The sequence below is a fragment of the Streptomyces sp. NPDC111520 genome, assembly GCF_055635295.1.
The window spans coordinates 154,697-211,792 of the sequence record NZ_JBVKBW010000002.1 but is presented as its reverse complement, the minus strand read 5'-3'; the positions used below and the strand labels follow the sequence as shown (position 1 = coordinate 211,792).

At 72.9% G+C, this 57,096-nt stretch carries 49 protein-coding genes and 8 tRNA genes (1 of these 57 running past the window's edge); 20 read left to right on the top strand and 37 right to left on the bottom strand.

Annotated elements, in window-relative coordinates:
- Together ACZ7MY_RS05000 and ACZ7MY_RS04995 are read left to right on the top strand one after the other, a co-directional pair.
- Positions 1–561, top strand: the 3' portion of a protein-coding gene (locus ACZ7MY_RS05000) for a SpoIIE family protein phosphatase (protein ID WP_499599652.1). Its footprint begins 1,359 nt before the window's first position; only the last 561 of its 1,920 coding nucleotides appear in the window; its start codon lies beyond the left edge, outside the window; it ends in the stop codon at positions 559–561.
- 170 nt (positions 562–731) lie between these two features.
- Positions 732–1,184, top strand: coding sequence for a hypothetical protein (locus ACZ7MY_RS04995; RefSeq protein WP_499599651.1), 453 nt, complete (start codon positions 732–734; stop codon positions 1,182–1,184).
- 400 nt (positions 1,185–1,584) lie between these two features.
- Here the strand turns inward: ACZ7MY_RS04995 and ACZ7MY_RS04990 are convergent, their stop codons facing one another.
- From ACZ7MY_RS04990 to ACZ7MY_RS04970, 5 genes are all read right to left on the bottom strand, one after another.
- On the bottom strand, positions 1,585–1,746 hold the full coding sequence (locus tag ACZ7MY_RS04990; RefSeq protein WP_499599650.1) for a hypothetical protein: 162 nt from the start codon (positions 1,744–1,746) through the stop codon (positions 1,585–1,587).
- Positions 1,747–2,937: 1,191 nt separating this feature from the next.
- A tRNA-Lys gene (locus tag ACZ7MY_RS04985) sits at positions 2,938–3,010 on the bottom strand.
- 90 nt (positions 3,011–3,100) lie between these two features.
- Complete coding sequence (locus ACZ7MY_RS04980) at positions 3,101–4,648, bottom strand: amino acid permease (protein WP_499599649.1); 1,548 nt, start codon at positions 4,646–4,648, stop codon at positions 3,101–3,103.
- Positions 4,649–4,849: 201 nt separating this feature from the next.
- Positions 4,850–6,925, bottom strand: coding sequence for a DEAD/DEAH box helicase (locus ACZ7MY_RS04975; RefSeq protein ID WP_499599648.1), 2,076 nt, complete (start codon positions 6,923–6,925; stop codon positions 4,850–4,852).
- Between the two features lie 205 nt (positions 6,926–7,130).
- Positions 7,131–7,637: a hypothetical protein gene (locus ACZ7MY_RS04970; RefSeq protein WP_499599647.1), complete on the bottom strand. Its 507-nt coding sequence runs from the start codon at positions 7,635–7,637 to the stop codon at positions 7,131–7,133.
- Between the two features lie 299 nt (positions 7,638–7,936).
- Here ACZ7MY_RS04970 and ACZ7MY_RS04965 point away from each other — a divergent pair, with 299 nt between their 5' ends.
- The 8 genes from ACZ7MY_RS04965 (at position 7,937) to ACZ7MY_RS04930 (ending at position 15,302) form a co-directional block, all read left to right on the top strand.
- Positions 7,937–8,287: a metallopeptidase family protein gene (locus ACZ7MY_RS04965; RefSeq protein WP_499599646.1), complete on the top strand. Its 351-nt coding sequence runs from the start codon at positions 7,937–7,939 to the stop codon at positions 8,285–8,287.
- Positions 8,288–8,368: 81 nt separating this feature from the next.
- Positions 8,369–9,955 carry a metallophosphoesterase gene (locus ACZ7MY_RS04960; RefSeq protein ID WP_499599645.1) on the top strand — a complete coding sequence of 529 codons (1,587 nt, stop codon included), beginning with the start codon at positions 8,369–8,371 and terminating at the stop codon, positions 9,953–9,955.
- Positions 9,956–10,038: 83 nt separating this feature from the next.
- Positions 10,039–10,111: transfer RNA gene (locus ACZ7MY_RS04955), tRNA-Glu, on the top strand.
- 332 nt (positions 10,112–10,443) lie between these two features.
- A tRNA-Asp gene (locus ACZ7MY_RS04950) sits at positions 10,444–10,518 on the top strand.
- 4 nt (positions 10,519–10,522) lie between these two features.
- Positions 10,523–10,599, top strand: a tRNA-Phe gene (locus tag ACZ7MY_RS04945).
- A 282-nt stretch (positions 10,600–10,881) separates the two neighbouring features.
- Positions 10,882–14,799, top strand: a complete 3,918-nt coding sequence (gene hrpA / locus ACZ7MY_RS04940; RefSeq protein ID WP_499599644.1) for an ATP-dependent RNA helicase HrpA — start codon at positions 10,882–10,884, stop codon at positions 14,797–14,799.
- Between the two features lie 72 nt (positions 14,800–14,871).
- Positions 14,872–14,946, top strand: a tRNA-Asp gene (locus ACZ7MY_RS04935).
- A gap of 146 nt (positions 14,947–15,092) precedes the next feature.
- The gene (locus ACZ7MY_RS04930; RefSeq protein ID WP_499599642.1) at positions 15,093–15,302 is read left to right on the top strand and encodes a DUF6274 family protein; all 210 of its coding nucleotides are present in this window, start codon (positions 15,093–15,095) and stop codon (positions 15,300–15,302) included.
- Between the two features lie 263 nt (positions 15,303–15,565).
- On the opposite strand, the gene bldC is transcribed toward ACZ7MY_RS04930, so the two are convergent.
- Both bldC and ACZ7MY_RS04920 read right to left on the bottom strand, forming a co-directional pair.
- The gene (bldC, locus tag ACZ7MY_RS04925) at positions 15,566–15,772 is read right to left on the bottom strand and encodes a developmental transcriptional regulator BldC (protein WP_003949541.1); all 207 of its coding nucleotides are present in this window, start codon (positions 15,770–15,772) and stop codon (positions 15,566–15,568) included.
- Positions 15,773–16,258: 486 nt separating this feature from the next.
- Entirely contained in the window at positions 16,259–17,113 is an 855-nt protein-coding gene (locus ACZ7MY_RS04920) for a DUF8083 family protein (protein ID WP_499599640.1), read from the bottom strand.
- 173 nt (positions 17,114–17,286) lie between these two features.
- Here ACZ7MY_RS04920 and ACZ7MY_RS04915 point away from each other — a divergent pair, with 173 nt between their 5' ends.
- The gene (locus ACZ7MY_RS04915; protein ID WP_499599639.1) at positions 17,287–18,393 is read left to right on the top strand and encodes a Leu/Phe/Val dehydrogenase; all 1,107 of its coding nucleotides are present in this window, start codon (positions 17,287–17,289) and stop codon (positions 18,391–18,393) included.
- 330 nt (positions 18,394–18,723) lie between these two features.
- Positions 18,724–19,092, top strand: a complete 369-nt coding sequence (locus ACZ7MY_RS04910) for a DUF3073 domain-containing protein (protein ID WP_499599638.1) — start codon at positions 18,724–18,726, stop codon at positions 19,090–19,092.
- An 80-nt stretch (positions 19,093–19,172) separates the two neighbouring features.
- Here the strand turns inward: ACZ7MY_RS04910 and purM are convergent, their stop codons facing one another.
- The 9 genes from purM to purS form a co-directional block, all read right to left on the bottom strand.
- Positions 19,173–20,240: a phosphoribosylformylglycinamidine cyclo-ligase gene (gene purM / locus ACZ7MY_RS04905; RefSeq protein ID WP_499599637.1), complete on the bottom strand. Its 1,068-nt coding sequence runs from the start codon at positions 20,238–20,240 to the stop codon at positions 19,173–19,175.
- A 28-nt stretch (positions 20,241–20,268) separates the two neighbouring features.
- Positions 20,269–21,786 (bottom strand): amidophosphoribosyltransferase, encoded by a 1,518-nt coding sequence (gene purF / locus ACZ7MY_RS04900; RefSeq protein WP_499599636.1) that lies wholly within the window; start codon positions 21,784–21,786, stop codon positions 20,269–20,271.
- Positions 21,787–21,914: 128 nt separating this feature from the next.
- Positions 21,915–23,576 carry a hypothetical protein gene (locus tag ACZ7MY_RS04895; RefSeq protein WP_499599635.1) on the bottom strand — a complete coding sequence of 554 codons (1,662 nt, stop codon included), beginning with the start codon at positions 23,574–23,576 and terminating at the stop codon, positions 21,915–21,917.
- A gap of 29 nt (positions 23,577–23,605) precedes the next feature.
- Entirely contained in the window at positions 23,606–24,403 is a 798-nt protein-coding gene (locus tag ACZ7MY_RS04890; protein ID WP_499599634.1) for a maleylpyruvate isomerase family mycothiol-dependent enzyme, read from the bottom strand.
- A gap of 47 nt (positions 24,404–24,450) precedes the next feature.
- The gene (locus ACZ7MY_RS04885; protein WP_018558397.1) at positions 24,451–24,654 is read right to left on the bottom strand and encodes a DUF4177 domain-containing protein; all 204 of its coding nucleotides are present in this window, start codon (positions 24,652–24,654) and stop codon (positions 24,451–24,453) included.
- Positions 24,655–24,709: 55 nt separating this feature from the next.
- A complete protein-coding gene (locus tag ACZ7MY_RS04880) occupies positions 24,710–25,552 on the bottom strand; it encodes a hypothetical protein (protein ID WP_499599632.1) in 843 nt (280 codons plus the stop codon).
- 147 nt (positions 25,553–25,699) lie between these two features.
- Complete coding sequence (gene purL / locus ACZ7MY_RS04875) at positions 25,700–27,949, bottom strand: phosphoribosylformylglycinamidine synthase subunit PurL (RefSeq protein ID WP_499599631.1); 2,250 nt, start codon at positions 27,947–27,949, stop codon at positions 25,700–25,702.
- On the bottom strand, positions 27,946–28,629 hold the full coding sequence (gene purQ / locus ACZ7MY_RS04870) for a phosphoribosylformylglycinamidine synthase subunit PurQ (RefSeq protein ID WP_499599630.1): 684 nt from the start codon (positions 28,627–28,629) through the stop codon (positions 27,946–27,948). Before purQ ends, purL begins: the two co-directional genes overlap by 4 nt.
- Positions 28,626–28,871: a phosphoribosylformylglycinamidine synthase subunit PurS gene (gene purS / locus ACZ7MY_RS04865; RefSeq protein WP_499599628.1), complete on the bottom strand. Its 246-nt coding sequence runs from the start codon at positions 28,869–28,871 to the stop codon at positions 28,626–28,628. Before purS ends, purQ begins: the two co-directional genes overlap by 4 nt.
- Positions 28,872–29,132: 261 nt before the next feature.
- Between purS and ACZ7MY_RS04860 the strand changes: the two genes are divergently transcribed.
- The 4 genes from ACZ7MY_RS04860 to ACZ7MY_RS04845 all read left to right on the top strand — a co-directional run bounded on the left by ACZ7MY_RS04860 (position 29,133) and on the right by ACZ7MY_RS04845 (position 30,283).
- On the top strand, positions 29,133–29,450 hold the full coding sequence (locus ACZ7MY_RS04860) for an Lsr2 dimerization domain-containing protein (protein ID WP_319138710.1): 318 nt from the start codon (positions 29,133–29,135) through the stop codon (positions 29,448–29,450).
- 163 nt (positions 29,451–29,613) lie between these two features.
- Positions 29,614–29,685, top strand: a tRNA-Gly gene (locus tag ACZ7MY_RS04855).
- A 45-nt stretch (positions 29,686–29,730) separates the two neighbouring features.
- Positions 29,731–29,803 (top strand) — tRNA-Gly (locus ACZ7MY_RS04850).
- Between the two features lie 407 nt (positions 29,804–30,210).
- Positions 30,211–30,283: transfer RNA gene (locus ACZ7MY_RS04845), tRNA-Gly, on the top strand.
- A gap of 194 nt (positions 30,284–30,477) precedes the next feature.
- Here ACZ7MY_RS04845 and ACZ7MY_RS04840 read toward each other — a convergent pair.
- The 4 genes from ACZ7MY_RS04840 to purD all read right to left on the bottom strand — a co-directional run bounded on the left by ACZ7MY_RS04840 (position 30,478) and on the right by purD (position 36,213).
- Positions 30,478–31,374 (bottom strand): phosphoribosylaminoimidazolesuccinocarboxamide synthase, encoded by an 897-nt coding sequence (locus ACZ7MY_RS04840; RefSeq protein ID WP_499599625.1) that lies wholly within the window; start codon positions 31,372–31,374, stop codon positions 30,478–30,480.
- A 67-nt stretch (positions 31,375–31,441) separates the two neighbouring features.
- Entirely contained in the window at positions 31,442–32,950 is a 1,509-nt protein-coding gene (locus ACZ7MY_RS04835) for a N,N-dimethylformamidase beta subunit family domain-containing protein (RefSeq protein ID WP_499599623.1), read from the bottom strand.
- A gap of 143 nt (positions 32,951–33,093) precedes the next feature.
- Positions 33,094–34,773 carry a hypothetical protein gene (locus ACZ7MY_RS04830; RefSeq protein WP_499599621.1) on the bottom strand — a complete coding sequence of 560 codons (1,680 nt, stop codon included), beginning with the start codon at positions 34,771–34,773 and terminating at the stop codon, positions 33,094–33,096.
- A gap of 189 nt (positions 34,774–34,962) precedes the next feature.
- The gene (gene purD, locus ACZ7MY_RS04825; RefSeq protein WP_499599620.1) at positions 34,963–36,213 is read right to left on the bottom strand and encodes a phosphoribosylamine--glycine ligase; all 1,251 of its coding nucleotides are present in this window, start codon (positions 36,211–36,213) and stop codon (positions 34,963–34,965) included.
- A gap of 203 nt (positions 36,214–36,416) precedes the next feature.
- On the opposite strand from purD, the gene ACZ7MY_RS04820 reads away from it, so the two are divergent.
- Entirely contained in the window at positions 36,417–37,166 is a 750-nt protein-coding gene (locus ACZ7MY_RS04820; RefSeq protein WP_499599618.1) for an SLATT domain-containing protein, read from the top strand.
- A gap of 37 nt (positions 37,167–37,203) precedes the next feature.
- Here ACZ7MY_RS04820 and ACZ7MY_RS04815 read toward each other — a convergent pair whose 3' ends face one another.
- The 5 genes from ACZ7MY_RS04815 to ACZ7MY_RS04795 all read right to left on the bottom strand — a co-directional run bounded on the left by ACZ7MY_RS04815 (position 37,204) and on the right by ACZ7MY_RS04795 (position 41,984).
- On the bottom strand, positions 37,204–37,857 hold the full coding sequence (locus ACZ7MY_RS04815) for a putative DNA-mimic protein (protein ID WP_499599617.1): 654 nt from the start codon (positions 37,855–37,857) through the stop codon (positions 37,204–37,206).
- Positions 37,858–37,914: 57 nt separating this feature from the next.
- Positions 37,915–38,601: a GntR family transcriptional regulator gene (locus ACZ7MY_RS04810; protein ID WP_499599616.1), complete on the bottom strand. Its 687-nt coding sequence runs from the start codon at positions 38,599–38,601 to the stop codon at positions 37,915–37,917.
- Positions 38,602–38,728: 127 nt separating this feature from the next.
- Entirely contained in the window at positions 38,729–39,151 is a 423-nt protein-coding gene (locus ACZ7MY_RS04805) for a hypothetical protein (protein ID WP_499599615.1), read from the bottom strand.
- Positions 39,152–39,220: 69 nt separating this feature from the next.
- On the bottom strand, positions 39,221–40,600 hold the full coding sequence (locus ACZ7MY_RS04800; protein ID WP_499599613.1) for an aspartate aminotransferase family protein: 1,380 nt from the start codon (positions 40,598–40,600) through the stop codon (positions 39,221–39,223).
- A gap of 100 nt (positions 40,601–40,700) precedes the next feature.
- Positions 40,701–41,984: an adenylosuccinate synthase gene (locus tag ACZ7MY_RS04795; protein WP_499599611.1), complete on the bottom strand. Its 1,284-nt coding sequence runs from the start codon at positions 41,982–41,984 to the stop codon at positions 40,701–40,703.
- 152 nt (positions 41,985–42,136) lie between these two features.
- Between ACZ7MY_RS04795 and ACZ7MY_RS04790 the strand changes: the two genes are divergently transcribed.
- Positions 42,137–42,964 carry a diacylglycerol kinase family protein gene (locus tag ACZ7MY_RS04790; protein WP_499599610.1) on the top strand — a complete coding sequence of 276 codons (828 nt, stop codon included), beginning with the start codon at positions 42,137–42,139 and terminating at the stop codon, positions 42,962–42,964.
- A gap of 16 nt (positions 42,965–42,980) precedes the next feature.
- Here the strand turns inward: ACZ7MY_RS04790 and ACZ7MY_RS04785 are convergent, their stop codons facing one another.
- Positions 42,981–43,442 carry a GbsR/MarR family transcriptional regulator gene (locus ACZ7MY_RS04785; RefSeq protein ID WP_499599609.1) on the bottom strand — a complete coding sequence of 154 codons (462 nt, stop codon included), beginning with the start codon at positions 43,440–43,442 and terminating at the stop codon, positions 42,981–42,983.
- Positions 43,443–43,543: 101 nt separating this feature from the next.
- On the opposite strand from ACZ7MY_RS04785, the gene ACZ7MY_RS04780 reads away from it, so the two are divergent.
- A complete protein-coding gene (locus ACZ7MY_RS04780) occupies positions 43,544–44,482 on the top strand; it encodes an ABC transporter ATP-binding protein (protein WP_499599607.1) in 939 nt (312 codons plus the stop codon).
- Positions 44,479–46,062 (top strand): ABC transporter permease, encoded by a 1,584-nt coding sequence (locus ACZ7MY_RS04775; protein ID WP_499599606.1) that lies wholly within the window; start codon positions 44,479–44,481, stop codon positions 46,060–46,062. Before ACZ7MY_RS04780 ends, ACZ7MY_RS04775 begins: the two co-directional genes overlap by 4 nt.
- A 70-nt stretch (positions 46,063–46,132) precedes the next feature.
- Here ACZ7MY_RS04775 and ACZ7MY_RS04770 read toward each other — a convergent pair whose 3' ends face one another.
- The 11 genes from ACZ7MY_RS04770 to ACZ7MY_RS04720 all read right to left on the bottom strand — a co-directional run bounded on the left by ACZ7MY_RS04770 (position 46,133) and on the right by ACZ7MY_RS04720 (position 56,686).
- Entirely contained in the window at positions 46,133–47,350 is a 1,218-nt protein-coding gene (locus tag ACZ7MY_RS04770; protein ID WP_499599604.1) for a cytochrome P450, read from the bottom strand.
- 24 nt (positions 47,351–47,374) lie between these two features.
- On the bottom strand, positions 47,375–48,028 hold the full coding sequence (locus ACZ7MY_RS04765; protein WP_499600262.1) for a response regulator: 654 nt from the start codon (positions 48,026–48,028) through the stop codon (positions 47,375–47,377).
- Positions 48,029–48,102: 74 nt separating this feature from the next.
- Complete coding sequence (locus ACZ7MY_RS04760; protein WP_499599603.1) at positions 48,103–49,395, bottom strand: sensor histidine kinase; 1,293 nt, start codon at positions 49,393–49,395, stop codon at positions 48,103–48,105.
- 110 nt (positions 49,396–49,505) lie between these two features.
- A complete protein-coding gene (locus tag ACZ7MY_RS04755) occupies positions 49,506–50,450 on the bottom strand; it encodes an alpha/beta hydrolase family protein (RefSeq protein ID WP_499599601.1) in 945 nt (314 codons plus the stop codon).
- A gap of 3 nt (positions 50,451–50,453) precedes the next feature.
- Complete coding sequence (kynU, locus tag ACZ7MY_RS04750) at positions 50,454–51,680, bottom strand: kynureninase (RefSeq protein WP_499599599.1); 1,227 nt, start codon at positions 51,678–51,680, stop codon at positions 50,454–50,456.
- Positions 51,673–52,506 (bottom strand): tryptophan 2,3-dioxygenase family protein, encoded by an 834-nt coding sequence (locus ACZ7MY_RS04745; protein WP_499599598.1) that lies wholly within the window; start codon positions 52,504–52,506, stop codon positions 51,673–51,675. Before ACZ7MY_RS04745 ends, kynU begins: the two co-directional genes overlap by 8 nt.
- 209 nt (positions 52,507–52,715) lie before the next feature.
- Complete coding sequence (locus ACZ7MY_RS04740) at positions 52,716–53,129, bottom strand: DUF3151 domain-containing protein (RefSeq protein ID WP_499599597.1); 414 nt, start codon at positions 53,127–53,129, stop codon at positions 52,716–52,718.
- A 74-nt stretch (positions 53,130–53,203) separates the two neighbouring features.
- A complete protein-coding gene (gene fbaA, locus ACZ7MY_RS04735; RefSeq protein ID WP_499599596.1) occupies positions 53,204–54,226 on the bottom strand; it encodes a class II fructose-bisphosphate aldolase in 1,023 nt (340 codons plus the stop codon).
- Positions 54,227–54,416: 190 nt separating this feature from the next.
- Positions 54,417–54,956 (bottom strand): orotate phosphoribosyltransferase, encoded by a 540-nt coding sequence (pyrE, locus tag ACZ7MY_RS04730; RefSeq protein WP_499599595.1) that lies wholly within the window; start codon positions 54,954–54,956, stop codon positions 54,417–54,419.
- Positions 54,957–54,966: 10 nt separating this feature from the next.
- Positions 54,967–55,797 carry an aldose epimerase family protein gene (locus ACZ7MY_RS04725; RefSeq protein ID WP_499599594.1) on the bottom strand — a complete coding sequence of 277 codons (831 nt, stop codon included), beginning with the start codon at positions 55,795–55,797 and terminating at the stop codon, positions 54,967–54,969.
- A 10-nt stretch (positions 55,798–55,807) separates the two neighbouring features.
- Entirely contained in the window at positions 55,808–56,686 is an 879-nt protein-coding gene (locus tag ACZ7MY_RS04720; RefSeq protein WP_499599592.1) for an SRPBCC domain-containing protein, read from the bottom strand.
- Positions 56,687–57,096: the final 410 nt, after the last annotated feature.

The window sequence follows — 57,096 nt, the reverse complement described above, 5'->3', positions numbered from 1 at the left end:
GTCGAGAACCTGCTCGCCCGCGTCCAGACCCCCGGCCGCGACCTCGTCCCGCCGCCCCTGGAGGCGCTGTGCGACCAGGCGCTCGGCGACCTCGGGCCCGGGGGTTCCCGCGACGACGACATCGCCCTGCTCGCCGCCCGCTTCGACGGCTTCCCCACGCACAGCGTCGCCTACTGGTACCTCGCCCCGCAGCCCGAGACCGCCTGCCGGGCGCGCCGGCTGACCCGCCGCGCCCTGCACCGCTGGGGCCTGGACCCGATGCTGGAGACGACCGAACTGCTCGTCAGCGAGGTGGTCACCAACGCCGTCCGCTTCGCCTCCCGCCCCATCACCCTGCGCCTGCTCCGCACCGACGTGCTGCGCTGCGAGGTCGGCGACGACTCGCCCCTGGTCCCCCGGGTGCGCCGGGCCGGAGCGGAGGAGGAGAACGGCCGCGGCCTGTACGTCGTCGACCTCCTCGCCGCCCACTGGGGTGCCCGCCGCCTGGGCACCGGCAAGGTCGTCTGGTTCGAACTCCCCATCCCCGACGAGGCCCGCCGACGGGGCACGAACCCGGCGTAGCGGCGGCCGGCGGTGGCGGCCCGTCATCCCCGCTCCGGGGCGGACGACTTGGGTCCGGTGGCCGTACGTCGCGCGGCGGCACACCCATCCGGGCGGGCCGCGCGGCTGTCACACCCGTGCCGCGTACCGCCTCCGCCACATAAGGCGGGGCGAACCGTAATAATCCCGGCATGCGCACTCACATCGCCGCAACCGCCCTGCTGATCGCCGTCACCGGCCTGACCCTCAGCGGATGCGGCTCCTCCGCCGACACCACCGCCACCGCACCCGAGACCGCCGCGTCCTCGCAGTCCCCGGTGGCCAAGACCGACCAGACGGACGAGGACCACACCCTGACCGACCAGGGCGACGCCCTGACCGCCAGCGGCATCCCGTCCGCTCCCACGGGAGCCGAGCGGACCGCCCTCATCGCGGCCCTGCAGGCCATCAACCCCGACTTCGCCAAGGACCCCGACAAGGCCGTCGAGGCCGCCCGCCAGCAGTGCGCGGCCATCAACAGCAACGACCCGCAGGCGGACGCCGAGGCGAGCCGGCGCTTCACGTACCACGGCAACGAGCTCACCGAGGCCCAGGGCAAGGCCATCAACGACGCCCTGAAGAGCCTGAAGTTCTGCGGCGCCTGACCACGCCGCCGGGCCTCCAAGAACACCACGGGCCCCCGTCCGGAACCACTCCGGACGGGGGCGCGGCATACGGGTGACGGGCGCCCCGCCGGCGAGCGGCTGCGGTCGCGGAAGCGCGGCCCCTGAGGGGCGAGTCTCCGGCACCTGCGCCCGCTGCCAGAAGACGACCGAGGACGGCCGGTCCTACGCGGTTGAGTCCGGCTCCGGCCCGGGCGGCATCTTCGTCCTGTGCGCAGACACCAGGGCGTGCCGACGCCGGGAGGGCACCGCGCGTCCACGCATGTACTCCCTGTAGAGCTGCCGCCGGCCTCCGACGGCGAAGCGACTCGGGAGGTCGACGGCTTGGGCCCCCACCGCACCCCGGCGGTGGGGGCTTCGTCATGCCTGAGCGGCCCCTCGCTTAGGCCCTTCCCTTGATGTACGGCTCGAAAGCCTTGGCGAGGGTCTTGACGCGATTGGCGTAGATGGTGGGCGATTCCTTGTCGTCCTTGGCTCGGGTGCCAGCCATGGCCGTGGCCGCCGCCTGTAATGCCGCGGCGCGGATCTTCTGCTCGTCGGTCACTAGCCCTCCCCTGTCGATGACTGCTCTGTACACACTTCCCGGGCGGGGGCGACGGGCAACCCGTGAGCATGACAATGGCTGGCGCTCCCCATGTCTGGAGCCCGCCCGACTGAGGCCCGGGCCTCACGGATTACACACACGACCAGCCGGGCGGACGCTTGGGCGGTCCCGCCGAGATGAGGGGGAGGACGTTCGGCAGGACCACGACTGCGAGCCCGTCCGGCCAGCCGCGTGGACCATCTCGCATGGCCGGGCGGGCGCATGTGCGGCCCTGCCCTTGGGGGCAGCTTTCGGGCAAGCGGTGGACAGGGCCACACCTCCAGCATGCGCCTGCGGCCAGGTCCTGGCGAGGCCCCACCACCAGCCAGAGAGCGGAAGCTAGCCGGACGGTCCCGCCACGGGGCGGGCGGGAGTGCCCTGGGCGGGACCGCTGTCTCAGGATGCGTGCCGGTCTTGGATGGCGCACGCGCACTCTGAGGCTGTGAGTCGGATGGTCGTCCAGACCGCCTCCGATGAGCGGTCGAAATGAGAAGGGCCTCCGTCGCTTCGCCGCGACAGGGGCCCTTCTCTTGCTCGCGGTGTCTCGGGGGGTGGACGACCACAAGCGCGCCGTCCAGCGTGCCCCGACCGATGCAGCGACTACCAGTCGAACCGAGCAGCCGGGTGACGGGCGCGCCACTCCGGCGCTTTGTGGCGCGTCGCTCCCCGGTGACGCCTGCGCGCGCATACGCTCGTGCCGCTGTCAGCTCACAGCACGGGCCCCGCTGGCGACGCGGGGCCCTTCCCTGCGCCAAGCGGCCCCGTCGTCTGTGTGCGGCAGGATCGACGGGGCCGCGTCCGTGAGGCCGCCCAGCCGAAGATGGCCCTGGACGGCCGGGCGGGCGCATGAGCGGCCCCGCCCGGGTGAGGGCTGAATCTCGTTCCGCTTTGACGGGGTCGCACTCCCAGGTTGCGACGCTTCCCGGCGGAGTCGCAAACGGTGACGGTCGAGCCCCCACCGTCCCCCGCGGTGGGGGCTCACCCATGTCCTGGGTGAAGCGAGTTGGACAAGACGTGATCGTCGGCACTTCGGGCCGGCAGCGGGCCGGCTCTCGATCTTCGAGGCCGGGGAACGGGCTGCGGCCCCATCGGTCGAGACCGGTGGGGCCGCATTCACGCAGGACAGCGGTGGCGAGACCAACCGCCTGCGGGTAGGCCGTGTGGGACTCGAACCCACAACCAATGGATTAAAAGTCCACTGCTCTGCCAATTGAGCTAACGGCCCGCACCCCGCAGCATAGCCGGACGGCGGCCGTGGCTCCGAGCGCATTCGGCCCGTGCGGCGCGGCCGGCGCCGGCGGGCGGGCGGGACCGGTCAGCCGGGGGTGTCGGCCGGGGCGGGTGCGGGGACCTCGGCGGAGGCGGGACCCCGGTCGCGGAGGAACCAGTGGCGGGCGGAGACGAACCACCACGTCGCCGCGAAGCCGAGGACGACCAGGACGGCGATCGGCGCGTAGTTGAACGTGTCGACCGTGACCGGGCTCACCTGGGGCAGCATGAAGAGCACGGTGATGAAGACGACCCAGGACACGGCGACCACCCCGATCGGGCGGGACCAGCGGCCGAGGTGCCAGGGGCCGCGCTCGAAGTCGTCGCCCTTGCCCAGCCGCAGGAAGGTCGGGATGACGTACGCGATGTAGAGGCCGATGACCGCGATGGAGGTCACGGCGGCGTACGCGGTCAGGTTGATCAGGTACGGCAGGCCGAGGACGAGCGCGCCCAGCGCGGCCAGCCAGACGGCGTTGGTGGGGGTCTTGGTGCGCGGGTTGATGCGGTGCCAGACCGAGGAGAGGGGCAGCGCCCCGTCCCGCGAGAAGGCGTAGATCATGCGGCTGTTGGCGGTGACGGAGGCCATCCCGCAAAAGAGCTGGGCGCCGATGACGACGAGCAGCAGGAGCTTGCCGCCGACGTCGCCGAGGCCGTCGATGAGGATCTGCGCCGGGGGGACGCCGGTCGGCGTGTCGAGGACCTCGTCGTAGGAGCGGATCGCGTACGTGAAGCCGAGCAGCAGCACGAAGCCGGCGATCCAGGAGATCCAGATGGAGCGGACGATGCCGCGCGGCCCGGCGGTGGCGGCGTCGTGGGTCTCCTCGGTCATGTGCGCGGAGGCGTCGTAGCCGGTGAAGGTGTACTGCGCCATCAGCAGGCCGAGCAGGACCACGTAGAAGCTGCTGCCCCAGCCGGTGTTGTTGACGAAGTGGGTGAAGACGAACGACGTCGACTGGTGCCGGTCCGGAACGAACGCGAACGCGCCGACGATCAGGCCGACGCCGAGCACGTGCCACCAGACGCTGATGTCGTTGAGGAGCGCGACGATGCGGACGCCGAAGGTGTTGAGCAGTCCGTGCAGCACCAGGATCGCCGCGAAGAGCACGATCGTGTGACCCGGGGTGCTGCTGAAGCCGAACTGCAGGTCCAGGTAGGCGTTGAGGAAGCTGGCGGCGCCGAAGTCGATGCCGGCGGTGACGGCGACCTGGCCGAGCACGTTGAACCAGCCCGCGAACCAGGCCCAGGCGGCGGCACTGCGCGGCGGGGCGAGCCGGTGGGCCCAGTAGTACAGGCCGGCGGAGGTGGGGTACGAGGAGCAGATCTCGGCCATCGCCAGACCGACGACCAGCGTCATGAGACCGACGGCCAGCCAGCCCCAGGTGATCACCGCGGGGCCGCCGGTGTTCATGCCGAACGCGTAGAGGGTCAGGCAGCCGGAGAGGACCGAGATGATGGTGAAGGAGACCGCGAAGTTGGAGAACGCGGACATCCGGCGGGCCAGCACCTGGGTGTAGCCGAGTTGGCGGAGGCGTTCCTCGTCGGAGACCGTGCCCGGGGGCCCCGCGGCCTCACCCGGTTCTTTTGGAATTGTCATGCCCCCAGCGATTCCCCCGCGGAGGGCACGGCATGCGTCACGTCCTGTCCGGAAGTGGACGGAAACTCCCGTGACCGGGGTCACAGGGAACCCGTTGGCCGGAACGGACACCCCGGCCCGGCGTGCGGCGGGCTGAGGGACGACCGGAGCCCGGCAGCGAAGTGCTGCCGGGCTCCGGGTCGTTCAACTGTTCAGCGGGCGTCAGCCGTTGCGCTTCCAGCGCGGCTTGTCCGTGCGGCGGTCGAAGCCGCCGCCGCTGGGGCGGTGGTCGTCACGACGGCCGTACGGGCGGCGGTCGTTGGCGTCGCGGTCACGGTTGAACGCCGGGCGGTCGTCGCGGCGGTCCCGGTTGACGGGGCGGTCGCCACCGAAGTGGCGGTCGCGGGACTCGTGCGGGCGCGCCGGGCGGTCGTCACGGCGGTCGTAGGAACGCGCCGGGCGGTCGTCACGACGGTCGAAGCCGCGGTCACGGTCACGGTCGCGGTTGAACGAGGGGCGCTCGTCGCGACGGTCCCGGTTGAACGACGGGCGGTCGTCACGGCGGTCGCGGTTGTACGACGGGCGGTCGTCACGGCGGTCCCGGTTGAAGGAGGGGCGGTCGTCGCGACGGTCGCGGTTGAACGACGGACGCTCGTCACGGCGCTCGTACCCGCGGTCGCCACGGTCACCGCGCTCACCGCGGTCCCGGAAGGACGGGCGGTCGTCACGACGGCGCTCGTAGTTGCCCCGGTCGTCGCGGCGCTGGAAGGTGCGCTGCTCCGGCGCGGACGCCTCCGCGGCCGGCGCGGGCACGGTCGCCGCGGCGGCGACCGCCTCGGCGGCCTCGGCCTGGGCGGCGGCCACGGCGGCCTCCGGGTCCTCGCCGCGCTCACGGGCGGCACGCGCGGTGAGGCGGTCGGCCTCCTCGCGCAGCTCGGCGGCCCGGCGCTGCGCGCGCTCCAGGGACTTGGTGAGGTCGGCGACCTCGCGCTCGGCCTGCTGCGCGGCGTTGCCGGCCGCGTCCGCCTGCACCTCGGTCAGCGACCGGGCGCCGGTGATCTTGGCGACGTCCTCGTCGAACGCCCCGGCCCCGCCGACGACGTGGCGCGAGGCGTCGACGCCCGCGTCCTCCATCAGCCGGAAGATCTGCTTGCGCTGGTGCGGCAGGGCGAGCGAGACGACCGTGCCGGACTGGCCCGCGCGGGCGGTACGGCCCGAACGGTGCAGGTAGTCCTTGTGGTCGCCGGCCGGGTCCACGTTGAGGACCAGGTCGATGCCGTCCACGTGGATGCCGCGCGCCGCGACGTCGGTGGCGACGAGGACGTTGACGTAACCGTCCTTGAAGTCGGCCAGCGTCCGGGTGCGGGCGCCCTGGGTCATGCCGCCGTGCAGGGCGTCGGCCTTGACGCCCGCGTCGCGCAGCTGCTCGGCGACGCGGTCGGCACCCATCTGGGTGCGGACGAAGATGATGGTGCGGCCCTTGCGGGCGGCGATGGCGGCGGTGACCGGGGCCTTGTCCTTGGGCTTCACGACCAGGACGTGGTGGGTCATCGTGGTGACCGCGCCCGCCGAGGGGTCGACCTCGTGCGTGATCGGGTCCTTCAGGTACCGCTTGACCAGGGTGTCGATCTCGTTCTCCAGCGTGGCGGAGAACAGCAGCCGCTGGCCGCCCTGCGGGATCAGGTCGAGGATCTCGGTGACCTCGGGCAGGAAGCCCATGTCAGCCATCTGGTCGGCCTCGTCGAGGACGGCGATCCGCACCTGGTCCAGCGAGCAGGCGCCGCGCTCGATCAGGTCGCGCAGCCGGCCCGGGGTGGCGACGAGGATGTCGACGCCGCGCTCCAGGGCGTAGATCTGGTTCTGCATGGAGGTGCCGCCGCAGACGACCTTCATCTTCAGGCCGAGCACGTCGCCGTACGGCTGCAGCGCGTCCGCGACCTGCATCGCCAGCTCGCGGGTCGGGGTGAGGATCACGCCGCGCGGGCGCTTCCGCTCGGTGTGGCCGTCGGCCAGGGAGGTGAGCAGCGGCAGACCGAAGGAGAGGGTCTTGCCGGAGCCGGTGCGGCCGCGGCCGAGGATGTCGCTGCCGGCCAGGGCGTCGGGGATCGTCGCCGCCTGGATCGGGAAGGGGGTGGTGACCCCGTTCTGCGCCAGCTTGCGGACGATCGCCTCGGGCAGACCCAGGTCGCCGAAGGTCACGCTGGGGGTCTCGGGAGCGGTGTGCTCCTCGGTGACGGCCTCGTCGGCGCCGTCGGTGTCGATGGGCATGGCGGAACGGTCGGCAGTGTCAATAGACATGCTGAAGCTAAAACCTCTCGGAGATTTCGGCACGCGCCAGCTCCGGAGGTTGCTTACAACCGCCTCGATGCGGTCAGCCACAGGAGAAAAGGAACGCGCCAACGCGGCGCGCTTCGGTTCGGCGCCGGGCAGTGGGATCAAACGATCTACCAGCATACGCATACGAGACCGCTTTGGCCAATTCGGTCCCCCGGGTCCCTCATGCTCACCTCCCTCCCGCTCCCCCCGCGGCGCCGTTCACCGAGGGCGCGCTGGACGGCGACGGCTGGGGCGAGCCGTCCCCGGACGGCGGCGGGGAGCTGTCGCCGGGCGAGGACGTCGCCGACGGCCGGTCCGACGGCGGCGCGGAATGCGAGGGCCGCCCCGAGGACGAAGGGCGCCCCGAGGGTTTCGCGCTGTGGGAGCGGCCCGGGCCCTGGGTCGGCCCCGGCACCGACTCCTGAGCCGACACCGAGGGCGAACCGGCACCCGGCGCGAGCGCCCCGGGCCGGCCCTCCACCCCGCCCGGGCCGCCGCCGGGCAGCACCATCCCGCCGTCCTGCCAGCTGTCCCCGGTCCCGCCGGCCTTCCCGGCGACACCGGAGGAGGCGCCCTTCGGCTGGGCGTCGCCGCCCGCGCCGCCCACGCTGACGCAGCCGGTCACGGAGCCCAGGGCGAGCACGGGCAGGAGCAGCACGGCCGCCGTACGCGCACGGGCGGTGGCAGGGGTCACGGGAGCACCTCTGGTGGATCTGGCGGGACGGATGGGTCCGGCGGTGCGGTGGGTCCGGCGGGTGGTCGTCGCGGGACCGGGTTCCGCGCTGCCCAACGGGCCCGCGGCCCTCGGGGACACGCCCGTACGGGCGCGAGCCCGGCCGCACCGCGCACGGCCCGCCCCGGCACGGGCCGCCGAACGGCTCCCGCCCCGCGCGCCCTTGGCGGGCTCCGGCGGCGCGGTCCGGCAGCACGATCCGGCGAGGCGATCCGCGTCGGACGCTGCCCGAACGGCCGTCCGTCGCGGACAATGGCGGTGTGCTGGAGATGTCACGCGAAGCGTTCGAGGAACTGGTCAGCGACGCGCTGGACCGGATCCCGCCGGAGCTGGCCCGCGTCATGGACAACGTGGCGGTGTTCGTCGAGGACGAACCCGACCCCGCCGATCCGGAACTGCTGGGCCTGTACGAGGGGACGCCGCTGACCGAGCGCGGGGAGTGGTACGCCGGCGTCCTGCCGGACCGGATCACGATCTACCGCGGCCCGACCCTGCGCATGTGCGCCACGAAGGAGGAGATCGTGGAGGAGGTCGCCACGACCGTCGTCCACGAGGTGGCGCACCACTTCGGCATCGAGGACGAGCGCCTGCACGAACTCGGCTGGGGCTGATCAGCGGTCACCCCGCCGGGCGGGCGGGGGACTCCGCCCCGGCGGCGCATGTCTCGCGACGGCCCGGGGCATACGTCGGCAATGGTCCGCGTTCGATCTCGTGTGCCCCGTATCCGTGACCTGTGGCGCCGCCGCCGCACGGCCGTACCGCCCGCCCCCTCGCTCGCCGTCCCTCCCGCCCGGCCGTACCTGGCCGCGCTCGGGCTGCTGGCGGTGACGCTGGTGGGCGGCTGGCTCGGCCTGGTGGTGCTGGGCAGCATCGAGGAACCGGTCGGCCCGATGAACACCCGGATGTCGCTGCACCCGTCCTGGACCGGGGACACCCAGGTCAACGTCTCCCCGCTGGGCGCCCTGCGGCTGGACAGCCACGACGGCCCGCTGCGCCTGGTCGTGGACGTCGACACCCTCGACCCCAACCGGGCCCGGACCCTCGTACGGCACCCGGAGCGGATCAGCGGACTGCAGAGCGAGGTCACCGCCGACGTGCGGCACAGCACGGCCGAACTCGCGCTGCGCTCCTCGGTGGCCGCGCTGACCGGCGCCACCGCCCTCGGCCTCGCCGTCTACCGCAGGCCGCGCCGGGCCCTCGCCGCCGGCGGGCTGTCCCTCGCGGTGCTGGTGGCCTGCGCGGGCACCGCGTACGGCACCTGGAACCCGCGCAGCGTCCTGGAACCCCGCTTCTCCGGCCTGCTGAGCAGCGCCCCCTCGGTCGTCGGCAACGCGCGCAGCATCGTCAGCGACTTCGACATCTACCAGCAGGAACTCGCCCGCCTGGTGACGAACATGACCCGGCTGTACGACGCGACGTCCACGCTGCCCGCCTACAACCCGGACCCGACCACGCTGCGGGTGCTGCACGTCTCGGACATCCACCTCAACCCGGTGGCCTGGCAGGTCATCGAGTCCGTCGTCGCCGAGTACAAGATCGACGTGATCGTCGACACCGGCGACCTGATGGACCACGGCACCACCGCCGAGAACGGCTTCACCTCCGCCATCCCCGACCTCGGCGCGCCCTACGTCTTCGTCCGCGGGAACCACGACTCCATGGACAGCCAGCGCGCGGTCGCGGAGCGCGCCAACGCCCACGTCGTCGACGACGGCCGCTCGGTGGTGGTCAAGGGGCTGCGCATCGCGGGCATCGGCGACCCGCAGTTCACCCCGGACCGCTCGGTCGAGGCGGCCGGCGACCCCTCGGAGCGGCTGGCCGGGCAGAAGCTGGCCGACGCCGTCCGCGCGCAGAACGCCACGGGTTCCAAGGTCGACATCGCGATCGCCCACAACCCGATCGCCGCCGCCCAGACCGACGGCCTGGTCCCGCTGATCCTCGCCGGGCACACGCACACCCGGGCCGTCGACGTGCTCGAGGAGGGCAGCCGGCTGATGGTGCAGGGCACGACCGGCGGCGGCGGGCTGCGCGCCGTCGAGGGCGACACCCCCCAGAAGGTGGAGGCCTCCGTCCTCTACCTGGACCAGGACACCCACGCACTGCAGGCCTGGGACGAGATCACCCTCGGCGGGCTCGGCCTGTCCACCGCCGAGGTCTCCCGCCACCTCCCGGAGGAGGTGGAGCCGGGCCGCGCCCCGGCCCCCTCCCTCTCCCCCGTCGGAACGCCCTCCGGAACGCCGTCCGGCAGTCCCTCCGGCACGGCGACGAGCAGCCCGTAAACCGTTTTGGCGATCCTCCGCCGCATCCCATATGCTGCTGACGCGTCCCGACGGTGCCGAAGATCCGCCCGGCGGGCCACCCAGCCCTCATCGTCTAGTGGCCCAGGACGCCGCCCTTTCAAGGCGGTAGCACGGGTTCGAATCCCGTTGGGGGCACATACGTCTGCGTCGTCCCGCAGACGATGCGCGTTGGCAGTGCGGCCGGTTCACCGGCGGCGCTGCCTTCTGTGTTTTCCGGGCCCGGGCAGCGCGACCGGTCCGGCGTCCCGTCCTCGCTGCCCCGCAGGTCACACGTGCGTGGCGGCACCCGGGGTCTGATACGCTGGTCCAGCGAGATCGGCCCGCCAGTGCGTGTCCGACCGGTCACCGAGAATCACCGACCGGAAGCCCCGTCACCGGCGATCCGTCCCTCGCACAGCGCGGCGGAATCCCGTTGGGAGCACGCACAAACGTGTGGGAGACTGTCTCTCGCGCAGAGCGCAAAGCAAGGTCCTGTGGAGCAGTTTGGAGTGCTCGCCACCCTGTCAAGGTGGAGGCCGCGGGTTCAAATCCCGTCAGGACCGCGCTGGCTGGGTAGCTCAGTTGGTACGAGCGATCGCCTGAAAAGCGATAGGTCGCCGGTTCGACCCCGGCCCCAGCCACCAGCAACCCCCGTCGAGATCCTCGGCGGGGGTTTCGCGTTGCCGGTGAGGATCGCGTCCCTCCCGGCCGGCCACCCCGGCCGGCCCTCCCGGTGGCCGGCGGCAACTGACGCCGTCCGGCGGCCAGTCGCACCGCGGCGCCGGCGCCGGCGCCGTGACGAACGCCACCGTCCCGCCCGCAGCGGGCCCCCGCACCACGGCCCGGCCCGGGCCCCGCGGGACGGCGGAACACCCGGCGTAATGCGTTCGCCCGTGGGGTGCGGCGGATGCGATGCTGGAACGCGTATGTCTACGCAGCCCCCCTCCCCCGCATTCGGCGAGCTCGGCGCCCGGCTGGCCGAGCTCACCCTGCGCGACGCGCACCGCCTCGGCCGTCGCCTGGACGGCGCACGCCGCATCCGCAAGCCCGAGGCCCGCTCTGCCGTGCTGACCGAGATCGGGGCGGAGATCGACCAGGCCGCGCTGAAGGTCGAGGCGCGGCGCACGGCCATACCCCGGATCAGCTACCCCGAGCAGCTGCCGGTCAGCCGGAAGAAGGACGACATCCTGGAGGCGATCCGCGACCACCAGGTCGTGATCGTCGCCGGTGAGACCGGCTCCGGGAAGACGACGCAGATCCCCAAGATCTGCCTGGAGCTGGGCCGTGGCGTCCGCGGCCTGATCGGCCACACCCAGCCGCGCCGGATCGCCGCCCGCACGGTGGCCGAGCGCGTGGCGGAGGAGCTGCACACCCCGCTGGGCGGGGCGGTCGGCTGGAAGGTCCGGTTCACCGACCAGGTGGGCGACGGCACGCTGGTCAAGCTGATGACGGACGGCATCATGCTGGCCGAGATCCAGACCGACCGGGAACTGCGCCAGTACGACACGATCATCATCGACGAGGCCCACGAGCGCAGCCTCAACATCGACTTCATCCTGGGCTACCTCGCCCAGCTGCTGCCCCGCCGCCCCGACCTCAAGGTCGTGATCACCTCCGCGACGATCGATCCGGAGCGCTTCTCCCGGCACTTCGGCGACGCCCCGATCGTCGAGGTCAGCGGGCGTACGTACCCGGTCGAGGTGCGCTACCGGCCGCTGCTCGCGGAGGAGGCCGACGACGACGACCGCGACCAGATCACCGCGATCTGCGACGCGGTCGACGAGCTCCAGGCCGAGGGCCCCGGCGACATCCTGGTCTTCCTCTCCGGCGAGCGGGAGATCCGCGACACCGCCGACGCCCTGAACAAGAGGCAGCTGCGCCTGACCGAGGTCCTGCCGCTGTACGCGCGGCTGTCCTCCGCCGAGCAGCACAAGGTGTTCCAGCGCGGCACGGGCCGCCGCATCGTGCTGGCCACCAACGTCGCGGAGACCTCGCTCACCGTCCCCGGCATCCGGTACGTGATCGACACGGGCTTCGCCCGCATCTCCCGCTACAGCCACCGCACCAAAGTGCAGCGCCTGCCCATCGAGCCGATCAGCCAGGCCAGCGCCAACCAGCGCAAGGGCCGCTGCGGCCGTGTCGCGGACGGCATCTGCGTCCGGCTGTACTCCGAGGACGACTTCCTGACCCGTCCGGAGTTCACCGACGCCGAGATCCTCCGCACCAACCTGGCCTCCGTCATCCTGCAGATGACCGCGGCCGGCCTCGGCGACGTCTCCCGCTTCCCCTTCATCGACCCGCCGGACGCCCGGAACGTCAAGGACGGCGTCCAGCTGCTGCAGGAGCTCGGCGCGCTCGACGGGCAGAAGCTCACGCAGACCGGCCGCAAGCTCTCCCAGCTGCCGGTGGACCCGCGGCTGGCCCGCATGGTGCTGGAGGCGGAGCGCAACGGCGTGGTCCGCGAGGTGATGGTCATCGCGGCCGCCCTGTCGATCCAGGACCCGCGCGAACGCCCCCAGGACAAGCAGCAGCAGGCCGACGAGAAGCACCGCCGCTTCGCGGACGAGACCAGCGACTTCATGGCGCTGCTCAACCTCTGGCGGTACGTGCGCGACCAGCAGAAGGCGCTGTCCTCCTCCGCCTTCCGCCGGATGTGCCGCACCGAGTACCTCAACTACCTGCGCATCCGCGAGTGGCAGGACATCTACAGCCAGCTGCGCACGGTCGCCAAGACGATGGGCATCCACCTCTCCGAGGGCGACCACGAGGTCAACCTCCAGCACGTGCACCAGTCGCTGCTGGCGGGGCTGCTCTCGCACGTCGGCCTGAAGGACACCGACAGCAAGAACGAGTACCTGGGCGCCCGCAGCGCCAAGTTCGCGGTCTTCCCCGGTTCCTCGCTCTTCAAGAAGCCGCCGCGGTGGATCATGTCGGCCGAGCTGGTGGAGACCTCCCGGCTGTGGGCGCGGGTCAATGCCCGCATCGAGCCGGAGTGGATCGAACCGCTCGCCCAGCACCTGGTGAAACGCTCCTACAGCGAACCGCACTGGGAGAAGGACCAGGCCGCGGTCATGGCGCTGGAGAAGGTGACGCTGTACGGCGTGCCGATCGTGGCCGACCGCAAGGTCAACTACGGGAAGATCGACCCGGAGACCAGCCGCGAGCTGTTCATCCGCAACGCGCTCGTCGAGGGCGACTGGCGCACCCACCACCAGTTCTTCCACGACAACCGGAAGCTGCTGGCCGAGGTGGAGGAGCTGGAGCACCGGGCGCGGCGCCGCGACATCCTCGTCGACGACGAGACGCTCTTCGACTTCTACGACCGCCTGGTCCCCGAACACGTCGTGTCCGGCGCCCACTTCGACTCGTGGTGGAAGCACAGGCGCCGCGAGGAACCGGAGCTGCTCAACTTCGAGCACTCCATGCTGATCAACGAGAACGCCGAGGCCGTCACCAAGGACGACTACCCCGACTCCTGGCGCCAGGGGAAGCTCAAGTTCCGTGTGACGTACCAGTTCGAGCCGGGCGCGGACGCGGACGGCGTGACCGTCCACATCCCGCTGCAGGTGCTCAACCAGGTGACCCCGGACGGCTTCGACTGGCAGATCCCGGGCCTGCGCGAGGACGTCGTCACCGAGCTGATCCGCTCGCTGCCCAAGGCGATCCGCCGCCACTACGTACCGGCGCCGAACTACGCGAAGGCCTTCCTCGACCGCGTCGTCCCCGTACAGGACCCGCTGCCCGAGACGCTGGCGCGGGAACTCCAGCGGATGGTGGGCGTGCCCGTCACCGCCGAGGACTTCGACCTCGCCAGGGTCCCGGAGCATCTGAAGATCACCTTCCGGGTGACCGACGAGCGCCGCCGCAAGCTGGCCGAGGACAAGGACCTGGAGGCGCTGAGGCTGCAGCTGCGGCCGAAGACCAAGGCCGCGATCAGCAAGGCCTTCGACGCCGCCGGCGCCATCGGCATCGAGCGGCGCACGGGGCTGACGCAGTGGACGGTGGGCGCCCTGCCGCGCACCTTCGAGACCCGGCGGTCCGGGCAGCCGGTCAAGGCGTACCCGGCGCTGGTCGACGAGGGCGAGAGCGTGGGCGTGCAGCTCTTCGACACCGAGGCCGAGCAGACCGCGGCGATGTGGCGCGGCACCCGCCGGCTGATCCTGCTGAACGTCCCCACCAACCCTGCGAAGTTCGCCGCGGACCGGCTGTCCAACCAGGACAAGCTCGCGCTGTCGCGCAGCCCGCACGGCTCGGTGAACGCCCTGTTCGACGACTGCGTCACCGCGGCCGCCGACCGGCTCATGGCCGAGCACGGCGGCCCCGCCTGGGACGAGGAGTCCTTCCGGAAGCTGTACGACTCGGTGCGCGCCGACCTCGTCGAGCTGACCGTCAGGACCGTCGCGCAGGTGCGTCAGGTGCTGGCCGCCTGGCAGGCCTGTGAGCGCCGTCTGAAGGCCACCCAGAGCCTCGCCCTGGTGGCCAACTTGGCGGACGTCAAGGAGCAGCTGGGAGCCCTCGTGGGGCCCGGTTTCGTGACCGCCGCGGGAGTGCGCCGGCTGCCGGACCTGCTCCGCTACCTGGTGGCCGTCGACCGACGGCTGCAGCAGATGCCCACGGGCGTGCAGCGGGACACCACGCGCATGGAGAAGGTCCGGGAGATCCAGACCGAGTACGCCGAGCTGCTGGCGGCCCGGCCGGCCGGGCGGCCCGTCCCCGAACGGGTGCGGGACATCCGGTGGATGATCGAGGAACTGCGGGTCAGCTACTTCGCGCACGCCCTCGGGACGGCGTTCCCGGTCTCGGACAAACGCATCTTCAAGGCCCTCGACGAAGCCTGGGGCTGATCGGGTTCGCAATCACCCTCTGACCTGCTGTACAGTCTTCCTCGCGGCCAAGGAACGACGGCCGCGAAACCTGGTCCTGTGGAGCAGTTTGGAGTGCTCGCCACCCTGTCAAGGTGGAGGCCGCGGGTTCAAATCCCGTCAGGACCGCAGTAGAAGGCAAGGCCCGCGTCCAGCGAAGGACGCGGGCCTTCTTGCTGTGCGCGGGCTGGCCGGGGCGGCCGCGGTGGCCGGTAGCGGTTGTGGAGGGAACGGGTCCCCTGGTCCCGTCCGTTCCCGCGTGGTACGCCTGGCACATGAGCGCGACGCCCAGGGACCCGGGCCCGGCACCCCGGGACGTGACGCGGGCGCTGCTGCGCGCGCACCTGGCGGCCGCGGCAGGGGGCGGGCGACGTCACCTCACCCGGCACTGCCCGGTGTGCCACCGGCTGATGCGGCTGGCGCTACGGCGCGCGGCCGTCCCACTACCGCACGAACCGGGCGAGGAACAGGACTCCGGCATGTGACGGGAGTCACGTGAAAAGTTCCCCCTCTGGGGGAACTTGGGGCCTCCTGTGGGGCCGTCAATTTAATATGTGCAATTGCACTCACGACAGAGGACCCAGTCCTCACAACACGGACACATCACACGCACAAAAAAGATCGCACCGGAGCCGGCGGACTCCGGTGCGATCGACGTTCCTACGGGCTTCCCTGATGGGGGCAGGGACCCTTCGGAGCGGACGCCGTGGCGGGTTGGGGGCCCCGCGCGGGCGTCCGTTTGTTCAGGTCAGGCCTCGCTGCGCTGCTGCGGAATGCCCGCGAGCAGTGCACGGACCTCCGCCTCGCGGTAGCGGCGGTGCCCGCCGAGCGTGCGGATGGACGTGAGCTTGCCAGCCTTGGCCCAGCGCGTGACCGTCTTCGGGTCCACGCGGAACATCGTGGCGACCTCAGCGGGGGTCAGCAGCGGCTCGGCATCAGGGGTGCGAGCGGTCATGAGCGGCCTCCTCGAGAGAACCGAACCAACACGGTTCTTTCCTCTAAATTCTGCACCTTGACCCGCGTTGCCCGAAATGGCGGACGCGGGCCGAGTCGGTAATAGGACGAACGGCTTGTCCTTGGCACTACAACTACACCATCTGTCCAGCCGTGTCGGCCAAACCGATGGATTTGCCCTCTGAGGTGTCTAAGCTCGACGGAAGCCGATGGACCGGGCCATAACGGACAGTCACACCTGGGTGACGATCAGTCACAGCCAACCCACGAGCCACAGCCCCACCTCAAGGGGATGCAATCCCGGACATTCCACCCAGAGCGAGTGGAAAGAGGTCCTTCCGGACCCGATGTCCCATATTGTCATGGGGGGTGGGGATGAGGGCAAGACCCCTAAACGTGCTTTAGGTCACCCTTAGGCCAAAGGTACCGGTCGGCCGGACTCAGGACCAAAGTCCCTCCCCCGCGGCCCCCGGTTCCCGACGGACCCTCAACTCGCGTACAGGAGCTCCCTGACGGCCCTCCAGCGGTCGGTGAGCCGCTCGTACGCCTCACCGGCCCGGGTGCCGTCGTCGTCCCGCAGCGCCGCCAGCGCCTCCGCCACGTCGGCGGCCGAACGGTCCCCCGCGAGGGAGTCCGGCGCGATGGCGTGCACGAGCCCCCCGTAGTCGAGTTCGACCAGGGAACGCGGGTGGAACTCCTCGAGCCACCGCCCCACGTCCACCAAGCCGTCGATCAGAGGCCCCTCTTCGAGTGAATCCTTGAGGACCCGCAGCGCCCGGGCCGTCCGCCGGCGGGCCTGCACCATGGGTGTCCGGTAGCGCATCACCGGCCCCTTGGACTCGCCCGCGCCCGCGGGTTCGTACTCCCGCTCGGAGTCGTCGAACAGCACGAACCAGCGCACCGGGACGTGCCACGTCGCCCCGCGGATCCAGGGCCGGGCGTCGGCGTTCTCGGGCTTCTCCGCCCGCCACGCCGCGAAGTCGGCCTCCGCCTGCTCGAGGGCGACCCTCGGCAGCACCGCCTCCACCACGGGGGCCGGGTACTCCTCGACCAGTTCGGACAGGGCCAGCCAGCCGCGCAACCGGGTGCGCCAGGGGCAGACGTGGGTCACGCCGTCCACGACGGCGACGAAGGCCTCACCGCTCTCGCGGACCGGAACGGCCAGCGGCGGGACGGAGAGCAGACCGGCCAGCGACTGCCGCAGCTCGTCCTGTGCGGTCCGCTGCGGGCCCTGGGCGGCGTACCGGTACCAGTAGCCGCGGTCGGGCTCCGGGAAGGCCGCCAGCGGCTCGTACACCCGCAGATACGCCGCGTAGGGGACCAGCACCGATGACAAGCCCACACCCGCTCCCTCGTGACGGCTTCCGCCATGGCATCGTCCCACGTCGTTTCCGGCACGGGGAGTGATCCACGACACTGGGAAGATGTTCAGGGCCGGGTGGTTCTAGTCTTCTGCCGACCGGCCCTCCCCCACCCACCCGGAGGGCGACCTCTGGACATTCGGGAGTCACCACAGTGACCGACGTACGTCAGACACCCGGCATCGTCTCCACGCTGTTCCGATCGGAGCAGGGCGGTCACGAGCAGGTCGTCTTGTGCCAGGACCGCGCCAGTGGCCTCAAGGCCGTCATCGCGATCCACTCCACCGCCCTGGGCCCGGCCCTCGGCGGCACCCGCTTCCACGCGTACCCCTCGGACGAGGCGGCCGTCGAGGACGCGCTCAACCTCGCCCGCGGCATGTCGTACAAGAACGCGCTCGCCGGCCTCGACCTCGGCGGCGGCAAGGCCGTCATCATCGGCGACCCGGACATGGACAAGTCCGAGGAGCTGCTGCTGGCCTACGGCCGCTTCGTCGCCTCGCTCGGCGGCCGCTACGTCACGGCCTGCGACGTCGGCACCTACGTGGCCGACATGGACGTGGTCTCCCGCACCGCGCCGCAGTGGACCACCGGCCGCTCGCCCGAGAACGGCGGCGCCGGCGACTCCTCCGTGCTGACCGCCTGGGGCGTCTTCCAGGGCATGCGCGCCTCCGCCCAGGCCCAGTGGGGCGACCCCACGCTGCGCGGCCGCAGGGTCGGCGTGGCCGGTGTCGGCAAGGTCGGCCACCACCTGGTGGAGCACCTGCTCAAGGACGGCGCCGAGGTCGTGGTCACCGATGTTCGCGGCGAGGCCGTCGACCGGATCACCTCCCGTCACCCTCAGGTCACCGCCGTCTCCGACGCTGACGTCCTGGTGCGGACGCCGCTGGACGTGTACGCGCCCTGCGCGCTCGGCGGTGCCCTGAACGACGACTCGGTGCCGGCCCTCACCGCCTCGATCGTCTGTGGCGCGGCCAACAACCAGCTGGCCCACCCCGGCGTCGAGAAGGACCTGGCCGACCGCGGCATCCTGTACGCGCCCGACTACGTCGTGAACGCGGGCGGCGTCATCCAGGTCGCGGACGAGCTGCACGGTTTTGACTTCGACCGGGCCCGCGCCAAGGCGACGAAGATCTTCGACACCACGCTCGCCATCTTCGAGCGCGCCGCGGCCGACGGCATCCCGCCGGCCGCCGCCGCCGACCGCCTGGCCGAGCAGCGCATGGCCGAGCGCACCCCGGCGGAGAGCTGGCTGCGTCCGTGACCCACGGGGCCGCGGCAGGACCGCGGCCCCTCCGGCACGCCCGGCGTCCGGGTCCGGACGGCGGGCGTGTCCTCCATCACAAAGCGGACACCCGCGGGGTGCCCCCGACGTACGGTGTGCGCGCGTCCTCGCGTGTCGGGGCGGCTCCCGGCGGGCCTCCGCGACGAGGACGGCGGGCCGGACATCCGACCGTTACCACGCCCCGGCAGCCAGACCGTGGCGGAAGAAGGTAAAATCGCGACTGACCAGCCAGGACGGGGCCATCGCGGGCCCCTGCTCCGACGCGCGTCGTGCGGGCGACGTACCGTGCGGCCTCGGAAGCAGGTACCGTTGAAGTCCTACGGACCGGGTCTCTCATCCGAGGGCCCGTTCCACATCGTGAACGCGTGTCAAGACTCGGGGCCGTCGAGCCCCACCGTTGAGGGGGTCGAGCCAATGGGGCGCGGCCGGGCCAAGGCCAAGCAGACGAAGGTCGCCCGCCAGCTGAAGTACAACAGCGGCGGTACGGACCTGTCACGTCTGGCCGAAGAGCTGGGCGCATCGTCGACACTGCCGGTCAATCCGGAGGTACAGGAAGACGACGATGACGACGAGCTGGAAGACGACCCGTACGCACGGTACGTGGATCTCTACGGCGACGACGAGGACGACGACGAGGACGACGAGTCCCAGTCCTCATCACAACGTCGTCGTGCTTGACGCAACACATTCCGTTGCAGCTTGACCACTGACCCGGTCCGGGCATCGTCCGGACCGGGCTTTGTGCTGTCCCGCACGGGTCAGCCCGCGTAGTCCCCGGTCAGCGCGACGGCCTCGGTGTGCTCGCCGCGCTCCACGACCTCGCCGGCCACCCAGGCGTCCAGGCCCCGGTCGGCCAGCGTCGTCAGCGCCACGTCCACGGAGTCCGCGGGCACCACGGCGACCATGCCGACGCCCATGTTCAGCGTCTTCTCCAGCTCCAGCCGCTCCACCCCGCCGAGCCTGCCGACCGTGTCGAACACCGCGGCCGGCGTCCACGTCGAGCGGTCCACCGTGGCGTGCAGGTGGTCCGGGACGACCCGCGCCAGGTTGTTGGCGAGGCCGCCGCCGGTGACGTGCGAGAAGCCGTGCACCTCGGTCGTACGGGTCAGCGCCAGGCAGTCCAGGGAGTAGATCCGGGTCGGCTCCAGCAGCTCCTCGCCGAGGGTGCGGCCGAACTCCGGCACCTCCCGGTCCAGCGCCCAGCCGGCCCGGTCGAACAGCACGTGCCGGACGAGCGAGTACCCGTTGGAGTGAAGACCGGAGGACGCCATGGCGATCACCACGTCACCCTTACGGATGCGATCCGCGCCCAGCAGCCGGTCGGCCTCGACCACGCCCGTCCCGGCGCCGGCGACGTCGAACTCGTCCTCGCCGAGCAGTCCCGGGTGCTCCGCCGTCTCGCCGCCGACCAGGGCGCAGCCGGCGAGCACGCAGCCCTCGGCGATGCCCTTGACGATGGCCGCGACCCGGTCGGGGAAGACCTTGCCGACGCAGATGTAGTCGGTCATGAACAGCGGCTCGGCGCCGCACACGACCAGGTCGTCGACGACCATGCCGACGAGGTCGTGGCCGATCGTGTCGTAGACGCCCATACGGCGGGCGACGTCGACCTTGGTGCCCACGCCGTCGGTGGCGGAGGCCAGCAGCGGCCGCTCGTAGCGCTTGAGGGCGGAGGCGTCGAAGAGCCCGGCGAAGCCGCCGAGACCGCCCACGACCTCCGGGCGGGTGGCCTTCCCCACCCATTCCTTCATCAGCTCGACCGCGCGGTCGCCCGCCTCGATGTCGACTCCCGCCGCGGCGTAGCTGGCACCGGTGTTCTCGGACATGGCTGTGTTGTGTCCTTGCGTCGAATGCTTACGGGCGACGGAGCGCGTCGGCCGCGTCGGGGCCGCCGGCCAGCTCGGTCTCCAGAAGGTGCTTGCCGAGCAGCTCGGGGTCCGGCAGCTCCATCGGGTACTCGCCGTCGAAGCAGGCCCGGCAGAGGTTGGGCTTGGCGATCGTGGTCGCCTCGACCATCGCGTCGATCGAGATGAACGACAGCGAGTCCGCGTCCAGGGACTTGCAGATCTCGTCGACCGTCAGGCCTTTGGCGATCAGCTCGGCGCGGGTGGCGAAGTCGATGCCGAAGAAGCACGGCCACTTGATCGGCGGCGAGGAGATCCGGATGTGGACCTCGGCGGCGCCGGCCTCACGGAGCATCCGGACCAGCGCGCGCTGCGTGTTGCCGCGGACGATCGAGTCGTCCACGACCACCAGGCGCTTGCCCCGGATGACTTCCTTGAGCGGGTTGAGCTTCAGGCGGATGCCCAGCTGCCGGATGGTCTGCGAGGGCTGGATGAAGGTCCGTCCCACGTACGAGTTCTTCACCAGGCCCGAGCCGTACGGGATGCCGCTCTCCTCGGCGTAGCCGACCGCGGCCGGCGTGCCGGACTCCGGGGTCGGTATCACCAGGTCGGCGTCGACCGGGGCCTCCTTGGCCAGCCGGCGGCCCATCTCGACCCGGGAGAGGTAGACGTTGCGGCCCGCGATGTCGGTGTCGGGGCGCGCCAGGTACACGTACTCGAAGACGCAGCCCTTGGGGCGGGCGTCGGCGAAGCGCGAGGCGCGCAGCCCGTTCTCGTCGATGGCGATCAGCTCGCCGGGCTCGATCTCGCGGATGAAGCTCGCGCCCACGATGTCCAGGGCGGCGGTCTCCGACGCGACGACCCAGCCGCGCTCCAGGCGGCCCAGCACCAGCGGGCGGATGCCCTGCGGGTCGCGGGCGGCGTAGAGCGTGTGCTCGTCCATGAAGACCAGGCTGAAGGCGCCCTTGACCTCGGGCAGCACCTTGCGGGCGGCGTCCTCGACGGAGAGCGGCTTGCCGTCCTCGTCCACCTGGCCGGCGAGCAGCGCCGTCACCAGGTCGGTGTCGTTGGTCGCCGCGACCCTGGTCGCCCGGCCGTTGCCCTGGGGCAGCGCGGCGACCATCTCGGCCAGCTCGACGGTGTTGACCAGGTTCCCGTTGTGGCCGAGGGCGATGGAGCCGCCGGCCGTGGCGCGGAAGGTGGGCTGGGCGTTCTCCCAGACCGAGGCGCCGGTGGTCGAGTAACGGGCATGCCCGACCGCGATGTGGCCCTGCAGGGAGCCGAGGGAGGTCTCGTCGAAGACCTGGGACACGAGGCCCATGTCCTTGAAGACCAGGATCTGGGAGCCGTTGCTCACTGCGATGCCCGCGGACTCCTGTCCGCGGTGTTGCAGGGCGTACAGCCCGAAGTAGGTGAGTTTGGCGACCTCTTCGCCGGGGGCCCAGACACCGAAGACGCCGCAAGCGTCCTGGGGGCCCTTCTCGCCGGGGAGCAGGTCGTGGTTGAGTCGTCCGTCACCACGTGGCACGGGATCGAGTCTAGGGCAGGTTCCGGCGTCGTCCGAACGAGGGAACCCGACAAAAGCGCGTTCTATGCGCGTAAACCCATGGGGCGCTTGGCCATGTGACCTTGGTCGTGGTCCCGGTCGGGGCCCGCTCAGGGGCGCAGCCCGGGGTCGCGGACCATGGCGGTTAGCTCGGCGGCGGCGCGCGTCGCGGCGGACGGGCGGCGCCGCGTCCGCTCCCAGCCGGGGAACGCGACCGCGCCGACCCGGAGGTCCTCCACACCGGCGACGCGGCGGACGATCAGCTCCCCGTCCGCGGTGCGGACGACCCGGGTGACCTCCGCCCAGGGCACGTGCCGGGTACGCAGGTGGCGGCGGACCCGCAGACCGGTGGCGTCGGCGGTGATCCGCCACATGGTCATGGACAGCGCCTTCTCCGTCAGCCACAGGCTGCCCAGGACCGACATCACCGCGCGCCACCAGGGGCCGCCGACGCATGCGGAGCCCAGGACGGCCACCGTGCCCACCAGCAGCAGCGCGCCCGCCGTGCGGCCGCCCGCACCACCGTCCCAACGGACGGGGCCCGTGCCGGGCTTCAGGGCCGCGGCCGCCTCGGCGACCCTCGCCTCCGCCTCAAGGCGGTGCCGGGAGGCGGAGGGCGACCCGCTCCCGGGCGACGGCGGCGCCCACGGCCGCACCGGCGACTCCGAGGCACCGACCAGGAGGCCGCCGGAGTCCGTGAGGGCCGCCAGCACCAGTTCGGCGCCTTCCGCCGGGACACCGAACAGCACGCCCTCGCCGCGTGCCCACGCACCGGGTCCGGCCGCGCCGTAGGTGAGCACCGGTGCGCCGGCGGCGTCGTCCACCGGCCGGATGACGGTCCTGAAGTCCTCGCGCCCCGCCAGCACCCGGAGCACGGGAACGGGTCCCCGGCGCACCGAGGCGGCCCGGAACGCCGGCACCGCCCCCGACAGCAGCAGGGACAGCCCGAGGCCGCCCGCCGTGAGCGTCAGGAGCTGCAGGCCCGTGCGGTCCTCGTACGGCTCCGCGGCCGGCCGCCGCCAGTCCCCGTCGACGAGGACCGGGATCACGGCACCGCGCTCGTAGTCCTCCGGGAACACCGCCGGCAGGCGGTGGCGCGTCCCGTCCGCGAACCGGACGCCGAGACGGTCGTACTCCCCGTTGGCCACCACGACCGCCTCGACACGGTCCGCGGCGGCAGCGCGCCGTTCGTCGGCCCGGTCCCCGGACACCGCGACGACCGCGGCCACCGCGGCGGCCACCAGGGCCGCCAGGCCGACGACGATCCGGAACAGGCCGCGCCGCACCGGCGCACCCCGCTCCGGCACCGGGAGCGAGACTCCTCCCGCCGCCTCCAGGACGAGCGCCCGCTGGCGGCGGCGCATCCGCAGCCGCGCGAGGACCGCGGCCCAGCTCCAGCCCAGCGCGGCCACGACCACGACGTCCACGCCGCGCTCGGCGGCGCCGCCGGTCCACAGGTCCGGCCGGGTCATCCACAGCAGCAACAGCGGCGCCGACAGCGCCGCCGCCTCGGGCAGCAGGAACATCCACAGCGTGTGGACGAGGAGGCCGACGGTGCCGATGGCCTCCAGCCACATCGGTCCGCAGGGCGCGGCAGTCGTGCACCGGTCGTCCGCCGCGAGGACGACCGCGGCGATCACCGCCGCCGCCAGCACGGGGGCGCACCACAGCGGGCGCGCCCAGCCGGGGAGCCGCAGCGCGGCCCAGCGGTGGGCGTCGGCGGAGAGCCAGGGGCGGGCCGGTGTGCCGGCCGGGGCGGTCGTCGGGGTCACCGGCGCATTATGCGGACGCCGGGACCGGCTCATCCCAGCAGGGGCAGGTACGGGGCCAGGTCGGCGCGCTCGCCGCTCGCGGAGACCGCGGCGGAGTCGAGGGCGTCGGCCCAGGACGTACGGCCGGTGGCGAGGCGGATCCAGGTCAGCGGGTCCGTCTCGACGACGTTGGTGGGGGTGCCCCGGGTGTGGCGGGGCCCGGGCACGCACTGCACGGCGGCGTACGGCGGGACGCGGACCTCGACGGAGTTGCCGGGCACGGAGACGGCGAGGGTGTCCGCGAGGAGCCGTACGACGGCGGCGACGGCCTGCCGTTCCAGCGGGACGGGCACACCCGTCGCCCGGGCGAGGTCGTCGCTGTGGACGACCAGCTCGACGAGCCGGGTCACCAGGAAGTCCGTGGACCGCATCGCGCCGAGCGTGATCGCCACCAGGCGCCCGGGCGCCACCGCCTCGTCCAGCACCCCGGCGAGCCCGCGGGCGGCCTCCGCGAGGCGGGCGGCGGCGTCGGCGCTCTCCGCGGCGGCCTCGCGGGTGTCGGCGTCCAGCGGGCCGGCGATGCCCGCCGTGGAGCGCGCCCACGTGGTGAGGTCGAGGTCCGCCCGGGCCGGGGCGGGCGCGGTCACGACCCGTGCGACGGCCTCCACCTGCCGGGCGATGTGCACCACCAATGCGTGCACGTCCCACCCCGGCAGCCCGGAGGGCGCCGCCAGCTGATCACCCGTCAGGCCGCGGGCGGCCTCCAGCACGTGGCCGACCTGCGCGGTGAGCGCGGCCCGGGTCCTGGCGGGGTCGTAGGTGCGGGCCTTGCGGGCGGTGGGCGGCATGCCCGCAGCCTACGCGCCGGGCCCGGCCCGCACCCCGACCCCGGCGGTCAGGCCTGGCGCGGGCGCTCGAAGGTGAGCAGCAGCCCCTGCACGGCGCCCGGGCCGATGCGGCCCTTGACGTCGGCCGAGGTGATGGCCTTGAGCTGCCAGCCGTCCTCGGCATGCTTGTTGAGCGTCTTCTCCAGCTTGTCGTCGTCGATGGCGTCGCCTATCAGCGACTCGCGGAAGCTGACGACCTTGTACTCGTGCATCGTTGACACCCCTTGTCGTACCGGTGGTTGCGGAACGCACAGTAGTACCGCCGGACTACGCGGGCCGGACCGGTCCCGCCGCCCGGTCGACGAGGGTGCCGCCCACGGAGTCGGCGGACAGCAGCACCAGTTCGGCGCCCTCGTACGGTGCCCCGAACAGCAGCGAGGGCCGCAGCGCGTCGCCGCGGGAGCCGGACGCCGGCTCGGGCTCCGGTTCCACCGGGCAGGAGAACAGCGGCGCCCGGCCCGCGTGGTCGTCGGCCGCGAACACCCAGGTCCGGCCGTCCTCGTCCTCCCGGGTCAGCACGCGCAGCACCGGCTGCCCGCCGCGCCGCAGGGCACCCGCCCGCACCCGCGCCACCGCACCCACCGCGAGCAACGCGGCGCCGGCCAGGGCGAGCAGGCGGGTCTGCGGCGGGACGGCGGCCGCGCACAGCAGCACGCCGGCCGCGGCGGTGCCCAGGCCGCGGCGCAGCGGCGGGAGGGGCTCGGGGAGCGGAAGCCGTACGCCCAGGGCGGCGTTGGCGGCGAGCAGCCGCTGCCGGCGGTGGACCCCCGTACGGTGCCGGGCTCCGGCCCAGCACAGCAGCAGCGCGGCGACGGCGGGGACCGCGGCCTGCGGTTCCACCCGCCAGACCAGGAGCCCGGCGAGCACCGGCGCGGTCAGCAGGGTGAGCCCGGGCAGTCTGGCCAGCCAGTACAACTGGACGACGGCCAGCCCGTAGTGCGCCGCCCCGAGGGCCTCCGGGGCCGCTGCGGCCGCCACGGCCGCGGCCGCCGCGAGTGCCAGGGCGCCCCAGCGCGGACGGGCCCACGCCGCGGGGCGGCACGCCGCCCAGCGCACGGCGTCACGGCCGCGCCACCGGGGAAGTTCGCCGGGGGTATCGCGCTCGCTCACGCCTGGAGTATGGGGCCAACCGCCGCGGCACGGTCACGCCCCCCGGCAAAGCGCCCCCGCGCCTGGCGGCACGGGGGCGTATGCGGAGGGCGGACCGACCGGGCCGGACCGACCGGGCCGGACCGACCGGGCCGGACCGGGCCCGGATCAGGCCAGCAGGGCCGGGATCGTGCCCTCGTGAGCCGTGCGGAGCTCGTCCAGCGCGATGCTGAACTCGCCCTGGAGCTCGACCGCGTCGCCGTCGACGACACCGATCCGCGTCGCGGGCAGACCGCGCGCACCGCACATGTCGGTGAAGCGGAGCTCCTCGCTGCGCGGCACCGAGACGACCGCCCGGCCCGCCGACTCCGAGAACAGGAACACGAACGGGTCGAGGCCGTCCGGCACGACCAGCCGCGCGCCGTTGCCGCCGCGCAGGCACGACTCGACGACCGCCTGCACGAGCCCGCCGTCCGACAGGTCGTGGGCCGCGTCGACCATGCCGTCCCGGGAGGCCGAGATGAGGATCTCGCCGAGCAGCTTCTCGCGCTCCAGGTCCACCGCCGGCGGCAGCCCGCCGAGGTGGTCGTGGACCGCCTGGGACCAGGCGGAGCCGCCCAGCTCCTCCTTGGTCTCACCCAGCAGGTAGAGCAGCTGGCCCTGGTCCTTGAACGCGACCGGGGTGCGGCGCGTGACGTCGTCGATCACACCGAGCACGGCCACGACGGGCGTCGGGTGGATGGCGACGTCACCGGTCTGGTTGTAGAGCGAGACGTTGCCGCCGGTGACCGGGGTGCCCAGCTCCAGGCAGCCGTCGGCGAGGCCGCGGCAGGCCTCGGCGAACTGCCACATCGCGGCCGGGTCCTCGGGCGAGCCGAAGTTCAGGCAGTCCGAGACCGCCAGCGGCTTGGCACCCGACGTGGCGACGTTGCGGTACGCCTCGGCGAGCGCCAGCTGCGCGCCCGTGTACGGGTCGAGCTTGGCGTAGCGGCCGTTGCCGTCCGTGGCGACCGCGACGCCGAGGTTGGTGTCCTCGTCGATGCGGATCATGCCGGAGTCCTCCGGCTGCGCCAGCACGGTGTTGCCCTGCACGAAGCGGTCGTACTGGTCGGTGATCCACGCCTTGGAGGCCTGGTTCGGGTGCGCGACCATCGTCAGGACCTGGGCGCGCAGCTCCTCGCCGGAGCCCGGGCGCGGCAGCTTGTTGGCGTCGTCGGCCTGGAGCGCGTCCTGCCACGCGGGGCGGGCGTAGGGGCGCTCGTACACCGGGCCCTCGTGGGCGACGGTGCGCGGCGGGACGTCGACGATCTGCTCGCCGTGCCAGAAGATCTCCAGCCGGTCGCCGTCGGTGACCTCACCGATGACGGTGGCGATCACGTCCCACTTCTCGCAGATCTCCAGGAAGCGGTCGACGTACCGCGGCTCGACGATCGCGCACATGCGCTCCTGCGACTCGCTCATGAGGATCTCCTCCGGCGAGAGCGTCGCGTCGCGCAGCGGCACGGTGTCCAGCTCGACCCGCATGCCGCCGGAGCCGGCCGAGGCCAGCTCGGAGGTGGCGCAGGACAGGCCGGCGCCGCCGAGGTCCTGGATGCCGGCGACCAGCTTCTCCTTGAAGATCTCAAGGGTGCACTCGATGAGCAGCTTCTCCTGGAAGGGGTCGCCGACCTGGACGGCGGGGCGCTTGGCCGGGCCGGTGTCGGAGAAGGTCTCCGAGGCGAGCACGGAGACGCCGCCGATGCCGTCGCCGCCGGTGCGGGCGCCGTAGAGGATGACCTTGTTGCCGGCGCCGGAGGCCTTGGCGAGGTGGATGTCCTCGTGCTTCATCACGCCCACGCACAGGGCGTTGACCAGCGGGTTGCCCTGGTAGCAGGAGTCGAAGACGACCTCGCCGCCGATGTTGGGCAGGCCCAGGCAGTTGCCGTAGCCGCCGACGCCCGCGACGACGCCGGGCAGGACGCGCTTGGTGTCGGGGTGGTCCGGCGCGCCGAAGCGCAGCGGGTCCATGACGGCGACCGGGCGGGCGCCCATGGCGAGGATGTCGCGGACGATGCCGCCGACGCCGGTGGCCGCGCCCTGGTAGGGCTCGATGTACGAGGGGTGGTTGTGCGACTCGACCTTGAAGGTGACCGCGTAGCCCTGCCCGACGTCCACGACACCGGCGTTCTCGCCGATGCCGACCAGCAGGGCGTCGTTGGCGGGGGCCTTCTCGCCGAACTGGCGCAGGTGGATCTTGCTGCTCTTGTACGAGCAGTGCTCGGACCACATGACGGAGTACATGGCGAGCTCGGCACCGGTGGGACGGCGGCCGAGGATCTCCCGGATGCGGTCGTACTCGTCCTGCTTGAGGCCGAGTTCGGCCCACGGCTGCTCGGTGTCCGGAGTCTCGGTGGCGTGCTTCACGGAATCGAGTGTCATGACGCGTGAACCAGCTTCTTGAGGATCGAGGTGAAGAATCCGAGGCCGTCGGTGCGGCCGGTCCCGATCAGCGACTCGACGGCGTGCTCGGGGTGCGGCATGAGGCCGACGACATTGCCCGCGGCGTTGGTGATGCCGGCGATGTCCCGGAGCGAGCCATTGGGGTTCCAGTCCGCGTAGCGGAACACCACGCGGCCCTCCGCCTCCAGCTCGTCCAGGACGTGCTCGTCGGCGACGTAGCGGCCGTCGATGTTCTTCAGCGGGATGCTGATCTCCTGGTCCCGCTCGTAATCGGCGGTCCAGGACGTCGAGTTGTTCTCGACGCGCAGCTTCTGGTCCCTGCAGATGAAGTGCAGGTGATTGTTGCGCAGCATCGCACCCGGCAGCAGATGCGTCTCGGTGAGCACCTGGAAGCCGTTGCAGATACCGAGGACCGGAAGACCGTCCTTGGCGCCGGCGATGATCGACTCCATCACGGGCGAGAAGCGGGAAATCGCCCCGGCCCGGAGATAGTCGCCGTAACTGAATCCGCCGGGCAGGACGACCGCGTCCACCTGGTGGAGATCCTTGTCACGGTGCCACAGCGGCACCGGCTCGGCGCCGGCGACGCGGACCGCGCGCTGGGTGTCCCGGTCGTCGAGCGTCCCGGGGAAGGTGACCACGCCGATACGTGCGGTCACGACTCCACCTTCACGGTGAAGTCCTCGATCACGGTGTTGGCGAGGAAGGTCTCGGCCATCTCGCGGATACGGGTGAGGGCGGCGTCGTCGACCGGACCCTCCAGTTCGAGCTCAAAACGCTTGCCCTGGCGGACGTCGGCGATTCCCTCGAACCCGAGCCGCGGCAGCGCGCGCTGCACCGCCTGGCCCTGCGGGTCGAGGATCTCCGGCTTGAGCATGACGTCGACTACGACGCGTGCCACGGTCACTCCCGGTGGTGTGCTGCGGTGAGATGTCCCCACCGTACCCCGCCGAAAAATCTACGCGGGTAGATATTCCAGAATGGTCACGGAATATCCCTCGGCCGGATTGCCGCCGGGAGACCCGCAGGAATTGGCCGGTCGGTCCCGGCGAAAAACATCCGGCCGGTAATTGGGAAAGCATTGACCCCGGCCCCGCGGCTTCGGTACAACAACGGGGCCAACGCAGGCCCCAGGCCTTCTCCATTGAAAGGACCGGCATCCATGGCGCAGCGCGTAGTGGTCACGCTCTCCGACGACCTCGACGGCGGTGAAGCGGCGGAAACGGTCTCTTTCGGCCTCGACGGGAAGTCGTACGAGATCGACCTGTCCGCCGGGAACGCCGAGCAGCTCCGCGAGGCCCTCGCGCCGTACGTCGAGGCGGGCCGCCGCCGCAGCAGGCTCGGCAAGGCCTTCAAGCACACCTCGCTCGCCCCCGACCCGGCCGCCGTGCGCGCCTGGGCGCTCTCCCGGGGCTTCGACGTGCCGCCGCGCGGCCGCATCCCCAAGAAGCTCTACGAGGCGTACGCCGAGGCCGGCTGATCCGGCCACCGGTGCCCCGGCCCGAGCGGCCGGGGCGGCCGGGGGCGGCCTGGGCGCCACCCGGGAATCACCCGGAAGAAGCGATTGGACAGCCACCCCCGTTGATCCGCTAGAGTCTGGAGCACGCCGAGGGCAGGGCCGAAAGGCCGGGCTCCCGGGCCACGCGGGTGTAGTTCAGTAGCAGAACATCCTCCTTCCAGGAGGAAGGCGCAGTGTGCGATCCCTGTCACCCGCTCTGATTGCTCGACCGGTCCTAAGGATCGGGTAGAGTAGTCGCCGTGCGGACGTGGCTCAGTTGGTAGAGCATCACCTTGCCAAGGTGAGGGTCGCGAGTTCGAATCTCGTCGTCCGCTCTTGAGAGAAGGCCCCGGTCGGATTGCCGACCGGGGCCTTCTTCGTGTTCCCGGCCGGCACCGGCGGTGTGACCGTGCCCACAGGACGGGCACCCGAACTCCCGTGACGGCAGGCCGTGATCGCCGCCGGCCCGCATCCCTCCCGCGCTCCGGAACCGGGCCGGCGACGGAACGCCGGTGCGGGCTCGAGGGGCTCTACGCCGCGTCGCCTGACCGGAGTTGACGCCTCGCCCGGGAACCCCCGGGCACCCTCCGGGAGGCGCGCGGGCCGGTCCCCGCCCGTCCCGCACCCCCACCGCGGGCCCTCCGGGACGCGACGCGGGGAACCCGCCGTGCCGGGGTGTGTGCCCAAGGCCCCGAGGGTTGGCTATAGTGGAGGACGCACCGCACGGGAACGCGCGGAGCAGGCGGACGTAGCTCAGTTGGTAGAGCGCAACCTTGCCAAGGTTGAGGTCGCGAGTTCGAGCCTCGTCGTCCGCTCAGAGGAAGGCCCCGGTCGTGACGACCGGGGCCTTCGGTGTTCCTGGGGCGGCTGGGCCGTCGCCCGTACGCACCGGGGCCGTACGCATCGGGGCCGTACACACCGCGGCCGCACGCACCACCGCCGCCTCGCCCGCCGATCGGAAGGACCGGCGGGCGGGCGGCGGGTGTGCGGGTGTACCGGCCGTGGCGGGCTACCAGCTGAGGCCGGTGAGCCGCTCGTACGCCTCGACGTACTTGGCGCGGGTCTGCGCCACCACCTGCTCGGGCAGGGCCGGCGGGGGCTGCTCGCCGCGGCGGTCCCAGCCGGACCCGGCGGAGGTCAGCCAGTCGCGCACGAACTGCTTGTCGTAGGAGGGCTGGGCGTGGCCCGGCTCCCACAGCTCGGCGGGCCAGAAGCGGGACGAGTCCGGGGTCAGCACCTCGTCGGCGATGGTCAGCACGTCACCGTCGAAGCCGAACTCGAACTTGGTGTCCGCCAGGAGGATGCCGCGCTCGCGGGCGATGTCCCGGGCCCGGCCGTAGACCGCGAGGGTGGTCTGGCGCAGCTGCGCCGCGGTGTCGGCACCGACCTGGCGGGCGACCTCCTCGTAGCTGACGTTCTCGTCGTGCTCGCCGACCTCGGCCTTGGTGGCCGGGGTGAAGATCGGCGCGGGCAGCTCGGAGCCGTCCACCAGGCCCTCGGGGAGGGTCACCCCGCACACCGTGCGGTCGGCGTTGTACTCGAGCAGCCCGGAGCCGGCCAGGTAGCCGCGCGCCACGCACTCGACGGGGATCATCTGCAGCGGCTTGCAGATCGTCGTCCGCCCCTCCCAGTCGGCGGGGGCGCCCTCGGGGAGCTCGGTGGACAGCACGTGGTGCGGCACCAGGTCGGCGATCTGGTCGAACCACCACAGCGACAGCCGGGTCAGGACGCGGCCCTTGTCCGGGATCTCGGTGGGCAGCACCCAGTCGTACGCCGAGATCCGGTCACTGGCGACCATCACCAGCTCCCCTGCCTCGTTCTGGTACAGCTCGCGCACCTTGCCGGTGTGCAGGTGCACCAGGCCCGGTACTTGCGCGGGCTCGGGCTTGTGGACGAATACGGACATGGGTCCTCCCCGATCGGCGGTTCGGTTCCCGATTCTCCCGTACCCGTACCCGGCGGGCGCGACGAGGTCAGCCGTGCTTGCAGATGTGGTCGAGGAGGTTGGCGGTGGCGCGCTGGACACGGGGGTCGACGTGGCCCGGGCGGTCCAGCGCCGGGGACCAGGCGAAGGTGCCGGAGGCGAACACCAGGGCCCCGCCCGGCGCCCGGTACAGGGAGGTCTCCTGGTGCGCCCGGCGGCCCGCCGAGTCCTCGTACGGGGAGTGGGCGAGCAGGATCCGCTCCATGTAGTCGGGCAGCGGTGTGCGCGGGAAGTAACGGTCCGCCTCGCCCGCGACCAGGCCGGGGATCTCGTCGCCCTCCTCGGCGCCGGTGGCCTCCCACAGCCAGTGCCCGGCGTTCCGCACCACCAGCGGCGACGGTTCGGGCACCCGGCCGGCGTACTGCACGCCGATCAGCAGTTGTTCGGGCTCGCCCATGTCCCGCCACAGGGCGCTGCGGCCCGGCGGGGAGCCGCGCCGCTTGCGGCAGCTGAGCAGCCGGTCGGGGTCGCCGGAGGGGGAGGGGCCCAGCTCGGTCTGCCAGTACATGGTGTTGGCGGACAGGAAGACCAGCGAGGTGCCGCCGTCCCTGGCCGCCTCGACGGCGCGCCGCATGGGGACCGTCCAGTACTCGTCGTGGCCCGGGAAGACCATGCCCCGGTAGCGGGAGGGGTCGATCCGCCCCGCGTGCAGGTCGCGGGCGTCGGCGTAGGCCAGGTCGTAGCCGTAGCGCTCGGCCCAGCGGATGAAGTCGTAGGCGTGGCCGACGTGCAGCGGGAGCCCGGCGCCCGCGTACGGGCGGTCGAAGGAGACGGTGACCGCGGCCTCCTCCTCGCCCAGCAGCCGGCCCTTCTCGTCCCAGGCGTGGTAGAGGCTGGCGCCCGTGCGGCCGTCCTCGGGGTAGAGGTTGTACGCCTGCCAGGTGACGTCCGGCATCAGCAGGAGCAGGTCGGCCGGCCGGTCGTCGCGGACGGTGAAGGGGATGTGGCTGCGGTAGCCGTCCTGCGTGGTGAGGACGGCGACGTAGGCGCCGGGCTTCCAGTACGAGGGCACCTGCAGCCGCCAGGACTGCCACCAGTGGTGGCAGGAGACCGTGCGCCCGGCGGCGAGCGGCGTGGGCTGGACGATCCCCGACAGCCGGGGGCTGGAGGTGAACTGGGCGGCGCCGTCCCCGCCGTAGTGCCCGATCCGGTAGACGTCGACGCCGTAGCTCTGCGGCGGGTCGACGGTGATCCGGAAGTCGATGGCGTCGCCGGGGGCCACGGAGGCGCCCGGCGCGAAGCCCTTGATCTGGCACCGCACGTCGTCCGCCGCGCGCGGGCCGGGCACGCGGGGCGTGCGCCCCACGGCGTCGCCCGGGGAACCCCCGGGCTCCCCGCGGCTGGCCGCCAGGTCGACGTACCACGGCACGACCTGGCCGGTGTCGTCCAGATACTGCACCGCACCGCGCAGCCACGGCACCGGGCCCTGCCCGAAGGGGTCGGTGACCCCGTGCGCCAGTGCCCCGGACTGCCAGCGGTGGACCTGCTCCTTCACCACGATGGTCCCCTCCTCGTGTCCCCCGAGGTGGTGTGCGTGTGCGCACATCCAGCACATCACACAATGCGCTGTCTTGGTTACTGTTCGTGGCGCATTGTCGCCAGGATTTCACGCCGGGGCGAACAAACCCCGCCATTTTTCCGTCAGATGAGCCGTATCGGCTTCTCGGGGCGTACGCCCACGGCGCTGAGCCAGGACCGCAGGGGAGCGGCGTCGCCGTTCTCCACGAGCCGGAGCACCGGCCAGGCCAGGTCTCCCCGGCGCACCCCGCCGACCAGCAGGGCGGGCCCGTCCAGCCAGTCCAGGCCGGGGGCGGCGCCGGCGGTGTCCACCGCGGCGCAGCAGACCATCGCGGTCACGTGGTCGGTGAGCAGCTCACGGCCGGTCCGGGGCGGGAGCAGATGGTAGACGGGCGTGAAGGCGCCGTCGGGCGGGACCTGGGCGGCGGAGTCCTCCCGGGCGGCCGCCTCGCGTACGGCCTCCTCCCGGGCGACGTGCCGGGTGATGCGGGCCGCCAGCTCCTCGCCGCCGCCCGCGGAGAGCCGTTCCAGCACCCGGGCCAGGGTCGCGCGGGCCGGCTCGTCGCAGTCGTCCACCGCGCTCCGCGACCCGCCGGAGGCCACGGATATGCGCCGGCTCCCGGCGACCCCCACGGGCTCGTGGACCTCGTCCAGGACGGAGACCAGGCGGGAGGCGTCGGAGCGCCAGATGCGGTCCACGACCTCCTGCGGATAGGTGTCCCAGCCGACCGGGGCCCATTCCGCGCCCGAGCGCTGCGGACCGCCGTGGAACAGCCGGGCGGCGAGCAGCGAGGCCGCCTCGTCCACCGTGCCGGGCTCCTCCAGCAGGTCGCACGCGGGCCGCTCGCCCAGCCGGGTCTCGAAGCCCTCCGCCAGCCGGTCCCGCCGGGACAGCTCGGTCAGGGCCGCCACCACGCCCGCGTCGAGACGGGACGGCCAGCGCCCCATGCGCCAGGCGGGCAGCGCCACGCGGGTCAGCAGCCGGTCCCAGCCCGCGTAGGCCAGGCCCACCTGCTCCTGGGCCACGATGCGCAGCCCGTAGTCGACGGCCTGGGCCCGCTCGGATGCGGAGGCGGCCACCGCGCGCTCCATCTCCGCCGCGTGCGCCCGGCAGCCGCGCAGCAGGAGCTTGGCGACCCAGCCCAGGAACCCGTACGCGGGCCCCCGCACCAGGCCGACCACCGAGGGCTCCCGCGGGGCGGTGGCCACGCCGACGGCGGCGTCCAGGCCGCGCACGAAGCGGCGGGCGGCCGCGATGTCCGGATCGGCGGCCGGGCCCGTGCCCGCCACGACCGGTGCGAGCAGGGCGCGCAGCTCGGCGACCCGCATCCACCACATGAAGGGCGAGCCGATCACCAGCGCGGGCGCCTCGGTCGGCGTGCTGCGGCGCCGCCGGTGGGTGCGGTCCTCCAGCCAGCTGTCACAGTCCGGGGTCAGTTCTATCGCGGAGGGGGCCGGCACCTGCAGACGAACGGCCAGGTCACGCACCATGCGGTACAGATCGGGCGCGGACGCCTCGGAGACGGCCACGGTCGGGCTCACCGCCGGCCTGGCCCGTACGATCACCGCAGCGACACCGGCCGCGAGCAGCAGCACCAGCAGCGCGCCCGCGACCACCGCCCAGCGCAGCACCTCGGACGCGTCACCGACGATGCGGCCCGTCGCGCCGCCGACCAGCAGCACCACCGCGACCGCCGCGGGCAGCAGCGCCACCGTGAGTGCGGCGCTGCGGATGCGCAGGACGGCGAGCGCGCGTGACCGCGCGTGTCCCTCACCTGCTTCCCCGGCCAACGGTGTGCTCACCCCCAAGCTGCTGACGCGACTGCATGCCCCCACTGTCGCACCGCCCACCGACACCGCAATGTCGGTAGGTCCGATAGTGCGGGATTCGCGGGGTTCCACAGTGCGCTTGCCGGGCACAGTAGTTGGGCTCGGGGCTCACGTCAGCAGGATGGCGAAGGCATCACCCCTTGGAGTGGCCTTGCCGCTGATTCAGGCCTGGGCGGCCTTCTCTGCGATATCCGAACGGTGGTGCGAGCCCTTCAGCCCGATCCGTCCCACCGCCCGGTAGGCGCGCTCACGGGCCTCGGCCAGATCCGCACCGGTGGCCGTCACGGACAGTACGCGGCCGCCGGCGCTCACCACACGGCCCTCCGCGTCCGCCTTGGTGCCCGCGTGCAGCACGTAGGCGTGCTCGTCCTGCGCCGCGACCTCGTCCAGGCCCGTGATCGGGTCGCCCGTGCGCGGGGTGCCCGGGTAGTTCTCGGAGGCGACGACCACCGTCACCGCGGCACCGTCGCTCCAGCGCAGCGACGGGAAGTCGGCCAGCCGGCCGGCCGCCGCGGCGCGCAGCAGGCCCGCCAGCGGGGTCTTCAGCCGGGCGAGCACGACCTGGGTCTCCGGATCGCCGAAGCGCGCGTTGAACTCGATCACCCGCACACCGCGCGAGGTGATCGCCAGGCCCGCGTACAGCAGGCCCGAGAACGGGGTGCCCCGGCGGCGCAGCTCGTCGACGGTCGGCTGGAGCACCGTGCGCTCCACCTCCTCGACCAGCCGCGGATCGGCCCACGGCAGCGGGCTGTACGCGCCCATGCCACCGGTGTTGGGGCCCTCGTCGGCGTCGAGGGCGCGCTTGAAGTCCTGCGCGGGCTGCAGCGGCACCACCGTCTCGCCGTCGGTGACGGCGAACAGGGAGACCTCCGGGCCGTCCAGGTACTCCTCGACGACCACGCGCTCGCAGGAGTTGGCGTGCGCCCGCGCGGCCTCCAGGTCGTCGGTGACCACGACGCCCTTGCCGGCGGCCAGGCCGTCGTCCTTGACGACGTACGGCGCCCCGAAGGCGTCCAGCGCGTCGTCCACCTCGGCGGGGGTGGTGCACACGTAGGAGCGGGCGGTCGGCACGCCGGCCGCGGCCATCACGTCCTTGGCGAACGCCTTCGAGCCCTCCAGGGCCGCGGCCTGCCCGGACGGGCCGAAGCAGTCGATGCCACGGGCGCGCACGGCGTCGGCCACACCCGCCACGAGGGGGGCCTCCGGGCCCACCACGACGAGGTCGGCGCCGAGCCGCTCGGCGAGGTCGGCCACGGCCGCGCCGTCCATGGCGTCGACCGGGTGCAGTTCCGCCACCTCGGCGATGCCGGCGTTCCCGGGAGCGCAGTGCAGCGACTCCACGTCGGGGTCGAGGGAAAGAGCACGGCACAGGGCGTGTTCGCGGGCACCGCCGCCGATCACAAGCACGTTCACGGTGCCCAGGGTATCGGCTGGCGGCGACCGCCCCGCGGGCCGGTCGCCCCGGCCCCCGGCTCACTCTTTCGGGTGGCCGAGGCCTGACCCCATACCTGATCAAGCGACTCGTAAGGGCGGAAATGACCCGATGACGCTCGCACGGTCAGCCGTTCGGCGGTAAGAAGGTGCCTCGTCATCGGAAGTCGCGAGGGAGCGTGCAGGTGAGCCAGCCGGACATGTATCCCGAGGAGGTCCCCCGGGAGAAGCCGAAGCGGCGCGCGCTGCACAGGCAGGAGGACCTGCGGTCGCAGCCCTTCCCGCTCGGCGACTGGGGGGAGCCGGCCGAGCGGCTGGCGGAGATCTACCGCTGGGTGGAGGCCGACGCCCTGCGCACCGTCGAGTGGTACCTCGCCGACCGCCTGCGCAAGCGCCGCTGGGCACGGGCGCTGCGGGTCGGCGCGGCCCTCTTCGCGACGTCCGGCGCCGTCCTCGCCGTCGTGGGCGCGGGCGGCCGCATCCGCTGGGCGTACGCCGCCCTGGTGCTGGCCGTCGTGTGCGTGGGCCTGGACCGCTACCTCGGGCTGACGGCCGGCTGGATGCGGGACATGGCGACCGCCCAGGCCGTGCAGCGCCGGCTGGAGGCGCTGCGCTTCGACTGGGCGTCCGAGTCGGTCCGCGAGGTCCTGGGCCCGACGGAGGGCACCGCGGCCGAGGCCGCCGAGCGCTGCCTGTCGGTGCTGCGCCGCTTCTGTGAGGACGTCTCGGAGCTCGTGCGCTGCGAGACCGGCGACTGGATGGTCGACTTCCGGGCCGGTGCCGCCCCGCTGCGGACCCAGGCCCTCACCTGGGCTGGGAGCGGCCGGGGCACGGAGAGCGCCGCGCCCGGCGGCGGGGGGCGGTTCCCGCTGCTGCCCGGCGGACGGCCGAGCATGCCGCGGCAGCGCCCCCCGGAGGGTCCCCGCGCCGGCTGACCGCCGGCCGGGGGCGCCCTCCGGGCCCGGGCCGCCGCTAACTGAAGACGATCATCGACCCCTGGCCCAGCGCACGGGTCGCCGCCGCGTGCAGCCCCAGCCACACGTGGCGCTCCCGCGCGAAGGGGCTGCCGTCCTGCTGCGCGGGCGGGGCCGCCGGCTCCTCCAGCTCGGTGGGACCGGCCGGCGGCGCCGGAGCGGGCGGCGGGTTCTGCGGGTCGATGCCGATCACCGGGGCCACGAAGGCGAGCTCGCGCAGCAGGCCGTGGGCCGAGCCCAGCGGGCCGCCGGCGTCGAGGAGTTCGTCGTTGACCAGCGGATGGGCGAAGTCGAGGGGGACGTACGCGCCCGCGTGGTCGTAGTGCCAGACGAGGTGCGACTGCTGGGCGGTGGTCTCGAACATCTCCAGCAACTGCTCGTAGTCGCCGCCGAGTTCGTCGACCGGCGTGACCGCGAGGCCCTGGATGTGCAGCAGGTAGGCGCGGCGCAGGAAGTGCAGCGCGTCGTAGTCGAAGCCCGCGACCGGGGCCACGTCGCCGGACAGGCCCGGCATGTAGGAGTAGACGGGCACCGGGGGGAGACCGGCGTCGTTCAACGCCTTGTCATAGCGGGCGATCTCCTCGGCGAACGGGTTGTCGGGGCTGTGGCAGAGCACGTCCACCAGGGGAACCAGCCACAAGTCGCAGGCCACAGGCGCTCCAAGTCCTTCCGTGCGTGGTCGGACCAGCGTAGTGGGCGGCGGGCGTTCCTACCGGCCCGCGGCCAGACGCCGCATGAGCTCGAGCGAATGGTCGTTGAACTCCTCGACGACGCGCTGGGCGGTCCCGGTGTCCCGCTTCTCGATCGCGGTCACCAAGGCGACGTGGTCGGACCAGCACAGACCCGCCACGTCCGGCCGGCCGCGCAGGTAGGGCACCGCGTACACCCAGGTCTGGGTGCGGATCCGGTCGAGGAACTCGCCGACGTGGGCGTTCCCCGCCAGGGCGGTCAGTTCGCGCCAGAAGCGGATGTCGTAGCCGATGAGGACGTCCAGCTCGCCGGCCCGCGAGGCGCGCGCCGCGGCCTCGGCCCGGCGGCGTACGGAGGCCAGCTCCTGGGGGTCGACCTCGCGCATGCCGCGCGTGGCGATGCGGCGGAAGATCCCCTCGACGACGAGGGTGCGCGCCTCGACCATGGAGCGGAACTCGGCGTCGGTGAAGCGCCGCACCTGGAAGCCGCGGTGGTGCTCGACGTCGAGCAGCCCCTGCGCCGCGAGGTCCACCAGGGCCTCGCGGACCGGGGTGGCGGACACCCCGTACATCTCCGCGATCTCCTTGACCGTGAAGTGCCGCCCGGCCGCCATGCGCCCGGTGAGCACCTCGTCGCGGAGCGCGTCGGCTATCTGCTGCCGCAGACTGCTCCGTCGGACGGTTCCACCCGCTGGGCCTTCCGGCATGCCCGGTGCCTCCCTACAGATGTGGCGGTGCGCTTACGGCTCCGCCACACCTTATGCGAGGGCGGGCCGCGGGTGGTCCACACCTGTGGTGCGGCTCACCCGCGGCCCGGCGCGCGCCGGGACGCGCTCAGCCGTCGTTGTAGGGGCCGGTCTTCCCCGTGAACGGGAAGAGGGGGAAGCCGTCCATGCACGGCCGGTCCGGCGGGTGGGAGGGCCACTCCATCCCGACCCGGTAGAGCAGGGTCAGGGCGAGGACCGCCGTGACGAGCGCGAGCCCCGCGGTGGCACCCCCGCCGGGCGGCGGCCACCTGCGCAGCGCGAGCCCGAGGGGCACCAGCAGCAGGAGCATGCAGAGCCAGGCCACGGGCATCAGCAGCTTCAGCCCGATGGTGCTGCTCGCGTCGTTGCCGAGCGGGCAGCTCTGCCACGACCCGGCGACCCACACGGTTCCGGCGAACACGCCGGCGGCGGACAGGGCCCCGCCCGCCAGGTACCAACCGCACCCCGGCGCGGGCTCCGTGGATACGCCGCCTGTCCCGGTCTCCGTCATGCGCTCCCCTCGGGCCGACGCCGTCGCGTCGTCGGCCCGGGAGACTCACGCAGCGGCCGGTACGGTTCCTCAGGAGGCGGGCCGGCCGCCCTCGACGGTGTGCTCGTCGGCGACGGCCAGGGCCGCGTCGAGGAGTGCCAGGCCCTCCTTGGCCTCGGCCTCGGTGATGTTGCAGGCGGGCACCACATGGGTGCGGTTCATGTTGACGAAGGGCCACAGGCCGCTCTTCTTGCAGGCCGCCGCGAAGGCCGCCATGGGGGCGTTCGCCTCGCCCGCCGCGTTGTAGGGGACCAGCGGCTCGCGGGTCTCCCGGTCGCGCACCAGTTCCAGCGCCCAGAACGCGCCCAGCCCGCGCACCTCGCCGACCGAGGGGTGGCGCTCGGCGAGCTCCCGCAGGCCCGGGCCGATCACGTTCTCGCCGAGCGCGGCGGCGTGCTCGACGATCCGCTCGTCCTCCATCACCCGGATCGTGGCGACGGCGGCGGCACAGGCCAGCGGGTGTCCGGAGTAGGTCAGGCCGCCCGGGTAAGGGCGGGTGGCGAAGGTCGCGGCGATCTCCTCGCTGATCGCGACGCCGCCGAGCGGCACGTAGCCGGAGTTGACGCCCTTGGCGAAGGTGAGCAGGTCGGGGGTGACGTCGAACTGCTCCGCGGCGAACCAGCTGCCGGTGCGGCCGAAACCGGCCATGACCTCGTCGAGGACGAAGACGATCCCGTACCGGTCGCAGATCTCGCGGACGCCGGCCAGGTAGCCGGGCGGCGGCACCATGATGCCCGCCGTGCCGGGCACCGTCTCCAGGACGATCGCGGCGACGGTCTGCGGGCCCTCGAAGACGATGGTGTCCTCCAGGTGCTGCAGCGCGCGGTCGCGCTCCTGCTCCTCGGTCTCCGAGTGGAACGGCGAACGGTAGAGGAACGGCGCCCAGAAGCGGACGACGCCTGCCGAGCCGTTGTCGGAGGCCCAGCGGCGCGGGTCGCCGGTCAGGTTGATCGCGGCCGAGGTGCCGCCGTGGTACGAGCGGTACGCGGAGAGCACCTTGTGACGGCCGGTGTGCAGCCGCGCGAGCCGGACGGCGTTCTCCACGGCCTCGGCGCCGCCGTTGGTGAAGAAGATCTTGTCCAGGTCGCCGGGGGTGCGCTCGGCGATCAGCCGGGCGGCCTCGGAGCGCGGCTCCACGGCGAAGGCGGGCGCGAAGGTGACGAGCTTCGCGGCCTGCTCCTGGATGGCGGCGACGACCTCGGGGTGCTGGTAACCGATGTTGGTGAAGACCAGCCCGCTGGTGAAGTCCAGGTAGCGGTTGCCGTCGTAGTCCCAGAAGTACGCGCCCTCGGCCCCGGCGACCGCCAGCGGGTCGATCAGGCCTTGCGCGGACCAGGAGTGGAAGACGTGGGCGCGGTCGGCGGCCTTGACGGCGGCGCCGGTCCCGGGGTCGGCGGAGGGAGGGGTCATGCGCCCAGGCTAAGCAACGGCCCGGACGCATGACATTGGCACCCTGTATGACGGTGGCCGCGCGCGCCGACATCTTGTAGGGCGCGCGCCGCCGTCGTCCTCAGAGGAAGGAGTTGACCTCGATGGTCTCGGTGCGGCCGGGGCCGACGCCGATGGCCGAGATCGGGGCGCCGGACATCTCCTCCAGCGCCTTGACGTACGCCTGGGCGTTCTTCGGCAGGTCGGAGAAGGTCTTCGCCTTGCTGATGTCCTCGCTCCACCCGGGCAGGGTCTCGTAGACCGGCTTGGCGTGGTGGAAGTCCGTCTGGCTGAACGGCAGTTCCTCGAAGCGCTTGCCGTCGATCTCGTAGGCGACGCAGACCGGGATCTGCTCCCAGCCGGTGAGGACGTCGAGCTTGGTGAGGAAGAAGTCGGTGAGGCCGTTGACCCGGGTCGCGTAGCGGGCGATCACCGCGTCGAACCAGCCGCAGCGGCGGTCGCGGCCGGTGGTGACGCCCCGCTCGCCGCCGATGCGGCGCAGCGCCTCGCCGTCCGCGTCGAACAGCTCGGTCGGGAACGGGCCGGCGCCGACCCGGGTGGTGTAGGCCTTGAGGATGCCGATCACCCGGTTGATCTTGGTGGGGCCGATGCCCGAGCCCGTGCAGGCGCCGCCGGCCGTCGGGTTGGACGAGGTCACGAAGGGGTACGTGCCGTGGTCCACGTCCAGCAGCGTGCCCTGGCCGCCCTCGAGGAGGACGACCTTGCCCTCGTCCAGCGCGGTGTTGAGGACCAGGGTCGTGTCGGCGACGTAGTCCTTGATCTGCTCCGCGTAGCCCAGGTACTCCTCGACCACCTGGTCGGTGCTGATGGCACGGCGGTTGAAGATCTTGATCAGGACCTGGTTCTTGTCGTGGAGGGCCGCCTCGACCTTCTGACGGAGGATCGACTCGTCGAAGAGGTCCTGGACCCGGATGCCCACGCGGTTGATCTTGTCGGCGTAGGCGGGGCCGATGCCGCGGCCGGTGGTGCCGATCTTGCGCTTGCCGAGGAAGCGCTCCGTGACCTTGTCGATCGTCTGGTGGTACGGCGTGATCAGGTGCGCGTTACCGCTGATGAGGAGCTTGGACGTGTCGACGCCGCGCTCGTTCAGCCCGCTCAGCTCGGAGAGCAGGACCGCCGGGTCGACGACGACTCCGTTGCCGATGACCGGGGTGCATCCCGGTGACAGGATCCCGGAAGGCAGGAGGTGCAGCGCGTACTTCTGGTCGCCGACGACGACCGTGTGGCCGGCGTTGTTGCCGCCCTGGTAGCGCACCACGTAGTCCACGGAGCCACCGAGCAGGTCGGTGGCCTTCCCCTTGCCCTCGTCACCCCACTGAGCACCGAGCAGCACAAGTGCGGGCACAGGCGTACACCCCTTCCGGGCGGGGCATGTCCAACGTGGCTCCCCATGGCGGGGAGAGCCGTCGGACCGGTGCCCCGGAAATAGACGAAGCCCCTGGCGCAAGGCAGCGCAAGGGGCTCTTGCACCGAGATGTTACCTGAGGAAGGACCAAGGTGTCGGCTCAGCGACCGTCCGGGCAGCCCCTGCTCGTGGTCATCGACCCCGCCGCCCGCGTCATGGACGGCGAATCGGTACGCATCGCGAAGGACGTGCTGTGCGGGGGAGCCCCCTCCGTGAAGATCGCCCTTCCGGAGTCCGAGGAGGAGGCCGTCCGGGTGCTGGAGCACCGCGGCCGGCGGCGCCCGGTGGTCGTGGGCGACGACGCGGCGCTGCTGCGCACGGTACGGACGCTGCACTCGGCACGGGGGCTGGGCGAGGCCGTCGTCGGCCTGGTGCCGGTCGGACGGCGGACCGGTCTGGCGCGGGCGCTCGGCGTGCCGGGCGGGGCGGTGAGCGCGGCGCGCGCGGTGCTGGACGGGGCGGAACGCGAGCTGGACCTGCTGCTCGACGACAGCGGCGGCATCGTGCTGGGCGCGCTGCGCATCGGCTCGGCCACCCCCGCCTGGTGGACGCCGGTGGAGCGCCGGGCCCGTTCGCTGGCCCGCACGCTGAGCCTGAACGGCCACTCCCCGCACCTGGGGCTGGGGATGCGCGGCGGCCACCGGCTGCGGATCGAGGCGGACGGGGTGGTGCTGGCCGACCTGGACGACTGCGTCGAGGAGGTGTCGGTGTCGACGGCGGTGCCGGGCGTCGCCGAAGTGCTCGTCCGCAGGGAGGGTGTGGCGCACACGGGGCCGGTGCACGCCCGGAGCATCACCGTCTCGGGCCGGGACTTCCGCTACACGGCGGACACCGCGCCGGCGGGTCCGGTCCGGCGCCGCACCTGGACGGTGGTCCCGGCGGCCTGGCGGCTGACCGTCCCGCGGTCGGCGTACCAGTAGACGGACCGCCGGAGGGTCAGAGCGCGCCCTGCCGGCGCAGTTCGGCCTTGCGCTCGCGCCAGCGGTCCATCATGTCGCCGAGTTCGTCCTGCAGGAAGTCGAAGAAGGCGGCGGTCTCCGCGAGCCGGCGGCCGGCCGCGGTCTCGGGGCCGAGGGTGTCGATGCCGGAGCGCAGGGCGTTCTCCCAGCGGGCGAGGACCTGGTCGCGGCGGGTGAAGGTCTCGTACCACTGGTCGCTGTGCACCCGGTAGCGCTCACGCCGTGAGCCCGGCTCGCGCTCGCGGGTGAGCATGCCGACCTGCGCCAGGTAGCGGACGGCGCCGGAGACGGCGGCGGGGCTCGCCTGGAGCCGTTCGGACAGCTCGGCGGCGCTCAGCACACCGGTCTCCGAGGCGAGGAGCGCGGAGAACACCCGTGCCGCCATGCGCTGCATGCCCGCCTCGACCAGTTCCGCCGCGAAGCGCTCGACGAACGTCATGGGCTCCAAGGACTCCTCCGCCACCGTCATCGCCTCCCGTCCCGAAGTTTATACACTTCTTTAACTTCACAAATTTGTGAATCTACTGTACGTTCGGAAGCATGACGAAGGCAATCAGTGTGGCCGGACTGCACAAGTCCTTCGGCCGCACGCACGCACTGGACGGTCTCGACCTGACCGTCGAGAAGGGCGAGGTGCACGGCTTCCTCGGGCCCAACGGGGCCGGCAAGTCGACCACCATCCGCATCCTGCTCGGGCTGCTGCGCGCGGACCGGGGGGCCGCCCAGCTGCTCGGCGGCGACCCGTGGCGCGACGCCGTCGCCCTGCACCGGCGGCTGGCCTACGTCCCGGGTGACGTCACCCTCTGGCGCAACCTCAGCGGCGGCGAGGTCATCGACCTGCTGGGGAGGCTGCGCGGTGGTCTGGACGGGGCGCGCAGGCGGGAGTTGCTGGAGCGCTTCGAGCTGGACCCGACGAAGAAGGGCCGCGCCTACTCCAAGGGCAACCGCCAGAAGGTCGCGCTCGTCGCCGCGTTCGCCTCCGACGTCGACCTGCTGATACTCGACGAGCCCACCTCCGGCCTGGACCCGCTGATGGAAGAGGTCTTCCGCGAGTGCGTCCGCGAGGAACGCGACCGCGGCCGGACGGTGCTGCTGTCCAGTCACATCCTCAGCGAGGTCGAGGCCCTGTGCGACCGGGTCAGCATCATCCGGGGCGGGCGCACGGTGGAGACCGGGAGCCTCGGCGAGCTGCGGCACCTCACCCGCACCTCGGTCACCGCTGAGCTGGCCGGCACGCCGCAGGGCCTGGACGGGCTGCCGGGCGTGCACGACCTCGACGTACGCGGCAACCACGTCCGGCTCCAGGTCGACACCGACCGGCTCGACGCGGTGCTGCGGCAGTTGAGCGGGACGGGCGTACGCAGCCTCACCAGCACGCCGCCCACACTGGAGGAGCTGTTCCTGCGGCACTACGAGGACGGCCCCGCGGACCCCGTCGCCGTCGGCGCCCTCGCAGCCGACACGGAGGCGCGGCGATGAACGCCCTCACCGGGACGGGCACGCTCACCCGGCTCGCGCTGCGCAGGGACCGCGTCATGATCCCGGCGTGGATACTGCCGATCGCCCTGCTGGTCGCGTCCACGGCCTCGGCCTTCGGCGGCCTCTACGACACCCCGGCGGAACGCGCCGGGGTCGCGGCGAGCACGGCGGGCAACGGCTCGCTGCGCGCCCTGTACGGGCCGGTGTTCGACACCGGCATCGGCGGCCTGACGGCCTGGCGCATGATGGCCTTCGGCGCGGCGCTGGCCGGACTGATGGCGATGCTCCTGGTCGTCCGGCACACCCGGGAGGAAGAGGAGGCCGGCCGGCTGGAGCTGGTCGGCGCTGGCGCGGTCGGACGACGGGCGCCGCTGGCCGCGGCCCTGGTCACCGGTTTCGGGGCCTCACTGCTCCTGGGGCTGCTGGTCACCCTGGCGCTGCTCGGGCAGGGCGCGCGGGGCGCTGTCGCCTTCGGGACGGCCTTCGCCGGCGCGGGCTGCTCCTTCGCCGCGGTCGCGGCGGTCGCGGCGCAGCTGACGGAGAGCGCCCGTGCGGCGCGCGGCATCGCGGGCGCGGTCCTCGGCCTCGCCTTCCTGATACGCGCCGTCGGCGACGCCGGGAGCGGCACGCTGACCTGGCTCTCGCCGCTGGGCTGGGCGGAGAACGTCCGTCCCTTCGCGGACGAACGCTGGTGGGTGGCCGCCCTGTTCGCGGCCTGGGCGGCCGGCCTCGTCGCCGTCGCGTACGCCCTGGTGGCCCGGCGCGACATCGACGCCTCCCTGCTGCCGCCCCGGCCCGGACCGGCCACCGCCGGTCCCCGTCTGGGCACCGCGCAGGGGCTGGCCTGGCGGCTGCAGCGCGGCTCGCTGTGGGGGTGGACGGCGGGCTTCGCCGTGGGCGGCGCCGCGCTGGGCGGCCTCGCCAACGGGGCGGCCGACCTCGTCCGGGACAACGAGCAGCTCGCGGACGTCATGCGCGACATGGGCGGTGCCTCCGGGCTGGTCGACTCCTACCTCGCCTCCATGACCGGGGTGATGGGGATGATCGCCGCGATCTACGCCGTCCAGGCCGTGCTCCGGCTCCAGGGCGAGGAGAACTCCGGCCGCGCCGAACCCGTCCTCGCCACGGCCGTGGGCCGGGTCCGCTGGGCCGCGAGCCACGCGCTGCTCGCCTTCGCCGGTTCCGTGCTCCTCATGGCCGTCTCCGGCCTCACCATGGGACTCGGCTACGGGGCGACGGCCGGCGACACCGTCGGCCAGATGTGGCGGCTGACGGGCGCGGGCCTGGTGCAGCTGCCCGCGGTCTGGTTCGTGGCCGCGGCGGCGCTGCTGCTGTACGGCGCGGCGCCGAAGGCGGCACGGGCCGGCTGGGGCGTGGCGTCGCTGACGCTCGCCATCGGGCTCTACGGGCCGGCGCTGGGGCTCTCGCCCTGGGTGATGGACCTGTCCGTCTTCACGCACCTGCCGAAGGTGCCCTCGGCGGACGTCACCGCGACCCCGTTGGCGGTGCTCACCGTGCTGGCCCTCGCGCTCGCCGCGACGGGGCTCGCGGCGCTGCGCCGCCGGGACATCACGGCCTGAGCGGCGGGAACGGCGCGAACGGCGGGACCCGGCCCTCGGGCCGGGTCCCGCAGCCGCACCGGGCCGGGTGCTAGCAGGTGACGCGCAGTTCGCGCAGACCCCGGATGACGTAGCCCTCGTTCCAGGCGGGTTCCGCCGCGAGTTCCAGCCGCGGGGCGCGGCGCAGCAGCGCCGTGAAGGACGCGGCCAGTTCGATGCGGGCCAGCGGGGCGCCGAGGCAGTAGTGGATGCCGGCGCCGAAGGTGATGTGCGGGTTGTCCGCGCGGGAGAGGTCCAGCCGGTCGGGGTCGGCGAAGCGCTCCGGGTCGCGGTTGGCGGAGCCGAAGAGCAGCGCCACCTCGCTGCCGCGCGGGATCACCGTGCCGCCGACGTCGATGTCGTCCAGCACCCAGCGCTCGAACATCTGCAGCGGGGTGTCGAAGCGCAGCAGTTCCTCGATCGCCGTGGGCAGCAGTTCCTCCGGTGCCCGGCGCAGTTCCGCCAGTTGCCCGGGATGCCGGAAGAGCGTCCACCAGCCGTTGCCGGTCGTGTTGACGGTCGCCTCGTGGCCCGCGTTCAGCAGCAGGACGCAGGTGGAGACCATCTCCTGCTCGCTGAGCCGGTCGCCCTCGTCGTGCGCCGCGATCAGCGCGCTGATCAGGTCCTCGCCGGGCGCCTTGCGGCGTTCGGCGATCAGCTCACGCAGGTAGGCGGAGAACTCCTCGCTGGCGCGGACCGCCCTGCGCGCGGCGTCCTCGGAGGGGTTGAGCTCGAACATCCCGACGATGTCGGCCGACCAGGGCCGCAGCAGGTGCCGGTCCGCGGCCGGTATCCCCAGCATCTCGGCGATCACGGCCACCGGGAGCGGCTCCGCGACCGTGGCGATGAGGTCGCCGCCGCCCTCCGCGACCAGCCGCTCCACCAGCTCCCCGGCCAGCCGCTGCACGGTCGGCGTGAGCCGCTCGACCGTGCGCGGGGTGAACGCCTTGGAGACCAGCCGCCGGATGCGGGTGTGGTCGGGCGCCTCCAGGTCGAGCAGGCCGTTGCCGTTGAGCGTGGTGAAGGGCTCGTGCTCCGGCGGCGGCGCGGTGCGGCCGAACTCCTCGTGGGTGAAGCGGTGCAGGTACGTACGCCCGAGCCGCCGGTCCCGCAGCAGCGCGCTGACGTCCTCGAAGTGCGGGATGAGCCACTGCCCGCTCGGTTCGAACCAGTGCGCGCGCCCCTCGGCCCGCAGCCGGGCGTAGGCCGGGTAGGGGTCGGCGACGAACTGCGGCGACCAGGGATCGAAGGCGGTGGCAGTGCTGCTCATGTGCGGAGACTACCTCCCGCCCGTTCAGCCGCCCGGGGTGACCAGCCGCGCCTCGTACGCGAAGACCGCCGCCTGGGTCCGGTCGCGCAGCCCCAGCTTCACCAGGACCCGGCTCACATGGGTCTTGACCGTGGACTCGGCGACCACCAGGTGGTCGGCGATCTCGGCGTTGGACAGCCCCTGCGCGACCAGCACCAGCACCTCCGTCTCGCGCTCGGTGAGCTCGCCGACCCGGTCCTGGGCGGGCGGCCGGGGCGTGCCCAGCCGGTTGAACTCGGTGATCAGGCGCTTGGTGATCGCCGGGGCGAGCAGCGCGTCGCCGGCCGCCACGATGCGTACGCCGTCCGCGAGCTGGCGGGCCGAGGCGTCCTTGAGCAGGAAGCCGGACGCGCCCGCGCGCAGTGCCTGGTAGACGTACTCGTCCAGGTCGAAGGTGGTCAGCACGAGCACCTTGGCGTCCGCGTCCGCCGCGACGATCTCGCGGGTGGCCTCCAGGCCGTTGAGCTCGGGCATGCGGATGTCCATCAGCACGACGTCCGGCCGCAGCGCCGCGACCTGCTCGATCGCCTGCCGCCCGTCGACGGCCTCGCCGACGACCTCGATGTCGGGCTGGGCGCCCAGCAGCACCGAGAAGCCCTCGCGGACCATCATCTGGTCGTCCGCGATCAGCACCCTGATGGTGCTCCCCGGGGTCCGCGCGCTTCCCGCGCTTCCCGCGCTTCCCGCGCTTCCCGCGCTTCCCGCGTTCCCGCTCATGCCCGCTCCCCGGGGACCGGGATGAACACGGTGACCTCGTAGCCGCCGTCGCCGGTCGGCCCGTCGGTCATCTCGCCACTGAGCATCGCCACCCGCTCCCGCATGCCGGCTATCCCGTGCCCGGCGCCCGGCGAGGGCTTCACGAGGCCGCGCGGCGGGCCGTTGACGACGCGCAGCCCGAGCCCTCCGAGGACGTAGCTGACCTCGACCCGGGCGGCGGCGCCCGGCGAGTGCCGCAGCGTGTTGCTCAGCGCCTCCTGGATGATCCGGTACGCCGACAGCTCGACCCCCTGCGGGAGCTCGCGCACCGCGCCGGTCACCGTCCGCTCCACCTCCAGTCCCGCCTCGCGCACGTTGGCGACGAGCCGGTCGAGGTCGGCGAGGGTGGGCTGCGGCGCGTCGGGGGCCTGGTAGTCCTCGGCGCGTACGACCCCGAGGACGCGGCGCAGTTCGGTCAGGGCGATGACGGCGTTCTCGCGGATGATCGCGAAGCTCTTGGTCAGCTCCTCGGGCGGGTTCTCCACACGGTACGGCGCGGCCTCCGCCTGGATCGCGATCACGGACATGTGGTGGGCGACGACGTCGTGCAGCTCGCGGGCGATGGTCGTGCGCTCCTCCAGCAGCGTGCGCCGGGTCCGTTCCACCTCGGTCACGGCGACCTGGGCGGCGACCTCCTGCCGGGACTGGCGCAGCCCGCGCACCGCCGACACGACGGACAGCAGGACGGCGGAGAGGAAGACCACGATGAACGGGTCCGAGCCGTACCCGTTCGACAGCGGCTGGAAGGCCAGCGCCAGCGCGGCCGTCAGCAGCCACATCTCGGCGGCCACCCGCGCCCTTGTGCGCGCCGCCACCACGCCCAGCACCGTCAGGTGCGAGACGAAGCCGGCGTCCGTCCACGGGTAGGTGGAGGACCAGCCGGCGCTGAACATCCCGGTGAGCACGGCGGCCCCGACGGACAGCCACCACGCGCCGATCGGCCGGAACATCGTGGTGAGCAGCGGCACCCCGACCAGCAGGGCCAGCACGAAGCCGACCGGGCCGCCCTCGCTCTCCGTCGAGACGAACATCAGGAAGACCGTGAAGCAGGTCAGCGCCGCGTGCGGCATCCAGCGCCCGTACCCCCGGAGCCGGCGCGGCACCACGGCGAGCAGCGGGTGCCCGTCGCGCAGCGACGCCATCGGCCGGAAGGCGAAGGCATCGGTGATCAGGTCGTGCCGCAGTCCGCTGAGGGCGCCGCGGGCCATGCGGAGCTCGGTCCGCAGCGAGGTCTGGCTTGTCTCGGTCACGCTCTCACGGTAGGGACTGCGCACGTCGCCGTCGTCACCTGCGAAGACGATGTACCGGCGTCATCCTCAAGGAGGACCCCACCGGACGGACGCCTCAACGGGCGGACGCCTCACCAGGCGAGCTGGCCGATCTCCTCGGCGACCACGGCCGCCGCGGCCGCCGCGGGGTCGATCACCGGGAAGTGGCCCACGCCTTCCAGCAGCGTGAGCTGGACCTCCTCCCCCGCCTTCGCCGAGGCGGCCGCGAAGGCCTCCGCGACCTGCGGCGGGACGACCTCGTCACGGTCGCCGTGCACGACGGTCACGGGGATGCCGGTCGGCAGCAGCGCGGACGGGTCGGTCTCCGCCCGGCGCCCGGCGAGCAGGTCGGCCCCGCCGAGCAGTTCGGCGACCGCCCCGGAGCACACGTCCCGCTCGACGGCGGCCGCGAGGTCGGCGATCGGCGCGAGCGCCACCACCCCGCGCAGCGCGGGCGCGCCCGGGCGGTACCAGCGCGACCCGGCGGGCAGCACGTGCCGGGCGGCCGCCCACAGCGCGAGGTGCCCGCCGGCCGAGTGACCGGTGAGCACGATCCGCCGGACGTCCACGGTGTCCGCGCCCAGGGCTGCCTCGGCCAGCGCCGGAACGGCGTCGACGGCGGCCGCCACGTCGTCGAAGGTGTCCGGCCAGCGGCCCGCGGCCGTACCGCCGTTGCCCCGGCGGTACTCGACCGAGGCGACCGCGAAGCCGTGCCGGGCGAGCAGGCCGGCCAGCGGCGAGACGTGCGTCCTGTCGTACGCCGCCCGCCAGGCGCCGCCGTGCAGCAGCACGACCAGCGGCCCCGGCCGGGTGACGCCCGCCCCGGGCCGGGGACGGTAGAGGTCGACGACCTGGTCCGGGTGCTCGCCGTAGGCGGCGGTGGCGTCCGGCGGGACGGCGGCGTGGGAGAACGCGGACGCCTCCTCGGCCGCGGCCCGCTCCGCGGGGTCACGCGGAGCGGACCGGTGCCCCACCGCGTCGGCGCGGCCTTCGGCGCCTGCCGGAATGGTGTCGCTCGACGAGGTGGGGTCGGACATGCGTTACCGCGTTCCTTCCAGGACCTGGGCCAGCACCCGCGCCGCCCGCTCCGCGTCAGCGAAGCGCGTGTACAGCGGGGTGAATCCGAAGCGGAGGATATCCGGCTCGCGGAAGTCGCCGACGACGCCCCTGGCGATCAGCTCCCCCATCACCGCGCCCGCGTCGGGGCAGCGCAGCGCGACCTGGCTGCCGCGCTCGGCGTGCGCGGCCGGGGTGACCGACCGTACGACGCCGTCCGGCACGTACGCCGCGACGCACTCCAGGAAGAAGTCGGTGAGGGCCAGGCTCTTGGCCCGCACGGCGTCCAGGGACACGCCGTCCCAGACGTCGAGGGCCGTGTCCAGCGCCAGCAGCGACAGGATCTCCGGGGTGCCGACCCGGCCGCGGACGCTGCCGTCGGCCGGCCGGTAGGCGGCCTCCATCGCGAACGGGTCGCGGTGGGAGTTCCACCCGGGCAGCGGGGAGTCGAAGCGCGGCTGCAGGTCGCGGCGGACGTACAGGTACGCGGGCGCGCCGGGGCCGCCGTTGAGGTACTTGTACGTGCAGCCGACGGCCAGGTCGACGCCGTGCTCGTCCAGGCCGACCGGCAGGGCCCCGGCCGTGTGGCAGAGGTCCCAGACCACCAGCGCGCCCGCCGCGTGCACGGCGGCCGTGGTGGCCTGCAGGTCGTGCAGCCGGCCGGTGCGGTAGTCCACGTGGTTGACCAGCGCGACAGCGGTGCGCGGGCCCGCCGCCGCGGCGACGTCCGCGGCGTCGACCGCGCGGATCGCGCAGCCGGTCATCCGGGCCGCGGACTCCGCGATGTACCCGTCCGTGGGGAAGGTGGCGGCGTCGACCAGCACCTCGTCACGGGCCGGGTCGGTCTCCCGGGCCATCCGGACGGCGCCGACGACGGCCTTGAAGACGTTGACGCTGGTGGAGTCGCCGACCACGACCTGGCCGGGGGCGGCGCCCGTCAGCGCGCCGATGCGGTCGCCGATCCGCTCCGGCGCCGTCCACCAGCCGCTCTCGGTCCAGGAGCGGATGCGCAACTGCCCCCACTCGCGCCCGACGACGTCGGCCATGCGGTCCTGCACACCCGCGGGCAGCGCGCCCAGGGAGTTGCCGTCCAGGTAGACGGTGGCGTCGTCCAGGACGAAGCGGTCGCGGAGCTTCGCCAGCTCGTCGGCGGTGTCGAGACGGGCGGCCTTCGCCGCGGGGGACTCGGTGGGCTTCGTCGGGTCAGACATGGCTGCGGGCCGTCCAGAGCTCGGGGAACACGTTCTTGCTCGCGCGCTTCTCCAGCCAGGAGACCCCCGCGGAGCCTCCGGTGCCGGTCTTGGCGCCCATCGCGCGGCGGGTCGCCACCAGGTGGTCGTTGCGCCAGCGCCACACCAGCTCGGCGACCTCGGTCAGCGCCTCGCCCAGCCGGACGAGTTCGCTCTCCTGCTCTCCGGAGTACACGGCCTGCCAGGCCCGCTCGACGGCCGGGTCGGCCTCGTAACGCAGCGAGAGGTCGTCACGCTGCGGGACGTCGTGGCCGCGGCGGGCCAGCAGCCGCACCACCTCGTCGTAGAGGCTGGGCTCGTGCAGCGCCTTCTGCAGTTCGTCGTGCACGCGCGGCGCGCCGCGGTGCGGGACCAGCATCGACGCGGACTTCTCGCCGAGCAGGAACTCCATGCGCCGGTACATCGCCGACTGGAAACCGGACCCCTCGCCGAGGGCGGCCCGGTAGGCGTTGAACTGCGCCGGCGTCAGGTGCGCGATCGGCTCCCAGGAGGCGTTGAGCGACTGCAGCTCGTAGGTGCTGCGCTTGAGCGCGGCCAGCGCCGTGGGAACGTCGTCGGCCGCGAGCGCGCGGGAGGCGGTCTCCCACTCGTGCACGATGACGGTGAACCACAGCTCCATGACCTGGGTGGTCACCAGGAAGACCATCTCGCCGGGGTCGTCGGAGCGGGGGTGCTGCAGATGGGTGAGGACGTCGGCCTGGACGTAGTCCTCGTACGGGGTGGTCCCTTCGAAGTCCAGGTTGGGTGCCTCGGGGGCGTCCTGGGAAACGTCGGGGCGGTGGGACATCGGTGTCTCCGTGGATGTGGGCTACCAGGTAGCGGTCTGTCCCGCACGCCGTCGCGGCGGGACCCCGGTCCCCTCGGACCCGCGCTCTACCGGCGCCGGGCCCAACCGGAATCATGCGTGGTCAGGACCCGGTACGGCAAGACCTGCCCGGCGCGCGCGCCGGACAGGTCGGGGGTGGGTGCCGTGGTCCACGGCGGGGGGGAGGTGGCTCAGCCGAGCGTGTCGGCGGCGGTCTGCGAGGAGTCCCGCAGGAAGGTGCTGCAGCGCTCGTACTCCTCCTGCTCGCCGATCGACTGGGCGGCCCGCGCCAGGGCGTGCAGGGCCCGCAGGAAGCCGCGGTTGGGCTCGTGCTCCCAGGGCACCGGGCCGTGGCCCTTCCAGCCGTTGCGGCGCAGCGCGTCCAGGCCGCGGTGGTAGCCGGTGCGGGCGTAGGCGTAGGACTCCACGACCCGGCCGGCCTCGTAGGCGTCGTCGGCGAGCTGCGCCCAGGCCAGGGAGGACGCCGGGTACTTGGCGGCGACCTCGGAGGGGGCCGCTCCCGAGGCGAGCAGCTCGCGCGGCTCGGGGTCGTCGGGCAGGTTCGTCGGGGGCGGTCCCCCGAGCAGGTTCTCGTGAATGGCCATGGGTTCCAGTATGGCCGGGGCCCGGCCCTTCACGTGGAAGGGCCGGGCCCGGTGCGTACCGCCGTGCGGGGCGGTTACTTGAGCTTGGTGCCCGCGGAGCGCAGGTCCTGGCAGGCCTCGAGGACACGGGCGGCCATGCCGCCCTCGGCCAGCTTGCCCCAGCTGCGCGGGTCGTAGGTCTTCTTGTCGCCGACCTCGCCGTCGATCTTCAGCACGCCGTCGTAGTTGCGGAGGATGTGGTCCGCGACGGGACGGGTGAAGGCGTACTGCGTGTCGGTGTCGATGTTCATCTTGACCACGCCGTTCTCCAGCGCGGTGGCGATCTCCTCCTTGGTGGAGCCGGAGCCGCCGTGGAAGACGAAGTTGAACGGGTCCTGCTTGCCGAACTTGGCGGCGACGCCCTCCGCGAGCTCCTTCAGCAGCTCGGGGCGGAGCACGACGTTGCCCGGCTTGTAGACGCCGTGGACGTTGCCGAAGGAGGCAGCGAGCAGGTAGCGGCCCTTCTCGCCCAGGCCCAGCGCCTCGGCGGTGCGGATCGCGTCCTCGACCGTGGTGTAGAGCTTGTCGTTGATCTCGTGGGTGACGCCGTCCTCCTCGCCGCCGGTGGGGGTGATCTCCACCTCGAGGATGATCTTCGCCTTGGCGGCCTCGGCCAGCAGCTCCTGCGCGATGGCGAGGTTGTGGTCGAGGGTCTCGGCCGAGCCGTCCCACATGTGCGACTGGAACAGCGGGTTGCGGCCGGCCGCCACACGCTCCTGGGAGATCGCCAGCAGCGGGCGCACGTAGCCGTCCAGCTTGTCCTTCGGGCAGTGGTCGGTGTGCAGCGCGATGTTGACGGGGTACTTCTCGGCGACGACGTGCGCGAACTCGGCCAGCGCCACCGAACCGGTGACCATGTCCTTCTTGTACTGGCCACCGAGGAACTCGGCGCCGCCCGTCGAGATCTGGACGATGCCGTCGCTCTCCGCCTCCGCGAAGCCGCGCAGCGCGGCGTGCAGGGTCTGGGTCGAGGTCACGTTGATGGCCGGGTAGGCGAACTTGCCGGCCTTCGCCCGGTCGAGCATCTCGTTGTAGATCTCGGGGGTTGCGATGGGCATGTGTCCGCTCCTTGTGATGTGCGGGTTGTTCGGTGAGTGACCCTGACCTGGGATCGACGTCATCGTCGCCCCCATCTTGGCAGACTCGCGCGAGAGCTCCACACACTGCGCACCACGGACATACCTCAGGGGTGGAGGGTTTCACGTGAAACCTTCCACCCCTGAGGGAAAGCGCAGGTCAGACGGCCAATCAGCCCAGACCGAGATCGTCCAGACCGAACGCGCGCACGTACGGGAGCCCGGCCTCCGCGATGGCCGGAGCGGCACCCCGCTCGACGATCACGGCGACGGCCACGACCTCGGCGCCGGCCTCGCGGGCGGCCTCCACCGCGGTCAGCGGCGAACCGCCCGTGGTCGAGGTGTCCTCGACGACCAGCACCCGCCGGCCCTTGATGTCCGGCCCCTCGATGCGCCGCTGCATGCCGTGCGCCTTCTGCGCCTTGCGCACCACGAAGGCGTCCAGCCGGCGGCCGCGGGCCGCGGCGGCGTGCAGCATCGAGGTGGCGACCGGGTCGGCCCCCAGGGTGAGCCCGCCGACGGCGTCGAAGTCCAGGTCGGCCGTGGCGTCGAGCATCACCTGGCCCACCAGCGGAGCGGCCTCGGCGTCCAGCGTGATCCGGCGCAGGTCGATGTAGTAGTCGGCCTCGAGACCCGAGGAGAGGGTCACCTTGCCGTGCACCACGGCCTTGTCCTTGATCTGCTGCAGCAGGGCATCACGCGCGTCGCTCATGGCCACGAGCCTAGCCCAGCGGCTCCCAGGCCCAGGTCGCGCGGACCTCCAGCGGATCGATGGGGGTGACCAGGCGCGGCGCGGTGTTCAGCCCGTTCGGCGGGCCCGACTGCGGCTCCACGCAGATGGCGGGGGGCTGTTCGTCGTAGACCACGACCCACTCGGCGGGGCTGGTGATGCGCAGCCGCAGCTCGTCCGGCCAGGTCAGGGTGACGTCCACGCCGTCCGGCATGCCGAAGCAGTCGTCCCAGGGACGGGGCTTGGGGTCCACCCGGTGGCCGGTGGGCAGGTGGTCGTCGCCGCGCTCCTCCATCCAGCCGGGGGTGAAGTCGATGAGCGCGTCCTGCCCGCCGCGGCCGAGGTTGCGCAGGAACCAGGGGTGCCAGCCGGCCTGGGCCGGGAAGGAGTCGTCCGTGGTCTCCACGCTCATCGTGAGCTCGAGGCGGTCCTCGGACAGTTCGAAGCGCTGGCTGACCCGGCCCTGGTACGGCCACGGCTCGGCCAGGTCGTAGTAGAAGCAGGCGCTGTCGCCGGTCGTGCCGGGCGCCGTCCGCCAGGCGACGTGCCGGCCGGTGCCGTGGATGGCGTGCGGGCCCGCGTCGCGCGGCATCTGGTGCAGCACCCCGCCGTTGCGGAACTGCCCGTCCCGGGTGCGGCCGCACCAGGGGACCATCGGGAAGGACCCGAAGGTGGGGCCCTGCCGCAGCAGCTCGACACCGCCGACGGTCAGCGAGCCGACACGGCAGCCGAGATCCGGAAGGATCGTCAGCCGCGCCGGTCCGGCTTCGAGTTGGACAGCGTGCTCGTCGTCTCGCCCGTCAGGGTTCTCATCCGTGGCCACGGCACAGACCCTACGGGAACGAACGCCTGCGCCGCCGCAGCACCCGCCCCGCGACCACGGCCGACAGCAGCAGCGCCGCCGCGGCCGGCGCATAGCGGCGCAGCGAGGCGGTCGCGACACCGCTCTGCGGCGCGGGCACCGGGGCGTAGCGGCCGCGCGGCGGCGCGTGGTCGACCTCCTCGGCGCTGCGGCCGATCAGGGTGCGGCGGGCGTGCGCGGCCTCGGCGGGCAGGTCGATGCCGGCCGGGTCCTCGGGGACCCCGGCCACCGCCTCCCCGCCGGGCAGCGGCTCGCCGGCGGCCTCGTCGTCGGCGTCCTGCGGCTCGGGGAGTTCCTGCAGCTCCTGCAGTTCCTGGGCGTCGTGCCCGGCGAACTCGTCGAGCTGCGCGGGCAGGTCGTCGGTGAGGTCGTCGGCGGCGGTCTCCCCCGCGGCGGGCCCGGGCGCCCCGGCCGGGGCCTCCTCCTCCAGGTCGGAGGTGAGCGCGGCGACGAAGCGGTCCAGCAGGCGGTGGCCCGCGGCGGTGACCGCCGTCTCCTCGTGGTCGGCGAGCCGGCCGTCGGCCTGCACGGCGCCGGTGAAGGTCAGCAGCGCGCCGCCCGACACGGTGTCCACGCCGAGCTCCAGCGCCACCTTGACCGTGCCCGCGCCGCGCGCCTCGACGGCCTCGCCCTCGATGGTCAGCCCGCCGCCGCGCGGGACCAGCCGCAGCGTGCCGCGGTAGGTGATGGTCGAGCCGCCGATCCGCAGCCTCAGCCGGCCGGCGAGGCCCTCCTCGGCGCCGGCGTCGCGCTGGAGGCCGGGCACGCAGCGGGCCACGCGCTCCAGGTCGGCGAGGGACCGGCGAATGGTTTCGGCCGGAAACGGAACGAACACCTCATGCGGCTCCATGCCGCGAGCCTAATCCGCCGGGCGGCCCTTCGGTGCTGATTCGCCGCCGGTTCGCCCTCACCCCGGACGCGGATGCATCAGCGTCGACGGGGGCAGATCCCGCAGCGGCGCCCGCGCGGCACGCCGGGCCGCCGACGCGAGCTCGCCGGGGGACAGCGACCGCAACGGCGGCGCGTCCGGGGCGAGCCGCAGCGCCGGAACGCGGTCACGGGCGGCCGGCACAAAACCCCAACCCTCCTCCCCGTCGCCTGTGTCGACTCACCGCCCGCTCGCCCTCACCCCGGACGCGGATGCATCAGCGTCGACGGGGGCAGGTCCCGCAGCGGCGCCCGCGCGGCACGCCGGGCCGCCGACGCGAGCTCGCCGGGGGACAGCGACCGCAACGGCGGCGCGTCCGGGGCGAGCCGCAG

Bases quoted from the DNA above. Each gene is read 5' to 3' on its own strand.
- ACZ7MY_RS04995 (WP_499599651.1), top strand. From the start codon at position 732: ATGCGCACTCACATCGCCGCAACCGCCCTGCTGATCGCCGTCACCGGC.
- ACZ7MY_RS04980 (WP_499599649.1), bottom strand. From the start codon at position 4,648: ATGACAATTCCAAAAGAACCGGGTGAGGCCGCGGGGCCCCCGGGCACG.
- ACZ7MY_RS04975 (WP_499599648.1), bottom strand. From the start codon at position 6,925: ATGTCTATTGACACTGCCGACCGTTCCGCCATGCCCATCGACACCGAC.
- ACZ7MY_RS04960 (WP_499599645.1), top strand. From the start codon at position 8,369: ATGGTCCGCGTTCGATCTCGTGTGCCCCGTATCCGTGACCTGTGGCGC.
- hrpA (WP_499599644.1), top strand. From the start codon at position 10,882: ATGTCTACGCAGCCCCCCTCCCCCGCATTCGGCGAGCTCGGCGCCCGG.
- ACZ7MY_RS04930 (WP_499599642.1), top strand. From the start codon at position 15,093: ATGAGCGCGACGCCCAGGGACCCGGGCCCGGCACCCCGGGACGTGACG.
- bldC (WP_003949541.1), bottom strand. From the start codon at position 15,772: ATGACCGCTCGCACCCCTGATGCCGAGCCGCTGCTGACCCCCGCTGAG.
- purM (WP_499599637.1), bottom strand. From the start codon at position 20,240: ATGTCCGAGAACACCGGTGCCAGCTACGCCGCGGCGGGAGTCGACATC.
- ACZ7MY_RS04890 (WP_499599634.1), bottom strand. From the start codon at position 24,403: ATGCCGCCCACCGCCCGCAAGGCCCGCACCTACGACCCCGCCAGGACC.
- ACZ7MY_RS04885 (WP_018558397.1), bottom strand. From the start codon at position 24,654: ATGCACGAGTACAAGGTCGTCAGCTTCCGCGAGTCGCTGATAGGCGAC.
- purL (WP_499599631.1), bottom strand. From the start codon at position 27,949: ATGACACTCGATTCCGTGAAGCACGCCACCGAGACTCCGGACACCGAG.
- ACZ7MY_RS04860 (WP_319138710.1), top strand. From the start codon at position 29,133: ATGGCGCAGCGCGTAGTGGTCACGCTCTCCGACGACCTCGACGGCGGT.
- ACZ7MY_RS04840 (WP_499599625.1), bottom strand. From the start codon at position 31,374: ATGTCCGTATTCGTCCACAAGCCCGAGCCCGCGCAAGTACCGGGCCTG.
- ACZ7MY_RS04810 (WP_499599616.1), bottom strand. From the start codon at position 38,601: ATGCCGGAAGGCCCAGCGGGTGGAACCGTCCGACGGAGCAGTCTGCGG.
- ACZ7MY_RS04805 (WP_499599615.1), bottom strand. From the start codon at position 39,151: ATGACGGAGACCGGGACAGGCGGCGTATCCACGGAGCCCGCGCCGGGG.
- ACZ7MY_RS04800 (WP_499599613.1), bottom strand. From the start codon at position 40,600: ATGACCCCTCCCTCCGCCGACCCCGGGACCGGCGCCGCCGTCAAGGCC.
- ACZ7MY_RS04785 (WP_499599609.1), bottom strand. From the start codon at position 43,442: ATGACGTTCGTCGAGCGCTTCGCGGCGGAACTGGTCGAGGCGGGCATG.
- ACZ7MY_RS04780 (WP_499599607.1), top strand. From the start codon at position 43,544: ATGACGAAGGCAATCAGTGTGGCCGGACTGCACAAGTCCTTCGGCCGC.
- ACZ7MY_RS04775 (WP_499599606.1), top strand. From the start codon at position 44,479: ATGAACGCCCTCACCGGGACGGGCACGCTCACCCGGCTCGCGCTGCGC.
- ACZ7MY_RS04770 (WP_499599604.1), bottom strand. From the start codon at position 47,350: ATGAGCAGCACTGCCACCGCCTTCGATCCCTGGTCGCCGCAGTTCGTC.
- ACZ7MY_RS04755 (WP_499599601.1), bottom strand. From the start codon at position 50,450: ATGTCCGACCCCACCTCGTCGAGCGACACCATTCCGGCAGGCGCCGAA.
- kynU (WP_499599599.1), bottom strand. From the start codon at position 51,680: ATGTCTGACCCGACGAAGCCCACCGAGTCCCCCGCGGCGAAGGCCGCC.
- ACZ7MY_RS04745 (WP_499599598.1), bottom strand. From the start codon at position 52,506: ATGTCCCACCGCCCCGACGTTTCCCAGGACGCCCCCGAGGCACCCAAC.
- ACZ7MY_RS04740 (WP_499599597.1), bottom strand. From the start codon at position 53,129: ATGGCCATTCACGAGAACCTGCTCGGGGGACCGCCCCCGACGAACCTG.
- fbaA (WP_499599596.1), bottom strand. From the start codon at position 54,226: ATGCCCATCGCAACCCCCGAGATCTACAACGAGATGCTCGACCGGGCG.
- pyrE (WP_499599595.1), bottom strand. From the start codon at position 54,956: ATGAGCGACGCGCGTGATGCCCTGCTGCAGCAGATCAAGGACAAGGCC.
- ACZ7MY_RS04720 (WP_499599592.1), bottom strand. From the start codon at position 56,686: ATGGAGCCGCATGAGGTGTTCGTTCCGTTTCCGGCCGAAACCATTCGC.